Here is a 55,238-nt window from a genome sequence, read left to right as displayed (position 1 = left end):
CGCCGGAGAATCCAGCCCCCACGACCAGGACCGTCATCCCATCTTCCCTTCTATCGTCAAAGCCCTGGCGATACGCCCGCGCCAGCCAAGATAGGCTGTTTCAATATTTTTCAGCGTCTTTCTGAATCTTTGCGCTGGACGTTCAACACAGTGCCAGGAAAACGCCGCGACCAGCAAAGCCGCCGGCAGCCCGACAAGCAGATTGCCCGCCGGCTCGCGGGCGAAAGGCAGGAAATGATAGCAGGCCTGCTGCAACGCGAAACTATACAGGAAAATACCGTAGGAATAGTCAGCCCCACGCAAAAGCCGCCGGCTGGGATTGAGCAAGCCAAGATACACCGTGACATAAGCCACCGGCAGCGGCGCGAAAAAATCCCCGCCAGGCAGCACGCTCAGGCACAGCCCGCCCAGCAGCGCCGCCGCCACGCAAAGCGGCGCCGAATAAGGCACAAGCTCGCGGTACAGATAAAGCGACACCCCGCACAGAAACGTCGCGACCAATAACGCCCCGTTAATCGCTCCCGGCACGGGCACCAGCACACCATCGTGGCGTATCAATGTCACCGCCAGATAAGCCAGCGTCACGGCCACCACCCCGATCGGCGCGAGCACCCGCCAGCGCCACAGGCCCAGCAGCATCAGCCCGCTCAGCGTGATATAGCAGCCCAGTTCAAAGGGAATGGTCCATAATTGGCCATTGACCACGCCCGGCAGCGGATTGTCCGCGAAAACGCCGGGCAGGTAAAAATGCACATCGCCGACGACATTGCGCAAATAATGCAGGAACAGCGGATCCGTGAAATATTCGGACAAGCTCAGATGCGTCGCGAACGGTCCGAGCAGAAACGCGGAAAGTAAAACCTCCACACCCAGCGCCGGGTAGATCCGCAACACGCGCAAGGCCAGGAACATGCCCAGGGTCCGCGAACGCTCCAGGCTACCCGCGACGAGAAAGCCGCTGAGCGCGAAAAAAGCCGGCAGAATGAAACGCATCAGCGGCCGCGCTGGACTCAGGAAAATGGCGTTCACCGCCTGGAAGCCGTCGCAAATGATCCAGGCGTGTAAAACCAGGATGGACAGCGCCAGGGTCAACCGGAGGTAATCGAACCCGGAGGCATGGCCTCCAGTCTGCTGCAATCTCAGTGTCAACGACGTTCTTGTCATGCCAACCCCGGCGATCACCAGCGTTTCACCCCTGCCCTTCGCAAGACGAAGGCTCCGGCATGACGTAGATCAATTTTTCTGCAAGAGCAACAAAATATTTCTAAAATTATGCAAAGCTCTATTTTCTGGACAAACACCGCCAAATCGGTCACGCATGGCACATGGTTTCCCTTTCGACCTTGTTGCATGGCATGGCGGGCTGCCTGTTCTGCGCCGTGGCCGCCCTGGCGGGTTTGCCGCCCGCGGCGGCGCAAAGCCCCTCGGCCGCCACGCTGGATCTTTCCGGCTACCATGTCACGTTTTCGGACGATTTCTCCACCCTCAGCCTGGCCGCCCAGGGCCCCGGCGCCCGCTGGACCACCCATACGCCCTGGCATGGCGATTTCGGCGACGCCACATTTTCCGACCCAAGCCCGGATGTCTTCAAATCCACGCCCGACGGGTTGGAAATCATCGCCAGCAAGGGGGCCGACGGTCACTGGCGCTCGGGGCTGATCAGTTCCGCCTGGGCCGATAACAACCCGAAGGCCGGCTTCACGCAGGAATACGGATATTTTGAAATGACCGCGCAACTGCCCGACGGCATGGGCACCTGGCCGGCTTTCTGGCTGATCGGCTCGGACAAGCGCAGCTTCGCGGCGGAAATCGATGTCATCGAATATTATGGCGGCTTTCCCCGCTATTTTCACACCACCGAGCATGTCTGGGTCAACGGCAAGAACCAGCTTTTACGCGCCACCATGCCGGAAGTGCCAAAAGGCCAGCTCTCCTCGGGGTTCAATCGGTTCGGCGTGCTGATCACACCGCAAACCACCAGCTTCTACCTCAACCGGCATGAATTCTGGTCTACCCCGACCCCACCCGAATACCGCCAGCCAATGTATATGCTGGCCGATCTGGCCCTGGGCGGCGGCTGGCCGATTTCCGGCCTCAAATCCCCCATCGTGATGCGGATCAAGGACATCAAGGTCTGGCAACGCGACAAACCCTGGAACTGACGCCCGCCTGACCGAACCACCCTGCCCAGCTTGCCAAAGCTCATGACGCTGATATTGCTGCCCCCATGGACGAGGAGCAGACATGCTGAGAGCCTATGCCTGCCGGAAGGGCCGTCTGCACCGCCTTGAGCCGGAAGAGACCGGCCAGGCCACCTGGTTCGATCTGGAAAAGCCCAGCCCCGAGGAATATGCCTTCGTCACCAAGGTGACCGGCCTGTCCCTGCCGCATTACGCCGATTTGTCGGAGATCGAGAATTCCTCCCGCCTTTCCGTCGACGGTGAGGTTCTGACCCTCTCCCTTCCCATTGTCACGCGCATGGCCGGCTCGCTGGAGGCCGGGGTATGCGGCTTCGTCCTCTCGCCCTCCTGCCTGGTCACGCTGCGTTTCGCGCCCAGCCTGCTCTTTCATCAATTCACCACCACCACCCCCGCCGAGGGTGTGCCTGACAGCGCGCATATCTTCGCCGGCCTGCTGGAAGGCGTGGTGGACAGGCTGGCCGACGCGCTGGAAAAGCTCCGCGAGGAGCTGGACCAGCTCAGCCACCGGATCTTCCACCACCGCCTCGGCAGCCGCACCCCCTCGCGCAACGCCGAGCGCGAACTGCAAGGCATATTGGTCACTCTGGGCCGTAACTACGACGCCATCTCCTACCTGCGCGACTCCCAGCTTGGCGTCGCGCGCATCGCCCCCTACGCCCTCTCGGCGGTGGAGTGGCTATCCAAACCGGTGCGCGACAGGCTGAAATCCATCAACAGGGACGTCTCCTCCCTCAACGAGTTCTCCACCCACCTGACCGACAAGGTCCAGTTTCTGCTGGATTCCACCCTGGGCTTCATCAATATTGCCCAGAACAGCCTGATCAAGGTCCTGACCATCGTCTCCATCATGGGCATTCCGCCCACGCTCATCGCGGGCATTTACGGCATGAATTTCAAATTCATCCCCGAACTCTCCTGGACCTACGGCTACGCCTATGCCTGGGCGGTGATGATCGTCACCGCCGTTGCCCCCCTGATCTGGTTCCGTAAAAAAGGTTGGATATGATCGATTTCTACAAGCCCGAAGAAGCCAACGCCGAGGACGCCATCGAAGCCATCGGCGGCGAATTATCCATGTTCGACGACTGGATGGAGCGTTACGAATTCATCATCGAGCTGGGCCGGAAACTGCCGCCCTACCCCGCCGAATGGCAGGATGAGGCCCATCGCGTGCAAGGCTGCCAATCTCAGGTCTGGCTCGCCGCCCAGGCGCAAGACGGTAAATTATGGTTCACCGGCGCATCGGACGCCGCCATCGTCTCCGGCCTGGTGGCGCTGGTGCTCCGGGTCTATTCCGGCCGGGACCGCGCGCAAATCCTGGCAACCCCGCCGAAATTCCTGCACGATCTCGGCCTGATCGGCGCCTTGTCGACCAATCGCGGCAATGGCGTCGCGGCCATGGTCGAGCGTATTCACGCCATTGCCCAGGCCGCCTGAAGCATCCGCCTCAGCGCCTTTGCCGGCCCCGGTTAATGTCCGGTCCCTGAAACTTCACCCCCTGAAATTCCCGCCCCTGAAACCCTCGGGGGAATTTCAGGGGCGGGCCGCTCGGTCGCGGCAATATCGCAACCGTTCCGCCGCCCCATTCAGACCCAGTGGCCCGGCACCCAGCGCCAAGCGCCCCCGCTCACCGCCCAATGGCCATCCACCCAACGGTGCCAGCCCGGCGCCCTGCGGACATAATGGCCCCGCATCCAATGGTAGCGGTACCCATTCCACGCCCAATGGCCAGGCCGCCAGATATAGCCCCGGCCAGGCGGCGGGGGCGGTGGGGGCTCATGGCGCGGCGGCGGCACGGGCCGGTAATGCGGCGGATAAGGCGGCCTGCCGGGCGGGGGTGGCGGCGCGGGCGGGCCAGGTGGGCCTGCCGGCGGGGGTGGCGCGGGCTGCGCCACTGCCGGCATGGCCAGCGCCCCTAACGTCGGCACGGATAGAACCGCCCCCATGAACAATCTGGAAAGCGAACGGCGTGTCGTCATCGGCGTCTCCGATTCCTGTTACAGAACAAGAACTAGTCGCCGAACATGGCGAAGCCGGGGCGGATTATGTAAAAAACGGTTAACTTGCCGTCACTTGCGACAGCCTGCGCCGGTTGGCCCGCACCTTCTTGCGGTAAAGCTGCACGATCTCCGGCGCGTTCATATGCTTCTTGCCGTCGAGCGCGGCATGCAGCATCAAGGCGCCGCTCTCCTGCAAGGCCTGCATTTTTTCCGCAACCATCAAGGCCGCCTCGCGCGGAACATCCGGCCCGCCCATCGCCAGCTTGGTCAGCCGCAACGCCACCACCTGCTGCGCCTCGAATGCCAGCATGGTGCCCTGGGCGGTCAAATTGGCGAGGGTCAGATCCGGCCAATCGAACAAAGAATTGCCACTCATCCCAAAATATCCTTGCTTCATTCAAGCAATATGGATTTTTTTGCGCTGCAACAAAAGTCAAAAAGCACATTCCTGGCCTGTCAGCCGGTCATTAGCCTCACTTGCAGCGCCAACCGCGCCAGATCCTCCGCGCCGGGGCCCACGGGCACGGGCGGGCGCGGCTTGGCCTCGCCCGTCTCCAGCGCCGCGCGGATCCATCCTGGCCAGCCCTGCCACACGGCCACCTCCTGCGGCGCGATCGGCGGGCGCTCGACCGCCAGCAGGGAAAGCCGGCCCGCCATGCGCCGCAGCGCGGCATCCACCGCCGCCGTTTTCACCAGGGCCGGCTCATACCCGGCATGCGGCTCCGCCAAGGCGCGCGACAAGGCGGCCTCCAGATTATTGCTCGCCAACCCCGCCATGCGCCGCGCCGCCTCGGCCGTCCTCCATTCGCCTTGTCCCAGCAAGGCCATGATCACCGCCTCCGCATAGGCGGCATGGGCGCGCTTGGCCGCGGCGATGGTGGCCTCCAGCTTCGGCGCCTCGAAACTCGGCCAAAGCAGGGCGCTGCCCAGCACCGCCAGCGCCCCGCCCAGCAGCGACCACAGCACGCGCGAGAGGGCCACATAAAGCTCGCTCTCGCCGCTGGGCCGGATCTGCTCGATCAGCAGCACGATCATCGGCGTCAATACCGCGATATACAGGCTGAAATTCACGGTCCGCAGCGCGAAGGCGCACAGGCTGAGCGGCAGCATCGCGATGGCGAGCTGCAAATCCGTATGCACGAACAACCCGATGACGGCGGCCAGAACACCGCCCAGCACCGTGCCGGCGGAACGTTCGGCCGTGCGCGCCCAGGTGGCGGCGAAATAAGGCTGTAGGCAGAAAACCAGCGTGATCGTGGCCCAATGGGCATAAAGCCCGCCAAAGCGCGAGGTCACCGCCAGAACCGGCGTGGCGATGATGGCCACGCGCAGCGCATGCCTGAACGCGGCGGAGGATCTGGTGAAATTCTGCCTGACGGGCGAGAGCAGGCGGCGGCGGAAATCGGCCGGTCCCGGCGATGGCGCGGGCACCTTGGCCGTGGGCGCCACGGCGATTAGCACCGCGAACTGCTCGGCGATGGCGGCCAGAACATGGCGCTCGGGCGCGTCCGGCAGCACCCGCAAGGTCTGGCGCAACCGCTTCAGGCTGGCGCGCTTGCGCGGCGTATCCAGCGGCCTGTCCGCCTCGATCTCAGGCGCCATCGCCGCCAGCCAGCCGGAGATCAGCCGCAGCGGCTTCACGCATTCCTCCCGCACCGAGGGGTCTTGCTCCAATTGCTCCGAAAGGGCGATCTGCGCGCCAAAAATCCGGTCCAAACTCTCAAGCCGCAGGGAAATCTGCGCCCCGCGCGGCGAGATCAGCCCCCGCCTGCGGAATGTTTCATAAGCAACGCCGCGCGCGGTCTCGATCGCCTCGCGGACCTGCCCGCGATATTCCAGCGCATGGGCCGAGAACGCCTCTCCGCCCTCCGCGTCGCGGGCAAACATCACCAGCTCGTCGTTCAGCTTCGCCAGCCGCCTCGCCGCGTCGGCCAGCGCCCGCCGGGACACCGCATAAGGATGGGTCTGCCAGATCACCACCGTCAGCAGCACCGCCCAGGCCGCCCCGGCCAGGAAATTGACGCCATGCACCACCGCCAGCATCGCCGAGGGCTCCGGCGCGCCCAGCGCCAGCACCACCGCCACGCTGATGAGATTGCCCACCTGCAAGCCGCTCTGCCCGTAAATCCGCGCGAAACTGGCGCAGAAGATCAGCACCCCGGCGATCGGCGCCGAAATCAGCGCCCCTTGCGCCCCCAGCCAGGTGAACAGCCCATATAAAACCCCGCCCGCCAAGGCAAAGGCGATCACCGCGGGCGCGCGCCGCGCCGCCGGGCCGCCCGGGTCGGCATAGCATGTCAGCAGCGCCCCGAACGCCGCCAACCCCAGCCGGGGCAGGTCGAACAACTCGCCGATCAGAAGCGGCAGCGCCACCGCGCAGAAGGCCCGCAGCCCCTCCGAAAGCGACAGCGCCCGCAAATTCAGCGCCCAATTCGGTAAAACCGGCTTCATGCGCCGGGATCAGCCAAATTTGTTGGATTTGGGAAAACCATTCGGCGGCATGCGCCCCGCCGCGGCCCGCGCGCCCAGCCACTCGGTCAGCTTCTGCTCGGTGCGCACGCGCTCGCCGATGCTCCAGCTCAGCCCTTCCGCCAGGATGAACACCTTGGCGTCCGACAATCCGCCATCCTTGTATTTCTGCAATTGCACACCCGCCCCGCGCGGCATTTCCGGCAATTGCTCCAGCGGAAAGACCAGCAGCTTCCGGTTGCGCCCCACCACCGCGACATGGTCGCCAATGGCCGGAACGCACACCACCCATTCCTCGCCGGGTTTGAGGGTGAGAACGGTCTTGCCCGCGCGCCGTTCGGAGGCCAGCTCTGCTCCCGGCAACACAAACCCCCGCCCGGAGGAGGAAGCCACCAGATATTTCCCCCCCGCATCCGGCACGAAGAGCATCAGCACGCCATCCTCATTGGCCAGCTCCACCATCAACCTGATCGCCTGGCCATCGCCGCGCCCGCGCGGCACATCCGCCGCCTTGATGGTATAAACGCGCCCATTGGTGCCCAGCAGCGCGATCTTATCCGTCGACTGGCAAGGCAGCAGCGCGAACAGCTTGTCGCCTTCCTTGAATTTCAGATCGGCACCGTCCGCGAGATGCCCCTTCTGCGCGCGGATCCAGCCTTTCTCGGAGAGAATCACCGTGATCGGTTCACGCTCCACCAGCGCCTCGGCCACAATCTCAACCACCGGCGCGGCCTCGGAAATCTTCGTCCGCCGCGCGCCCAGGGCGCCGGAGCCGAATTTCTCCCTCACCTCGACGATTTCCGCGCCGATCCTCGCCCAGCGCTTGCCCTCGTCCCTTAGCAGCGCCTGCAAGCCCTTCTGCTCCGCCGTGAGCTTCTTATGCTCGTTGCGGATCTCCATTTCCTCCAGCTTGCGCAAGGCGCGCAGCCGCATGTTCAAAATCGCCTCGGCCTGCACCTCGGTCAGCACGAAGGTGGCGATCAATTGCTCCTTCGGCTTATCCTCGAAGCGGATAATCCGGATCACCTCGTCAAGATTCAGAAAGACCTTGATATAACCGTCGAGAATCTCCAGCCGCCTGGCGATCGCCGCCAGCCGGTGATTGGTCCGGCGCACCAGCACCTCGTGCCTGTGGTCCAGCCAGGCGCGCAAAATCGCCTTCAGCCCCATCACCTTCGGCGTGCGCCCGCCATCCAGCACATTCATGTTCAACGAGAAACGCGATTCAAGCTGCGTGGCGCGGAACAAGGAGGCCATCAGCATGTCCGCGTCCACGGCGCGGTTCTTGGGCTCCAGCACCAGCCGGATATGCTCGGCGCTCTCATCGCGCACATCGCCCAGCAGCGGCAATTTCTTGTCCGTCAGCAGCAGCGCGATCTGCTCCACCAGCCTGGATTTCTGCACCTGATACGGAATTTCCGTCACCACGATCATCCAGGTGCCGTGCTTGCCCTCCTCCTTATGCCATTTCGCCCGGGTGCGCAGGCTGCCGCGCCCCGTCTCATAGGCATTGAGAATGACCGCCTCATCCTCCACCAGTTCCCCACCGGTCGGAAAATCCGGGCCTTTCAGATACTTCAGCAAATCCGCCGTGCTGGCTTGCGGCTTTTCAATGAGATGCAGCGCCGCCGCGCACACCTCCCCGGCATTGTGCGGCGGGATGGAGGTCGCCATGCCCACCGCGATACCGGATGCGCCATTGGCCAGCAAATTCGGGAAGGCGCCGGGCAACACCACCGGCTCATGCTCCTCCCCGTCATAAGTCGGGCGGAAATCCACCGCGTCCTCGTCGATGCCGCGCAGCAGATATTCCGCGATCTCCGTCAGGCGCGATTCGGTGTAGCGCATCGCGGCGGCGTTATCGCCGTCGATATTGCCGAAATTCCCCTGCCCCTCGATCAGCGGGTAACGCGCCGCGAAATCCTGCGCCAGGCGCACCAGCGCCTCATACACCGCCGAATCGCCATGCGGGTGGAACTTACCGATCACGTCGCCCACCACGCGGGCGCATTTCTTGAAGCCCGAGCGCGGATCCAGCTTCAGTTGATGCATGGCATAGATCAGCCGCCGGTGTACCGGCTTCAGCCCATCGCGGACATCCGGCAGCGAGCGGGACATGATGGTGGACAGCGCATAGGCCAGATAGCGCTCGGAAAGAGCCGGCCCCAGCGCCAGATCCTCCACCCGTCCGAAATCATCCGGCATCGCCGCCATCCTTTCCACCAAGCCTCAGGGAAACCTGCTCATAAAGAGCCTGCCGCGCCGGCGGAAGAGGGCGGTGGCGCGCCCCGAACACATCGCGGGTGAGAAAATGCCCGCTCAGGCGCAGGGCCGCCGCGCAATCCTTGAGATCCGCCTCCCCCTCCCCCAGCAAAAATTCAGGCAACGGCAATAACCGGTTCACCCAGTTCCCAGCCTCGGAGAACGTCACCGCCCGCCCGGTGCGCGGCGACACATAGGCCAGCCGGTCATTGCTCCCGGCGGATGAGGAAAAATCCAGCCCAAACCCCAGTTCGCGCAGCAACACCAGCTCCCAGCGGCACAGTTCGGGCAGGGCGAAACCCTTGATGTCGATCCCGGCCAGCAGCCGCAGCAACCCCTCGAAGCTCTCCGGCGCGGCCTCGCGTTCCGGCAGCGCCTGGGCGGCAAGCTGGCAGGCGGCCCGCAGAATGGCGAGACTGTCGGGCGTCTCCATCGCCAGGGCCGCGGCCGGGCGCACCAGCTCCGCGCTATAGGCGCCAAGCTGCTCGGGCAAGCGCGCCGTCCAGCGCGCCGAGACGATATTGCCGACCTCCCACAGCCCAGCCTGCCGCCGCGAGGCTCCCCCCTTGGCCAGCCCTTTCCAGAGCCCCCCGGGTGTCAGCAGGGCAACGACGAAATCGCCCTCGCCATGCTGGGCCCGTTCGACGACAATGCCCGGCCCCTCACGCTCCACGCGCCCTCACCGCAGCGCCGCCTTGGCGCTTTCCGCCAGAAACCGCGCCGCGGCCGGCAGGATCGCGTCGTTATAATCGTAAGCCGGATTATGCAGCCCGGCACCGGGACCATTGCCGATCCAGGCATAGGCGCCGGGAATATCCGCCAGAAAACGGCCGAAATCCTCAGCCCCCATGGTCGGCTCCATATCCCGGCGCACATGCAGCCCCCCCCGCCGCCGCCGCCTGGGCGGCCAGTTCCGCCTCCTCGGGCCTGTTGACGGTGGGGGCCAGATCCTCACCCAGCCAGATTTGCGCCTCCAGCCCAAAGGCCATGGCCACGCCGTTCGCCGTCTCGCTCAGGCGGCGTTTCAGCAGGCTCATGCTCTCCAGGCTGAAAGCCCGGATGGTGCCACCCATGGCGGCTGTCTCGGGCACCTGATTGCGCGCCTCCCCGGCCTTCAGGGTGCAGGTGGAAATCACCCCCGCCTGCAAGGGCGCCAGATTGCGCGCCACGATGGCGTTCACCGCCACGATCAGTTGCGCGATGCCCTGCACCGGGTCCACGCACAAATGCGGCATCCCCGCATGACCGGCCTTGCCCTTCAGCGTGATCTCGAAATTCACCGCCCCGGCCATCACCGGGCCAGGATGGACCATCACCGTCCCCGCCTCCAACCCCGGCCAGTTATGGTACCCAAAAATGCGCTCCATCGGAAAACGCTCAAACAGCCCGTCCTCCACCATGGCATGCGCGCCCTTCAGCCCCTCCTCGGCGGGCTGAAACACCAGATGCACCTGGCCGCTCCACCCTTTATCCTCGCGCAGCAGCATCGCCGCCCCCAGCAGGGAGGTCGTATGCCCGTCATGCCCGCAGGCATGCATCACCCCCGGCGTCTGGGAGGCATAGGGCTTGCCCGTGGCCTCGGAAATGGGCAGCGCGTCCATGTCGGCCCGCAACCCCACGGAACGATTGGAGCCGCCGCGCTTCAGGCTCGCCACCACCCCATGTCCGCCAATGCCGGATTCATAGGGAATTCCCATCTCATCCAGCCGGGCGCAGACAAAGGCGGCCGTCTCTTGCTCCCGCCGGGAAAGTTCCGGGTGGGTGTGCAGATAATGCCGCCAGGCCGTCAATCTCGCCGCGAAATCATCCGGCATAACCGTCTCCTTCCGATTCGATCCCAGCGCCCTTCCGCGCAAGGCCGCCCCGTCTCTTATCAGGCCGCCTCTTATCAACCCATTCCTGATCCGCCCATCACGCCGCCACCGCCATGGCGATGTAATTCACGGACAGATCCCGGCTCACCGTGAAGCCTCGCGCCAATGGCGAGAAACTCAACCCCGCCGTCTCGGTCAGCCGCAGCCCCGCCTCCCGGCATAGCCGCCCCAGCTCCTCGGGCTTGATGAACATCTTCCAATCATGCGTGCCCACCGGCAGCAGCCGCAACATATATTCCGCCCCCAGCTTCGCCACCGCATAGGATCGCGGGGTGCGGTTGAGGGTGGACAGAAACAGCCGCCCCCCCGGCGCCAGCAAGGCCCGCAAGCTGGCCAGGAACGCCGCCGGGTCGGCCACATGCTCGATGATCTCCAGCGCCGTCACCACCGGAAACACCGCCCCCTCCGCCGCCAGCGCCTCCGCCGTGCCCTGGCGGTAGGTCAAATCCAGCCCCTGCCCCTCGGCATGGGCCCGCGCCACGGCGATCACCTCCGCGCCCGCATCCAGCCCGGTCACCGCGAATCCGTCCTTGGCCAGCGCCTCGGCCAGCAGCCCGGCCCCACAGCCGACATCGAGCACCGCCGCCCCCGCGCCGCAATCGCGCCGCGCCCGCGCCGCCACCCACGCCGCGCGCGGCGCATTCATCATATGCAGCGGGCGCATCGGTCCATGCCGGTCCCACCAGCGCGCCGCCAGCGCGTCGAACCGCGCGATTTCTTCTCCGATGACCGACCCTTGGCTCATTGCTCAAACCTTGCTCCGCCGCTATGTGACGCCCCTGCCCGTTTTTCACAAGGTTTACTGTACGCAAGGTTTGTCCATGGCACGCATCGTGATGAAATTTGGCGGCACCTCCGTCGCCGACCTCGACCGGATCAGGAATGTGGCGAAACGGGTCAAGACCGAGGCTGACACAGGCAACGAGGTTGCCGTCGTCGTCTCCGCCATGGCCGGCGTCACCAACAGGCTGGTCGGTTATTGCCAATCCCTCTCGCCGCTGTTCGACGCGCGCGAATATGATTCCGTCGTCGCCACCGGCGAGCAGGTCACCTCCGGCCTCACCGCCATCGCGTTGCAGGAGCTGGGGCAGGATGCCCGCTCCTGGCAGGGCTGGCAGATCGCGGTTGAAACCAATGGCGAGCACGGCAAGGCCCGCATCGAGAGCATCGACGGCGAAGAGCTGATCGAACGCATGAAACAAGGCCAGGTTCCGGTCGTGGCGGGCTTCCAGGGCGTGGGGCCGGACAACCGCGTCACCACGCTGGGGCGCGGCGGGTCGGACACCTCGGCCGTGGCGTTGGCGGCGGCGCTGAAGGCCGATCGATGCGATATTTATACGGACGTGGACGGGATCTACACCACCGACCCACGGATCGTTCCCAATGCGCGGAAACTGAGTAAGATCACCTACGAGGAAATGCTGGAGCTCGCCTCCGTGGGAGCGAAAGTGCTGCAAACCCGCTCCGTGGAGCTGGCGATGAAGGAGCGCGTGCGCGTGCAGGTGCTCTCCAGCTTCGCCGATACCCCGGGCACCATGGTCGTTGATGAGGAAGAGGTTGTGGAAAAGGAAATTGTCGCCGGCATCGCCTATTCGCGGGACGAAGCCAAAATCACCGTCCGCCGCGTGCCGGACCATCCAGGCATCGCCGCCGCCGTATTCGTGCCATTGTCGGATGCCAACATCAATGTCGACATGATCGTTCAGAACGTCGCCGCCGACGGCACCACGGACATGACCTTCACCGTCGGCAAGACCGACATGGCCCGCGCCCTGCAAGTGCTGGACCAGGCCAAGCCGGAGATCGGCTTCGCGGAGATCACCTCCGATCAGAACGTGGCGAAGATCTCCGTCGTCGGCGTGGGCATGCGCTCCCATGCGGGCGTGGCGGGCACCATGTTCAAGACCTTGGCGGCGCGCGGCATCAATATCCAGGCCATCACCACCTCCGAGATCAAGGTCTCGGTGCTGGTCGGCGCGGAATATACCGAGCTGGCGGTGCGCGCCCTGCACACCGCCTACGGGCTCGACGGCTGAGCATGCCCGACGCCATGGACCAGACCCTCGCCGCCACCCCGCGCTTCGAGGCCCTGCAACAGCGTGGGGCGGCTTTTCTTGGCACGCGCCACGCCATTCTCGGCGGAGCGATGAGCTGGGTGTCCGAGCGGCATCTGGTCTCGGCCATCTCCAATGCCGGCGGATTCGGCGTCATCGCCTGCGGGGCGATGACACCCGCCCTGCTGGAAAGCGAGATCGAGGCGACCAGGGCGCTGACCAGCGAACCCTTCGGCGTGAATCTCATCACCATGCATCCCCAGCTCGACGAGCTGGTGCGGGTCTGCCTGCGCCAGCGGGTCGGGCATGTGGTCTTCGCCGGCGGCATCCCCTCCTCCACCCATATCAAGGCGGCCAAGGATGGCGGAGCCAAGGTCGTCGCCTTCGCCCCGGCCCTGGTCCTGGCCAAGCGGCTGGTGAAATTCGGCGTGGACGCGCTGGTGATCGAAGGCTCCGAGGCGGGCGGGCATATCGGCCCGGTCTCCCTCACCGTGCTCGCACAGGAGATCCTGCCCCACATCGCCGAGGTGCCGGTCTTCGTGGCCGGTGGCATCGGCCGGGGCGAGGCGATGCTGGGCTATCTCGAAATGGGCGCCGCCGGCGTGCAGCTCGGCACCATGTTCGCCGCCGCCACCGAGAGCATCGCCCACGAGAATTTCAAGAAAGCCTTCATCCGCGCCGCCGCGCGCGACGCCCTGCCGAGCGTGCAGCTCGATGAACGCTTTCCCGTCATTCCCGTGCGCGGGCTGATCAATGAAGGCACCAGGCGCTTCATGCGCCATCAGGCGGACATCGTGCAAAAATTCCAGTCCGGCGATCTGGACAAAAACGCCGCGCAACTGGAGATTGAACATTTCTGGGCGGGCGCGCTGCGCCGCGCCGTCATCGAGGGTGATGTGGAGAACGGTTCAGTCATGGCGGGCCAGTCTGTCGGCATGGTCACGGCGGTGCGCCCCGTGGCGGAGATCGTCGCGGCGTTGCGGGCGCAAGCCATCGCCGCATTGGGGGCACGTGGCACAAGAGACTGACATTCCCCCCTCGCCCCGCCGCCGCAAGAAACCGAAATTCGGCGACACCCGGCATCTCTTTGCCCAACTCCGGGAGCATCTCGCCGCCGGCACCGCCTCCCTGCCCGATTTCGCCAAGCTGGTCGCCGAAGGGCTGGGCACCGATGCCTCCGTCATCTACGTCACCCGCCCGGGCGAGATTCTCGAACTGGCCGCCACCAACGGGTTGAAGGTCTCCGCCGTGGGCCGCACCAAGCTGCGCGTCGGCGAGGGGATCATCGGCCTCGCCGCCGCCTCGGGCGACATCCTGAATCTGGCGGATGTGCAGAACCATCCGCGCTATGTCTACCGCGCCGAAACCGGTGAGGAGACCATGGCCTCCATGCTCGCCGTGCCCGTCAAGCGCGCCGGGCGCACGCTCGGCGTGATCGCCGTCATGGCCAAGGAGGTCCGCACCTATTCCCCGGTCGAGGTCGAATCGCTCGCCACCGTGGCGATGCTGCTGGCCGAGATCCTGGCCCGCGCCGGCGCCACCGATGTCGGCGAGGAAGGATTTCCCGAAACCCTGCCCCGGCGCTATGCCGGGCATGTGCTGTCCGCCGGCATCGCCCGCGGCCTGGTGCTGGCCTATGGCGCGGCCGCGCCGATCGCCAAATTGCTGACGGACGATACGGAAGCCGAGCTGACACGGCTGGAAGGCGCCGTGGAAGTCGCCAACAAGGCGCTGGACGGGCTGATCGCCGCCAACGCGCCAGGCGGCAACACCTCGCGCGACGTGCTGGAAGCCTATCGCATGGTGGCGCAAAGCTCCGGCTGGCTCACCCAGGTGCGCGCCGCGATCAATGACGGTCTGACCGCCGAAACCGCCGTGGACAAGGTCGCCCGCCAATTGCGCGAGCGCATGCGCCGTGTCGCCGATCCATATCTGCGCGAGCGCCTCGCCGACATCGAGGACATGGTCGGCCGGCTGATGGTGGCTCTGGGCGGCATGGCCCCCAAGCCGGAACGCGCGGACGGCATGATCCTGATCGTGCGCCGCCTCGGCCCCGCCGACCTGCTGGACTGGCATACGCGCGGCATCGCCGGCGTCGCCATCGAGGAAGCCAGCGCCTCCGGCCATGCCGCCATCCTGGCGCGCGCGCTCAGCATCCCTGCCTTGCAGGTGGAGCGCGGCGCCGTGGAAGCGGCGGTGGAAGGCGAGCTTGCCCTGCTGGATGCCGAGGAAGGCACGCTGATCCTGCGGCCCGAGCCGGAGGTGATCCAGGTCTATGACCGCGCCCTGGCCGCGCGCAGCGAGCGCGCCGCCACCCTGGCCAGCTACCGGGACGTGCCCGCCATCACCCAGGACGGCACCGAGCTGAAATTGATGATGAATGTCGGACTGGCCCTGGAATTGGACCAGTTGGACAAGACCGGCGCCGACGGCATCGGCCTCTACCGTACCGAGATCGCCGCCCTGGCGGCGGGCGGCATACCGGACGTGGCGGGCCAGGCCGCCGAATATGGCAAGGTGATGGACCGCGCCAATGGCCGCCCGGTGCAGTTCCGCACGCTGGATCTGGGGGCCGACAAGCTGCTGCCCGGCGAAACCGCGCAGACGGAGGAAAATCCCGCCATGGGCTGGCGCTCCTTGCGCATCGGGCTGGACCGCCCCGCCATCCTGCGCCGGCAATTGCGCGCCCTGTTGCTCGGCGCGCAAGGACGGCCCTTGCGGGTGATGTTCCCCATGGTCGCCACGGTGGAGGAGTTCCGCGCCGCGCGGGATCTGCTGGAAGCCGAGGCCGGACGCATCCGCCCGGCCCCCGAACGGCTGGAAGCCGGCACGATGCTGGAAGTCCCATCCCTGCTTTTCCAGCTTCCCGGGCTGCTGGCGGAAGCGGATTTTATTTCCGTCGGCACCAACGATCTGATGCAGTTCCTGTTCGCGGCGGATCGCGGCACACCCGAGCTGGCGGACCGCTACGACACGCTCTCCGCCCCGGTGCTGGAAATGCTGGAAAAGCTCGTGACCTACTGCCAGGAGGCGGGCGTGCCGCTCTCCGTCTGCGGCGAGGCCGCCGGGCGGCCGCTGGACGCGCTGGCCTTCGCGGCGCTGGGCGTCACCACGCTGTCCATGTCCGGCAGCGCCATCCTGCAAGTGAAATCCGTGCTGGTGGAAACCGACCTCAACGCCCTGCGCCCGGTGCTGCGCGAACTGCGCCGCGCCGGGGCGGCGGGCGGCAGCATCCGCGAGCCGCTGGCGGTGTGGGCACGCGAGCATAATCTGGCAATTTGAGGGATGCGCCGTTCCGGGGTAAAAGAACGCGGCATGCCAGATAATTCGACCGGAACAGAGACTATCGAGCAAGAGGCGATCTCTCCAGCGGCGCGCGTCGGCGCGGGGCTGAGGGAGGTGCGCGAACGGCTGGGCTGGAAATTGCCGGAGGTAGCGGAGGGACTCCGTATCCGCCCGGAATTTATTTCCGCCATGGAGAGCGGCAATCTCTCCTCCCTGCCCGGCCCGGCCTACCGCGCGGGGTTCGTGCGCTCCTACGCCCAGGCGCTGGGGCTGGACGGCGAGGAAATCCTGCGCCGTTTCCGCGAAGCCGGGCAGATGGGTGAAACGCCTAAAGCGGAAATCCAGTTCCTGGCCCCGGTGCCCGACCGTGGTGTGCCCAAGGGGGCCATCGTCCTGATCGGCATCGTGGTGGTCGTGGCGGGTTATATCTTCTGGTACCATCATACCGAGCAGCAACGCCGCCTGGCGCAATCCGTGCCGCAAGTGCCGGCCGAGCTTCAGCCCCTGGCCACGCCGCCCAAGGTCGTCCCGCCCGCCCCGCAAGCCTCCTCCCCTCCGGCTCAAGCGCAACCCGCGCCACCTGAACAGGCCACCGCGACGGCGCAAGCCCAAACGCAAACGCCGCCGGATGAGTCCGGCGGCGCGCCCGCGGCGGCGCCGGCGCAACCCGCCACCGCCAGCCAGCCATCTCCCACGCCAGCGCCAGCCGCCAGCGCCACGCCCGTCCCCCCCACCGGCGCGGCGGCGTCAGCCGCCCCGCCCCCCGGCGCGCCGGGGGCCGGCATGGTGATCAGCGCCACCCAGGATGCCTGGGTGCAAGTAACCGACAGCAGCGGCAATATCCTGTTCAGCAAGGTGCTGCATGCCGGGGAGAGCTGGCCCGTTCCCCAGGAAGCCGGGCTGAAAATGACCACCGGCAATGCGGGCGGCACGGTCATCGTCACCGATGGCACGGCCGGGCAGCCCCTGGGTGCCGAAGGGGTGGTGCTGCGCGGCTACCAATTGACACCAGCCGCCAGCGGCACGGCTCCGGCCGCGGCGGCCACGCCTTCCCCAAATACCGGAAATACCGGAACCACCGGAAGTACCGGAACCGCCCCGTAAAGGAACATCATGAACTACCGTGAGTATCAGCAGATCGACCGCCGCAAATCCCGGCAGATCAGCGTCGGCAATGTGAAGGTGGGGGGCGATGCGCCGATTTCGGTGCAGACCATGACCAACACCCTCACCACGGATGTGGAAGCCACCGTCGCGCAGATTTTGCGCGCCGAGAAGGCGGGCGTGGATATTGTCCGCGTCTCCTGCCCGGACGAGGAGAGCACCGCCGCGCTGAAGGAGATCGTCAAGCGCGTCAACGTGCCCATCGTGGCGGATATTCATTTTCATTACCGGCGCGGAATCGAAGCCGCCGAGGCCGGAGCCGCCTGCCTGCGCATCAATCCCGGCAATATCGGCAGCCCGGAGCGCGTGAAGGAAGTCATCAAGGCCGCGCGCGACCATCGTTGCTCCATGCGCATCGGCGTGAACGCGGGCTCGCTGGAGAAGCATCTGCTGGAAAAATACGGCGAGCCAAACCCCGACGCGCTGGTGGAATCCGCCCTGGAACACGCGAAAATCCTCCAGGATCACGATTTTCACGAATTCAAGATTTCCGTGAAGGCGTCGGACGTGTTCATGGCCGTGGCGGCCTATCAGCAGCTTGCCGAGCAATGCGACCATCCGCTGCATATCGGCATCACCGAGGCGGGCGGCAAACGCGCGGGCACCGTGAAATCCTCCATCGGGCTGGGCTCCCTGCTCTGGGCGGGCATCGGCGATACGATGCGCGTCTCTCTCTCCGCCGAGCCGGAGGAAGAAGTGTTTGTCGGCTGGGATATTCTGAAATCCCTGGGCCTGCGCCATCGCGGCGTGCGCATCATTTCCTGCCCGTCCTGCGCGCGCCAGGGCTTTAACGTCATCAAGACGGTGGAGACGCTGGAGGAGCGTCTGGCGCATATCGAGGCGCCGATCACGCTGTCGATCATTGGCTGCGTGGTGAACGGCCCCGGCGAGGCGCTGATGACCGATCTCGGCCTTACCGGCGGCGGCGGCGGGCGGCACATGATCTATGCCGCCGGCAAGACCGATCACACGATCTCCGAAGAGCAGATGATCGAGCATCTGGTCGAGCTGGTGGAAAAGAAGGCCGAGACGATCGAGGCGGAGAAGAAGGCGGCGCAGCTCGCGGCCGAATAGCTTCGCGTTTCTGATATTTTGAACCCGCCGGAGCGGCAATGCGCTCCGGCGTTTTGTTTTGACGGTGGGACGGATATGGCAAACCAGTTGCAACCTGTACGCGGCACGAAGGATCTGATCGGCGAGGACGCGGCTCGGCATTTCCACGTGATCGAAACCGCGCGCCGCGTGACCAGGCTGTATGGGTTCTGCGAATGGCAGACACCGATCTTCGAGGATACACGCGTGTTCTCCCGCACGCTGGGCGAAACCTCGGACGTGGTGACCAAGGAAATGTACAGTTTCGAGGATCGCGGCGGGGAGTCCCTCACGCTGCGTCCGGAGGGCACGGCGGGCGTGTGCCGCGCGCTGATCACCGGCGGCCTGACCCAGACATTGCCGCAGAAAGTGTTCTATGCCGGGCCGATGTTCCGTTATGAACGCCCGCAAAAGGGCCGCTACCGGCAATTTCATCAGATCGGCGTGGAACTGCTTGGCCCGGCCTCCCCGCTGGCCGACGCGGAGGCGATTTCCGCCGGCTGGCGCATTCTGAACGAGCTGGGCATCGCCAAGGATGTGGTGCTCAACATCAACACGCTGGGCGACGCGCAAAGCCGCGCCAATTACCGCGACGCGCTGGTGGCCTATTTCTCCGCCCATGCCGACGAGCTTTCGGCGGACAGCAAGCTGCGGCTGGAGAAAAACCCGCTGCGGATCCTGGATTCCAAGGATGAGGGCGACAAGGCGCTGGTGGCGAACGCGCCGCTGATTTACGCGCATCTCACACAGGACGCGGCCGCGTTTTACGACGGGCTGAAAGCCGCCCTCACCGCCTTTGGCGTGCCGTTCGAGGAAAACCCCCGCATCGTGCGCGGGCTGGATTATTACAACCACACCGCCTTTGAATTCGTCACCAACGCGCTGGGCGCGCAGGGCACGGTGATGGCGGGCGGGCGTTATGACGGGCTCGTGGAGCAGATGGGCGGGCCCAACGTGCCCGGTATCGGCTGGGGGGCGGGCATCGAGCGGCTCGCCATGCTGATCGCGGCGCCGCCGGCCATGGTTCAGCCCGTCGCGGTGATTCCGATGTCCCGCGAAGCCGAGGGCCGGGCCCTGGAGATCCTCAATCTGCTGCGCAACCGCGGCATCGCCGCCGAGACCGGCTATTCCGGCAACGCCAAGAAGCGGCTGGAGCGGGCCAATAAATCCGGCGCGGGCTTCGCCGTGCTGGTGGGCGGGGAGATCAGGCTGAAAAACCTCGCCGACGGCGCCCAGGAAGATGTCACGCCCGAAACGCTCATCGAGCGCCTGGGCGCATGAGCGCCGCGCTGGAACAGAAGCTCGACCGGATCATGGCTCGGGCCGAGGAGCTGCGCTTCATGCTCTCCGGCACGCTCTCGGGCGATGAATTCGTGAAAGCCTCGAAGGAGCTTTCCGAACTCATCCCGGTTGAGGAAAAAATTTCCACCCTGCGCGAGGCGGAAAAACAGAGCAAGGACGCCGAGGGGCTGCTGGCCGACCCGGACATGAAGGAACTGGCCGAAACCGAATTACAGGCGCTGAAACAGCGGCTTCCCGAGCTGGAGATGGCGGTGCGCCTGGCGCTTCTGCCACGCGACGAGGCCGATGAGCGCTCCGCCATCCTGGAAATCCGCCCCGCCGCGGGCGGAGACGAGGCCGGGCTGTTCGCCGCCGAATTATTCGGCGCCTATCAGAAATATGCCGCCTTGCGGGGGTGGCGGTTCGAGGTTCTGGATTATGACGAGAACGAGCTGGGCGGCATCAAGGGCGCCATGGCGGAGATCACCGGCAAATCCGTTTTCGCCAAGCTGAAATTCGAGTCCGGCGTGCACCGCGTGCAGCGCGTGCCCGCCACGGAAACGCAGGGGCGCATTCATACCTCCACCGTCACCGTCGCGGTATTGCCGGAGGCCGAGGAGGTGGATGTGGACATCAACGAGGCGGATCTGCGCATCGATGTGTACCGGGCCTCGGGCGCTGGCGGGCAGCATGTGAACAAGACCGAATCGGCGGTGCGGATCACCCATCTGCCCACCGGCATCGTGGTGGCGATGCAGGAGGAGCGCAGCCAGCACAAGAACCGCGCGAAGGCCATGAAGATTTTGCGCTCGCGCCTTTATGAGCAGCAGCGCGCCAGCGTGAACGCCACCCGCGCGGCCGACCGCAAGGGCCAGGTCGGCACCGGGGACCGCTCCGAGCGCATCCGCACCTATAATTTCCCGCAAGGGCGGGTGACGGACCACCGGATCAACCTGACGCTTCACAAGATCGACCGGGTGATGCTGGGGGAATTCGAGGATGTCATCGACGCGCTGATCGCCGAGGACCAGGCGGCCCGGCTGGCCGAACAGGCTTGATCCCGACCGCCCAGGCGCTTGCTGAAATCACCGTCCGGCTGAAACAAGCCGGGATCGAGGCGCCGCGCCGGGAGGCCAGGCTGCTGCTGGCCTTCGCCCTGGGCACCAACGCCGCCGGGCTGCTGGCGCGCGACGAGGTGGACCCTGGCTGCTACGCCCAAGCCCTGGAACGGCGCGCGGCGCGTGAACCGCTGGCCTATATCACCGGCCATAAGGAGTTCTGGGGGCTGGATTTCATGACATCTCCCGCCACGCTGATCCCCCGGCCGGACACGGAAACGCTGGTGGAGGCGGTGCTGGAATCCGGCCTGAAGCCACGCGCCATCCTGGATCTTGGCACCGGCACGGGCTGCCTGCTGCTGGCCTGCCTGCATGAATTCCCCGATGCGTTCGGTGTGGGGGTGGATTTGAACCCCGACGCCACGCGCCTCGCCCGCGACAATGCCCGTCATCTGGGGCTGGCCAAGCGGGCCGCGTTTCTGGCCGGGCACTGGGCCGGCGCGCTCGACCATCCATTCGACCTCGTGCTCTCCAACCCGCCTTACATAGAAAGCGCCGATCTTCACGCCCTCATGCCCGAGGTGGCCGGGTACGAGCCCGCGAGCGCCCTGGATGGCGGAGACGACGGCCTGGCCGCCTACCGGGCGATCATCGGTGAATTGCCGCGTATTTTAGCCCCGGATGGGCTGGCGGTACTTGAACTCGGCGCGGGACAGGCCATATCCGTGGCGGCGCTGGCGCGCCAAGCGGGGTTCGATTATGTTCCGCGCCGCGATCTTTCCGGCATGGAGCGCGCCATAACGCTTAAATTCTGCAAATAAGCGATTGGCAGAATGATTTTTTACAGCTAAGCACAGGCAGCGCGGGCCGTTATGCTCACGAGTCTCCGGCATTACCGGAGCCAGAAGGGCGATGCATTCATATGCCGCACCGCGCAAGCCAGCAGACGAGGATAGACACGAGCCTATGAATATGAAGCGCATGCGTGGACGCAACCACCGTTCGGGCGGCGGAGGCGGAGGCGGGTTTCGCAACCAGCAGAACGGCATTCCGCTCAACCGCAACCATGTCTTCGACAGCTCCGGTCCGGAAATGCGGGTGCGCGGCACGGCCCAGCAGCTCTATGATAAATATACGCAACTGGCGCGCGACGCCGCCTCCTCGGCCGACCGCGTGCTGGGCGAGGCTTATTACCAGCATGCCGAGCATTATTTCCGCATTCTGAGCGCGATCAACGCCGCCCAGGGCCTGCCGCCTCCCGGCCAGGGCGGGCAGCAGAATGGCGAACAGCGCTTCAACAATCAAAACCAAGGCGAATTTCAGCCGCGCCGCGAACCCGCCGCCGAGGGCGAAGGCCAAGAAAACCGCGAGCCGCGCCAGGAAGGCCGCCAGGATAACCGCGAATTCCGGGAAAACCGGGAAAACCGGCAGGAGCGGCGCTTCGAGCCACGCCAGCGCCAGGATTTTCAGCCGCGCGAACGCCAGGACAGGCAGGAACGCCCTTACCGTCCCGCCGCACCCGTCGCGGAAACGCCGATCGATATAAGCTCCGCGCTTGAGGCCGAATTGCGGGCCGCCAGCCGTGAGGAACCCGCCGGGCTGGGCGAGCAGCCCGAAATCAAAAACCAGCCCAAGCCCGCCAAGGCCGAAGCAAAGCCCGAGATTCAGGCCGAGCCGGTGGCGGAAACACGCGCCATTCCCATCGTCGCGGATGCCCCGCCCGCCGCCGCGCCGGAGCTGACCTTGACCGAGCCCGCCGTGAAGCCCGCGCCAAAGCGCCGGGGCCGCCCGCCGCGCGCCAAACCGGCCGAGACCGAGAAGGCCAAGGCCGAGTAAGCCCCCCTGCCCCGCATGCGAAACGCGAAAAGCCCGGCCAGAAGCCGGGCTTTTATTTTGATCCTCAGCGTTTTCGTGGAAAACGCACCGTAAATTCCGTCAACGTCTCGTCTGCCAACGTCTCGATGGTTCGCAGCCAAAACGCCGAAGCGGATGGTCTTTGGGCACGGGCCACAGGGCCCGGGCCGGGTCCACGCGAAACGCTTCGGCCTTTAGCGCGGGGCCAGGACCATGACCATCTGGCGATTTTCCATCTTCGGCATCTGCTCGACCTTGGTGTCGATCTCCATATCGCCGCGGATACGTTCCAGAACCTTCACGCCCAGCTCCTGATGGGCCATTTCACGGCCACGGAAGCGCAAAGTGACCTTGACCTTGTCGCCCTCGCCGATGAACCCCTTCATGGCGCGCAGCTTCACCTGGTAGTCGTTCTCGTCGATATTGGGGCGAACCTTCACCTCCTTGATCTCGACGACCTTCTGCTTCTTGCGCGCCTCGTTGCGCTTCTTCTGCTGCTCGTACTTGAACTTGCCGTAATCGAGGATCTTCGCCACCGGGGGTTCCGCGTTGGGGCTGATCTCGACAAGGTCGAGCCCCACGGAATAGGCGCGCGCGATGGCGTCCCGGGTACTCAACACCCCGATCATTTCACCATCCTGGTCGATCAGACGAACCTGCGGGATTCTGATTTCTTCGTTGACCCGTGGTCCTTCACGAGAGGGCGGAACGGGTGGCGCTGGCGGTCTGGCTATCGGAAAGTCTCCTGTTGCGGTTAGTCGGCCTCCGGCTTAAGCCGAAATTGTGACGAAATGCAATGCGTCACATGGCATGGCGGGCCTCGTCTTTGTGAGATAACCCGGCTTTTCCGGATTTCAATGCGCACCACCTCAAAACAGGAAGTCCCGCCGGGCGTTCCAACCCTCCACCAGAGAGCGGGCCTGAGGCGATTCATCCAGCAGCTTGCCATGCTGGATGGCCAGCTTCTCGGCCAGATGCAGAAAGCCCGACAAGGCCTTCAGCCTCGGGTCCGAAGGCTGGTAATAGGCCAGCACTCCGCCAAGATAGGCCAGTGGATCCTCCGTGGCGGAGGATTTATCGAACTCCCGGGCGAAAAAATCCTCATTCAGCAAAAACATCTCGGGCTGGTCGCGCAGGATTTCAAAAGGCGTGACGTAATGCCCCGAATAAAAAGCCCCCGGCGCACCGGAGGCCAGCGCCTTCAGCCGGCCGGCGGCCCATTTCTGCGCGGCCTGCCAGCCATTGCGGCGCGGATAATGCGCCAGGCTCACACCCGGCAGAGGCGGTGCCTCCAGCTCCTTGCCGTTCACGAACACCGCATGATTCCCCGCCCCGGCCAGGAGCGTGGGCAGCTTGGCGCGGGCCATCACCTTGTTCACACCGCTCGGCGCGACCTTGCGCCAGCGCAGGCGCCAGGGCACCACCGGCTCGTCTTCATCCTCGGCGCCGACCTGCCCGTAATGCACCAGCGGCACGCTGACCGCGAGCTGGTCTTGCGGCAACATTGTGAGCAAGGGCAGCGAGTCGGGGGTGGCGATGAATTCATCCGCATCCAGAAACACCACCCAATCGGCCCCCATGACCTGCGAGGCGGCCTGATACCCCCAGCTATTGACGGCGATTTCATCGAAACTGACGGCATGGTTGCGGAACAGCTTCAGGGGAAAGCCCTCATCGCGCAGGGCGCGCAGAATCTCGACACCGCGGTCCGTGCTGCCATTATCCAGAAACAGCATCTCATCGAGATGGGCGGCGTGATGGCGCACGAAGGCCTCGATGATGTCGTCCTCGTTCAGGACCCGGGTGAAGGAAACAATTTTCGTCACAGCGTCGCTCCTGGCAGTCACGGCTCGGCGCCCCATACTTGGCAAACAAAGCCAAAAGCGGAAAGAGAGAGGCATGACGATCACCATCCGCCCCGCCTCGCCCGCCGATTCGGATGCCATCTGGGATATCCTCTCCCCCATGATCCGGGCTGGTGAAACCTATGCCCTGCCGCGCGACTGGACGCGCGAACAGGCCCTGGCCTACTGGCTGGCGCCGGAGAAACAAAGCTTCGTCGCGCAGAAGGACGGGCAGAGCCTGGGCACTTATTATATTCGGGCCAACCAGGCCGGCGGCGGCGCGCATGTGGCCAATTGCGGCTATGTCACCGCGGGATGGGCGGCCGGACAAGGCATTGCCCGCGCCATGTGCCTGCACTCCCTGGAGGTGGCCCGGGCATCGGGTTTCCGGGCCATGCAGTTCAACCTCGTGGTCAGCACCAATCAGCGCGCGGTCAGGCTTTGGCGGGGCATGGGGTTTGAGACGATCGGGCGGTTGCCCGGCGCGTTCCGGCATCCTGAACAGGGCGAGGTGGATGCGCTGGTGATGTATCGCCGCCTTTGACCGGCACCCGGCTTGGCGGCCGGCCCACCGCACCGGCGCGGCCGGGCGATATCTTGAGCCAAGCCAAGGCTCGCGGGGTTTTGCATGCAAGGCGCTCGCCCCCAGAATATCCGTAAAACTTCACGGCACGGCCTCCTCGATCGAGCGATTTGACGGGCCTGGCCCTGTTCCCCCCTTGCGTCGTCTTCTGTTTAGTATGTTATAATATATCGTCGTGATTTTGTAATATTGCAAATAATTCTTAATTGCATATAAGCGAGACGCGACAAACCGCGCCGTCTTGCACGGAACCAGCCGCAAGGCTGAACAGAGAGGAGTGACTATGGGAGTTTTCAAATCTTGGCGGGGCGCCAGCCTGTGCGCGCTGCTGACCGCGCTGGCCGCGCCCGCCATGGCGCAGGATGACGCCAATACCGGCCTGCTGGGGGATATGGGCGGCCTGCGGACCGCCCTGGCGGCATATGGCGTGAGCATCGGCATCAATGACGCGGAAAACCTGCTGGGCAATGTCTCGGGCGGGGTGAAGACCGGCGCCACCATGCAAGGCGTCACCACCATGACCCTGGATGTGGATACCGGTAAGGCCTTCGGCATTCAGGGCGGGACGTTCCATGTCTCCGCCCTGCAAATTCACGGGCAGCAGCTCAGCGCCTCTTATCTGGACAATCTTCAGGCCGCCAACGGCGACGAGGGGGAGAATGCCACCCGCCTATGGGAACTTTGGTACGACCAGGCCACGCCGGACGGAAGGTTCGACATCAAGTTCGGCCAGCAAAGCATCGACAATGAATTCATGGTCAGCGACTATTCCGGCCTGTTCGTGAACACCATGGCCGGCTGGCCGATCATTCCCTCCGTGGATCTCTATGGCGGCGGCCCGGCCTATCCGCTCAGCTCGCTGGGGGTGCGCGGCCAGTTCAAACCCAATGACCATGTCGCCATCCTGGCCGGCGTGTTCGACGACGACCCCGGCGGTGGAGCCTTCGACGACGACCAGCAGGCGCTGGACCCGCGCGGCGGGCGCTTCAACCTGAATAACGGCGCGCTCTGGATCGCCGAGATCCAGTACAGCACCAAGATGTTCGGCCTGCCCGGCACTTATAAATTCGGCGGCTGGTACGATTCCGCGACCTTCCCCGACCAGCTCTACGATTACAACCATCGTGGCAATTACAGCCTTTACGGCGTCGTGGATCAGACCGTCTGGCAGTCTCCCGCCAATGGCAGCCGCACGCTGAACGTGTTTGGGCGCATCATGGGCGCGCCGGGCGATCAGAATTACGTGGATTTCGGCTTCAATGGCGGTGTGACCCTCACCGCGCCCCTGCCTGGCCGTGACAATGACCAGGCAGGGCTGGATTTCGGGGTCGCCCATGTGTCGTCCCGCGCGGCGGATGCCATCGCCGCCGATGGCGGACGCCGCCCCGGCACCGAGACGCTGATCGAGGCCACATACCAAGCCCAGGCCACGCCCTGGCTCGTGCTGCAACCGGATATTCAATATGTCATCAATCCCGGCGGGGGCATCGACGATCCGGACGACACCAGCAAGAAGCTCGGCAACGAGCTGGTGATCGGGCTGAGAGGCATCGTCACGTTCTGAGCCGCCGTTTCATGCGGTCGCGCGAGGGGGAGCCGCTTGCGGTCCCCCTCGTCGCATGCGCGCGCCTCAGTCCGGCAGCAACGAAAGATGCTCGTGCACCGCCAGCCATTTGCCCTTCTGGCGGATGAAGACGATGCTCTCACGCTCATGACAGCTGCTTTCGCCCGCCTTGGTGCGCACACGGGTGAAGGTGCGATGGGTGAACACCGCGCTCTCTCCATAAATTCGCGCATGCTGATGCGTGCTGGTGCATTCCAGCACCGTGAAGCCATCCTCGCGCACCCAGCGGTCATATTCCGCCTCATAGGCAGCGCGGCTTTCCATCACGAAGGGCACGCCGTGAAAGATAAAACGCGCCTCGGGCGTGAAATGGCTGAAATAGCCGTTCCGGTCATTCGCCTCGAACGCGGCGATCAGCGCCGTCGCCACATCGCAAACATCCTGCTGCATTCAAATCCCCGTTATCCGTTCGAGCCTCACCCTAGGTGAGGCGGCGCCAAGAGGGAATTGCCGGGCAAATCAATCCCATGCCCTAGCATTGCGGGACAAACGCCCCGGTGACTTGGGGCGCGGCCATGCCTATGGTCCCGGCATGCCGCCGAGCAACATGAGATACCCCGCCGCCTGGCTCATCGCCGGCCTGATCCTGACGGATGCCTGCCTTTTCGCGCGATCCGGCCTGCGGCTGGCCTGGAAGCCGGCTTTGTCGATCGTGGCCGCCGCCGCGCTGCTCAGCCTGCTGGCCTGGATTTATTCCGGCCCGCGCCGTGCCCCGCGCCTGGCCTTGACCGCGGAGCTGGGGGCGAAGCTGATCCTGTTTTCCGCCGCCGCGGAAACGCTGAACATGCTGCTCGATGCGTGGGCGCCGCTGCCGCTATGGGATTCGCGCCTGGCGGCGCTGGACGCGGCGCTGGGATTTCATTGGCCCGTCCTGGCGGGATGGGTGATGGCGCATCCTCCCATCCGGGATTTACTGTCTTTCGCCTATCTGTCCCTGGGGCCGGAATTCATCGCGCTGCTGCTGCTGCTGAGCCTGTCTGGCCATGCCGGCCCGGCCCGGCGGCTATGGCGCCTGTTCGCCGCCACGGGGCTGCTCACGGTGCTCATCGGCACGGCCATGCCCGCGGCGGGGGCCTTTGTCTGGTTTCACGCGCCCGCCGCCGCCACCACCGCCTATGTACAGCAATATGCCGCGCTGCGCGCCGGCACCTTGCGCACCGTCAATCTCGCCACCGCCCAGGGGCTTGTCTCCTTTCCGTCTTTTCATGCCTGCCTGGCACTTCTGTGCCTGCGGGCGGCGGGCTGTCTGCCCCCGGTCCTGCGCTGGCCCCTTCGCCTGTTGAACATACTGGTCATAGCCGCCTCGCCGACCATGGGCGGGCATTATCTCTCGGATATTCTGGGCGGCCTCGCCCTGGGCGGAGGCGCCCTGCTGGCGGGCCGGACCAGCCTTGCCGCGCGGCCAGCACCCAGCCGCGCCATCGCCGAATAAAACCGGTTTTGCCCAACCCCGCGCGCGGGCCTATCCTGCCCCCATGAGCAAGGATCATGGCTATGAAAAACGGCTCCGCCATTTGCAGATCGAGCTGGTCAAGATGCAACGCCACATCATTGGCGAGGGGCGCAGGCTGCTGGTGATTCTGGAAGGGCGGGACGGTGCCGGCAAGGATGGCACGATCAAACGCATCACCGAGCATCTGTCCCCGCGGGAGACACGGGTGGTGGCGCTGCCCAAACCCTCGGATGTCGAGACCACGCAATGGTATTTCCAGCGTTATGTCCGGCATTTACCCGCCGGCGGGGAGATCGTGCTGTTCAACCGCTCCTGGTATAACCGCGCCGGGGTGGAAAAGGTGATGGGGTTCTGCACCGAGACGCAATATCACGAATTCATGCGCACCGTGCCGGTGTTCGAGATCATGCTGGCCGAGGCCGGGATCACGCTGGTGAAATATTATCTCGACATAGACCGCCAGGAGCAAAAAAAACGGCTGGAAGCGCGCCACCAGGACCCGCTGAAGCAATGGAAGATCAGCCCCATCGACGAGAAGGCGCTGAAACATTTCGACGATTACACCCAGGCCCGCAACGCCATGCTGCTGGGCACGGACAGTGCCGCCGCCCCCTGGCTGGTGGTGCGGGCCGACGACAAGAAGGCCGCGCGCCTGGCCATCATCGCCGATCTGATCACCCGCGTCGATTACCGCGACGCCGCGCGCCATGAAATCGACGGCCAGATCGTCCGCCGGTTCGACGAGGCCTGTCTGAGCAACGGCATGCTGGCAAGTTGACTTTCCCCGCCCCTGCCGCTCATCTCCCCCCATGAGCGACTTCCAGCATGTTCTTTCCGCCATCAGCTTCAACGCGGACGGTCTCGTTGCCGCCATCGCCCAGCAGCACGACACGGGCGAGGTGCTGATGATGGCCTGGATGAATGCCGAGGCGGTGGAAGAGACGCTGCGCGAAAAACGGGTCTGCTATTTTTCCCGCTCGCGCGGGAAGCTCTGGCGCAAGGGCGAAACCTCCGGCCAGGTCCAGGCGCTCATCGAGCTGCGGATCGATTGCGATGGCGACGCGCTGCTCCTGCGGGTGGATCAGACCGGCGTGGCCTGCCATACGGGCCGGCGAAGCTGCTTTTACACCGCCGTGCGGGACGGCCAACTGGTCGAGATCGCAACGCCGCAAGTCCATCCTGACACACTTTACACACAGACTTGATCGAAACAGGACAATTCGGCGAAATAGCCCTGAACAAATAAGCTTCAGGGAAATGTTCCATGTCCGCCAGACCGCCGCGACCGCCCGCCCTGCGCCCATTGCTCGCCGCAGCCATTCTGCTGCTCGGCCTGGGCGCCATCGCCGCCAGCCGCATCGCCTCGGCTGACGGCACGGCCGATTATCCGGCCGCCTCGCTCTCAACCCCCACGGACCAGGCGGCGCTGATCGCGCGCGGCAAATATCTCACCACCGCGGCGGATTGCATGCCCTGCCATACCGGGCCGGGCCGGGCCCCCTTCTCGGGCGGGCTGGTGATGCAAACCCCCTTTGGCGGGCTCTCCACCCCCAATATCACGCCGGACAAGGCAACCGGCATCGGCGATTGGACGGACAAGCAATTTTACGCCGCCTTGCACGATGGCGTCGCTCCGGGACGCGAGTTTCTGGTTTTTCCGAAATATCTTTACCCGGCGATGCCTTATACGTCCTACACCAAGCTGTCCTACCAGGATGTCATGGCGATCAAGGCCTATCTCGACTCCCTGCCGCCGGTCGATGCGCCGCGCATTCCCAATTCGCTGAAATTTCCCTTCAACCAGCGCCCGGTGCTGCTGGGCTGGCGGATGCTCTTCTTCAAATCCGGCCCGATGAAGATGAACCCGTCCTGGGATGAGCAGATGCGAAACGGCGCTTATCTGACCGAGGCGCTGGGCCATTGCGGGGAGTGCCACACACCGCGCAACATCATGCAGGCGAGCATCGCCAGCAAGGCCCTCGCGGGGGGGGCCATCGACAATCTCTACGCCCCCAACATCTCCTCCGACAAAACCTATGGCGTGGGCGGCTGGAGCAAGGCGGATCTCGTCGCGTATCTGCATGACGACGGCAATATGGTGAAAGGCTCGCCCTATGGCGCCATGGGCGACATGACGGATCATTCCACCAGCCAGCTGCCCGTCTCCGACATCGAGGACATGGCCGATTATCTACAGCACGGCACCAAGCCGCAAATCACCCCGCCGGGCCCGGCCATCGCGGACGCGGATGCCTCCATCGCCCGCGGGCAAAAGCTCTATGCCAGCAATTGCGCCGCCTGCCATGGCGCCACCGGGCGCGGCCTGCCGCATTTCGTGCCGAATCTGGCGGGCAATGATTCCATCACCGCCCAGCAGCCTTACAACGTCATCGGCGCGGTGCTGGCCGGGCTGGATAGCTGGGCGCATCCAGGCCCCAAAATGCCCGCCTTCGGCGCGAAACTTTCCGACCAGGAAATCGCCGACATCTCCAATTATGTGCGCACCGCCTGGGGCAACAAGGGCAGCGCCGACACCACCCCGGCCCAGGTGATGAGGCTGCGCGCCGTCGGCGACCTGCCGCCCATCGCCGGCCAGGCGGCCGACAAGCTCGGCTGCCCCCGAATCTCCCCGGCCGGCGGGCCGACCACCGTGGCCGATCCGGGCAAGGGGCTGCTCGATATCTACCAGGGCGCCACGGCGGCCACCCTGCCAAACCGTACCCGTGAACTCATCACCGCCATGCGGGCCAAGAACAGCGCCATCAGCAACGCCGACCTCACCAACACCCTGGTGGCGGCCTATTGCCCGGTGCTGGCCAACAAGCCCGGCATGAGCCTCGCGGACAAGAAAAGCGCGCTGAAGGATTTCATCGCCGCCGCCCAGAAGCTGATCGCCACGCCGTGAGGGGGGCTTGGCAGCCGCGCGCCGGGCGGACATTCTGCCCGGCAAATGAGCATGCCCGCCCCTTCCGGCCTGACGATCGAGACCCTCGGCGGGGCCGCCGCCGAGACCGCCCTGCCCGCCCTGGCCCGGCTGCGGATCGAGGTTTTCCGCGCTTTTCCGTATCTTTACGAGGGCGACGAAGCCTATGAACGGGCGTATCTGCGGACCTATCTGAACGTGCCGGGGGCGGCCATCGTCCTGGCGAAGGATGGCGCGCGAATCGTCGGCGCCGCCACCTGCCTGCCGCTGGCGGCGGAAACGCCGAATGTACGCAAACCCTTTCTCGACGCGGGCATGGATGTCTCCCGCATCTTCTATTTCGGCGAAAGCGTGCTGGACCCGGCCTATCGCGGACGCGGGGTGGGGGTTGCCTTCTTCAAGGCGCGCGAGGCCCAGGCTTCGGGATATGCGCGCAGTTGCTTCTGCGCCGTGCAACGCCCCGCCGACCACCCGCTGCGCCCCAAGACCTACGTGCCGCTGGATGAATTCTGGCGCCATCGCGGCTACCGGCCCCGGGAAGACCTGACCTGTCTCATGTCCTGGAAGGACATTGGCGAACCGGCCGAAACACAAAAACGACTGACATTCTGGATAAAAGATTTATGAAACTCGCCCTTGCCCCGTTTGGCGTCTCGCCGCCCGCCAGTTTCAAGGCCTTCCTGCTGCGCATCGAGCGCCTGGCCGCCGAGGCCGCGCTGGCGGGCGCGGACCTGCTGGCCCTGCCGGAATATGCCGCCATGGTCTGCGCCGGGGCCGAGATCAAATCCCCCGATATCGAGGCCGAGCTGCTCCATGCCGTCGCCAAGGCCGATGAGATACTGGCCGAGCTGGTGGAGATGGCCAAGCGCCACAAGCTCTATATTCTCGGCGGGTCGCTGCCGATGCGCGACGCGGATGGCAAAATCCGCAACCGCGCGCCCTTCATCGCCCCTTCCGGGCGGCTGGAATTCCAGGACAAACAGGCGATGACCCGCTTCGAGGATGAGGAATGGGGGGTTGCGGGCGGGATGGCGCCCAAAGTGTTCGAAACGCCGTTCGGGCGCATCGGCGTTTCGATCTGCTATGATTCCGAGTTTCCCCTGCATATGCGCCCGCAGGTGGCGGCGGGGGCGAAGCTGATCCTGGTGCCGTGCTGCACGGCCTCTCCGGCCGGGTTCAACCGCGTGCGGCTATGCGCGCGCGCGCGCGCCGTGGAAAATCAATGCTATGTCGCCGTCATTCCACTGGTGGGCGAGGCCGCATGGTCGGGCTCCATCGATGTGAATATCGGCCATGCCGCCCTCTTCACCCCTTGCGATGCGGGATTTCCTGACGATGGGGTGGCCGCCGCCGGCGCGCTGAACGAGCCCAGGCTGGTTTTCGCCGAACTGGATTTCGCCGCCATCGACGCGGTGCGGCGGGAAGGAGCCGTGCTGAACCACCGGGACTGGGAGGATGTTGCGCCCGCCCGCGCCGTGCCCCTGGCATGAGCCGGATTTTCATCATCGCCGGAGAGGCCAGCGGCGATGTGCTCGGCTACAGGCTGATGCGGGCCCTGCGCGCCCAGAACCGGGAGGTGCGCTTCTCGGGCATTGGCGGGGCGCGCATGGAGGAAGCCGGGTTGACCTCGCTGTTTCCCATGCAGGAGCTGGCCCTGATGGGCATCGCGGAAATTCTGCCGCGGGTGTTGCATCTGAAAAAGCGCCTCGCCCAGACCATCGAGGCGATCCATGCCGAAAAACCCGATATTCTGCTGACCATCGACAGCCCCGGCTTCACCTTGCGGGTGCTGAAGGCCATCGGCGCGGGCGGGCCGAAACGCGTGCACTATGTCGCCCCGCAGGTCTGGGCCTGGCGGCAGGGGCGCGTGAAGCATTTTCCCGGCTTGTGGGAAGAGTTGCTTTGCCTGCTGCCCTTCGAGCCGGCTTTTTTCGCGCCGCACGGGCTGCACCCGGTATTTACCGGCCATCCGGTTCTGGAATCCGGCGCGGATCAAGGCGATGCGGCGCGCTTTCGCGCCATTCACGGCCTGGCGCCGGACGCCGCGCCGCTGGTGCTGATGCCAGGCTCGCGCATAACGGAAACACGGCGCCTGCTGCCGGTCTTCAAGGATTGCCTGGCGCTGCTGCACCCACGAATGCCCACGCTGGTGCCGGTGGTGGCCGCCGCCGCCGGCATGGCCGATGCCGTGAGCGCGCATGTGGCGGACTGGCCGGTGAAACCCATCATCGTGCAGGATATATCGGCCCGCTACGACGCGTTTGCCGCCGCCCGGGCGGCGCTCACCAAATCCGGCACCTCGACGCTGGAACTCGCCATGGCGGGCGTGCCCATGGCCGTCACCTACCGGGTGAACCCGGTTTCGGCCGCCATCGGCCGGCGGCTGATCAAGGTTCCCCACGTGGCCATGATCAATCTGCTGGCGGGCCGGGCGCTGGTGCCGGAATTGCTGCAGGAGGATTGCCGGGCGGACAGGCTGGCGGACACGATGCTCGCCCTGCTGCGCGACCCCGCCCAGGCGGCGGCCCAGCGCGCCGGATTCGCCCAGGCGCTGGCCAGCCTGCGCGCGCCGGAGGGCGCCCCATCCGAAGCGGCGGCGAAGGCTGTTTTACAGCTGCTTTGAGCCCCCCTGACCGGATTGCCTGAAATTGCAAACCATTTGTTAACAACTTCCTGGTTCATTTCCATCCATGAAGTGAATTCCAGAGGAGTTGCTCATGAGCATCAGCCCCATCAGCCTTTCTTCCGTCAGCGCCAGCAGCGCCTCAAGCGCGGCCCTGAGCAGCAACAGCAGCAGCAGCAGTGCCAGTAGCAGCAGCGCAAGCAGCAGTACATCGAGTACATCGGGCGACACGACCACCGTCACCACGGAAGCGGACGGTGCCACCGTTACCACGGTGCGCGACAAGAACGACCAGATCGTCTCCATCACCACCACCCCGCCCACACATACGCCGGCTTCCGCCAGCAGCGCCAATGGCAGCGCCAGCGCGGCCAGCTCCTCCAGCGGCTCCGGCATCGACGTGACGGCCTGAAACGACACAGCCCCGGAAATGCTCCGGGGCTGCGTAGAGAGACACATCACCTTGCCCCCGCGATGGAAGGCCCCCACGATGGAAGGCCCTCGCGAGGGGAGTAAGGCCAGAAGGCCAGAGAATATTGGCGCTTATTTCTGCGCCGCCAGCGCCGCTTCCATCGCCGCCACGGCGGAGAGATTGATGAGGCCGCGCGCCGTGGTGCTGGGCACCGCGATATGCAGCGGTTTTTCCAACCCCAGCAGCATCGGCCCGACGGTCACCGCCTCGCCGGTCGCCTTCACCAGATTATAAGCGATATTGGCCGAATCGATGTTGGGGAAGATCAACAGATTCGCCGTGCCGCTCAATGTGGAATCCGGCAATGCGTGCAGGCGGATCTGCTCGGCCAGCGCCGCATCGGCGTGCATCTCGCCATCCACCTCCAGATTCGGGTTCAACTCACGGATCAACCGCAATGCCTTCCGCATCTTTTTGGCGGAGGGCGAGTTGGAGGCGCCGAAATTGGAATGGGAGAGCAACGCCACTTTCGGCGTCATGCCGAAATGGCGCACCGTCTCGGCCGCCATCAGCGTCATCTCCGCGATCTCCTCGCAGGTCGGGTCGGTATTGACGTGCGTGTCGCAGAAGAAGAGCGGGCCAGCCTGCAGGATCAACGCCGTCATCGTATAGACGCGCCCGGAGCTGGATTTACGCGGCACGATCGGCAGAGCGTACTGGAACTGGCGCCACCAATCGCCGGTGCCGCCACATAGCGCGGCGTCCGCCTCGCCCTGCTCCAGCAGCATGGAGGCGGTCACGGTGGGGCGCTTGCGGATATGGCGGGCCGCCGCGTCGGGTGGCGTGCCGCGCCGCCCGACGCGCTTGGAATACGCCGCCAGCAGCCTTTCATATAGAGCCTCGTCGCGGTCCAGATCGATGACCTGCACATCCGTGCCGATTTTGAGCCGCAACCCCAGCGACTGGATCTTGGCCGCCACCGCCTCGGTCTTGCCGAGCAGAAGAGGCCTGGCCATGCCGTCATCCACCACGCTTTGCACCGCGCGCAGCGTGCGTTCATCCTCACCCTCGGCATAGATGATGCGGGGGCGGGCCTTGCGCGCCACTTCGATGACCGGGCGCAGCAACTGGCCGGAACGGAACACGAACCGCTCCAGCTCATGCATATACGCTTCGAAATCGGCGATCGGCTTGCGGGCCACGCCTTCATCCATCGCCGCCTGCGCCACGGCGGGGGCGACATGCAGGATCAGGCGCGGGTCGAACGGCTTGGGAATGATGTAATCCTGCCCGAAGACCGGCGCCTGCCCGCCATAGGCGGCGGCCACGGTGTCGGACGCCTCGACATGGGTCAGATTGGCGATGGCGCGCACGGCCGCCAGCTTCATCCCCTCGGTGATCGCGGTGGCGCGCACATCCAGCGCGCCGCGAAAGATGAAGGGAAAGCACAGGACATTATTGACCTGGTTGGGAAAATCCGAGCGGCCTGTCGCCACGATCGCGTCCGGGCGGGCGCGCTGGACGATGTCGGGCATGATTTCCGGCTCCGGATTGGCCAGCGCCAGGATCAGCGGGTTTGGCCCGAACAGGGGCAGCCACTCTTCCTTCAAAACCCGTGGGGCCGACAGGCCCAGGAAAATATCCGCCCCTGGCAGAACCTCCGGCAGGGTGCGCGCGTCGGTCTCACGCGCGACGTCCACCAGGGTCGGGTCCAGATTGGGGCGACCCTTGTAAACAACACCTTCCTTGTCGGTCATGGTGATGTTCTCGGGGCGCGCGCCGAGCGCCTTGAGGATGTTCACGCAGGACAAGGCCGCCGCCCCGGCGCCCGAGGTGACGATCTTCACCTCCTCGATCTTCTTGTTCTGCACGATCATCGTGTTCAGCACCGCGGCCCCGACGATGATGGCGGTGCCGTGCTGATCGTCGTGGAAGACGGGAATGTTCATCTTGGCGCGCAGGGTCTGCTCGATCTTGAAGCATTCCGGCGCCTTGATGTCTTCGAGATTGATACCGCCGAAGCTGGGTTCGAGGCGGGCCACGGTCTCGATGAACTTATCCGGATCCGGCTCGTTCACCTCGATATCGAAGCTGTCGATGCCGGCGAACTTCTTGAACAGGACGGCCTTGCCCTCCATCACCGGCTTGCCGGCCAGCGCGCCGATATTGCCCAGCCCCAACACCGCCGTGCCGTTGGTGATGACCGCGACGAGATTGGCGCGGGAGGTCAGGTCGAAAGAGGCATCGGGGTCGGCGACGATCGCATCGCAGGCGGCGGCCACGCCGGGCGAATAAGCCAAGGCGAGATCGCGGGAGGTTTCCATGCGCTTGGTCGCGACGATGGCAAGTTTCCCCGGCCGGGGAGAGCGATGGTAATCCAGCGCGGCCTTGCGTAAACCCTCATCCATGTTTCTGTTCATCCTCCCGGAATCAATAACCAAGAGGTTCATGGCGCAATGGCGGCGGCGAGGCAACAGGCCCCGCCATGCGATTTCCGAAGGAGAGAGATTGGTGCGGTCGAGAAGACTCGAACTTCCACGAGGTTTCCCCCACAAGCACCTCAAGCTTGCGCGTCTACCATTCCGCCACGACCGCATCGAGGCCGGGAGCCTATAGACTATGATCCCGGGGCCTGCAACAGGGGAAACCATGAAGCAAAACCAACCGGCCTGGGAGATTTCCCCTGGCCTGACCGACTACGAAAGCGCGTTGGCGCACATGCGCGCGCGCGTGGAGGCGATCCACGCCGGGGAGGCCGCGGAGCTGGTTTGGCTCGTCCAGCACCCGCCGCTTTATACGCAAGGCACCTCCGCCAAGCCGGAAGATTTGCAGGACGCAACCCGCTTTCCCACCTACAAGGCCGGACGCGGCGGGCAATGGACGTATCATGGCCCCGGCCAGCGCGTGGCCTATGTGATGCTGGATCTCTCCCGCCCGCATGGGAGCGTTCCGGCGCGGGATGTGCGCGGCTATGTGGCCGGGCTGGAGCATTGGGTCATCGAGACGCTGAGGGCATTCGGCGTGAAGGGCGAGATCCGCGAGGGGCGCGTGGGGATCTGGGTCGTCCGGCCGGATGGGCGGGAGGAGAAGATCGGCGCCATCGGGGTGCGGGTCTCGCACTGGGTCAGCTGGCATGGGCTGGCCCTGAACGTGGCGCCGGAGCTTTCCCACTTTACCGGCATTGTGCCTTGCGGCATCAGCGAACATGGCGTGACCAGCCTTCAGGCCCTGGGCGTGAAGGCCAGCATGGCGGATGTGGATGCGGCGCTGCGACACAATTGGAGCAAGATTTTCGGATGAAGATTTTCGTCTATGGCACGCTGACAGACCAGGAGGCTTTTGGCCGTTGCGCGGGCCGGCCGGTCAGGCATGCTCCCCAGCCCGCGCGGCTGCATGGCTTCACCCGCGTGCTGCTGCGCGGGGCGCGCTACCCCACGCTGCGCCGCGCCCCCGGAAACCACGTGCCCGGCATGGTGATCCGGGTCAATGCGGACATGCTGGTCAGGCTCCGCAATTACGAATCGGTCCGCTATCGGCTGGTGCATGTGACATTGCAGGGGCAGACGGGCCTGGAACGGGCGCGCGTGTTTGTCGGCGATGCCCCCACCCGCATCCTGTGGTCGCCGGATGAGCGGCTGATGACGCTGCGCTCCAGAAGCTTCTAATATCCGCGTTCCAGCTTCCCGCCGCCCGACAAGCCTTGGCCGGGGCCTTGCCTTGCGCGACAGCGACCTTGCGCGAAAATTGCCTTGCGCGAAAATCGTTTCATAATCGACGAAACCCTGAGGAAGGCCGACCATGGACGCTGAAACGCTGCGCGCTATCCAGGCGCCGCTGAAACAACATTACCGGGACAACCCCGCCCAGGCCCTGGTGCCCGCGCGGGCGGAAGCGCTGATCGACCAGGAACACCTCACCTGCCGGCTCTCTGGCCCGCGCCATGAATATTCCGGCCTGCATCCGGCGGCGGGCGGGCCCGCCGGACAGGCCTGTTCGGCGGATATGCTGCTTGAATCCCTGGTTGCCTGCGCGGGGGTCACGCTGGCCGCCGTGGCCACCTCCATGGGGGTGGTGCTGCGCCATGGCCGTGTCGTGGCGGATTCATCCTGGGACGCGCGCGGCACGCTGGCCATCGACCGCGCGGTGCCGATCGGACTTGGGCCCATCAGCCTGTGCTTTGAACTCGACACGGACGCGGACGCGGCAACGCTCGCCCGGCTGCTCAAAAGCACGGAGCGCTATTGCGTGATTTTTCAAACCCTCGCGGCGGCGCCCACCTGCACGGCGCGGGCGGTGAAACACCCGCAATAGGCCGCGTCAAACGCTGGCATGACGGGTGGCGCGCACTATATGAACGGCATGAAACTTTCCGTGCTCGATCAGTCCCCCATTCGCACCAACGCATCGCCCGATGCGTCGATCCGCGAATCGATCGTTCTGGCCCAGGCCTGCGAGGCGTTCGGCTATCATCGCTATTGGCTCTCCGAGCATCACAGCTCCGGCTCGGTGGCGGGGTCGGCTCCGGAAATTCTGGCCGCCGCCATCGCCGCCAGCACCCGGCGCATCCGCGTGGGGGCGGCGGGGATCATGCTGCCGCATTACGCGGCCCTGAAAGTGGCGGAACAATTCCGGGTGCTGGAAGCCATCGCCCCCGGGCGGATCGATCTGGGGCTGGGGCGCGCGCCCGGCTCGGATGGCCGCACCGCCCTGGCGCTGAACCCCAATGCCCACACGGCGGCGGACATGTTCCCCGCCCAGGTGCGCGACGTGGCGGCCTGGGTCAGCGGCTCCCCCTTGCCGGCGGACCACCCGTTCCGCACCATCATCGCCGAGCCACGCGGCCCGCACGCGCCGGAAATCTGGATTCTCGGCAGCTCCAATTACGGCGCCCAGCTCGCCGCCTGGTTCGGCCTGCCTTATGCCTTCGCTTATTTCTTCTCGGATGGCGCCGGCGCCAGCGAAGCCCTGCACGCCTACCACACGCAGTTCCGCCAGCCCGAGCCGGCCGAGGCGCAGAAACGCGCCGCCGTGACCGTGTTCGCGCTGGCCTGCGAAACCGAGGAGGAAGCGAATTACTGGGCCAAATCGCGCGGTGCCTTCTGGGCCATGCGCAATCGCGGCCACTATATCCCCCTGCCCTCGCCGGAGGAGGCGGAACAGTTCGATTTTTCCGAAACCGAAAAAGCGCAAATGCAAATCTCCCTGCAACGCAATTTCATCGGCGCCGCGCCCCGCGTGGCCGAACGGCTGCGCGAGCTGGAACGGGAACTGCAACTCGATGAGATCGCCATCACCACCGCGGTTTACGATCCCGCGGTCAGAACGAAATCTTATGAGCTTCTGGCAAGAGAATTCGGAATGATCTGAGCGGAGCATCACCGCCCCCGCCATGACGAAAATCTTTATGTTTTGAAATATTCAAGATTTTGGCTTGAAGATTTAAAACACAATCCCGACATCGCGACTCATGCCGCCCGCAACATGACGCGGCTGCATTCAAAACCACGAGGATGTTAGGCAATGGTTTCAAAAATCAGGCTAATCTTCGGGATGGCGGCGATACTGTGCATCGGCGCGGGTCTGACCGCCTGCCACACCACGGCCGGGCTCGGGCAAGATATGTCCCAGGGCGGGCACGCGCTGACCAACAGCGCCAATGCCAACGCGCCGAAATCACCCAGCCCTTAAGATGGCCGAAGCCGCGTCGACCGGACGCGGGGCTGTCACTCAACGTCAACAACCAAAACGTCACCAACCAAGGAGATCGAGCATGGACAAGGATCGCATCGAAGGCGCCCTGAAGCAGGCCAAGGGCAATCTGAAGGAAATGGCCGGCAAGATGACCGGCGACACCAAGCTGCAAACCGAAGGCAAGGCCGACAAGGTGGAAGGCAAGGTACAAAACGCCATTGGCGGCATGAAGGACGCGGTGAAGAAGCACTGAGCGGCCACGCAAACCGCGAAGGGCGGCGGGGGCAACCTCGCCGCCCTTTTTTTCATGCGCGCATCTGGTCCAGCGCCCGCTGCAATATTTCCGCCGCCGCCAGCTTGTCCACGATCTCGGCCCGGCGCGCGCGGCTCACCCCCGCCGAGATCAGTCTTTCATGTGTCTCGGCGGTGGAATAGCTTTCATCCACCATCGCCACCGGCAGGCCCGTGGCCTCACCGATGCCGTGCGCCCAGTCCCGCGCCGCCTGGGCGCGCGGCCCCAGCTTCTGCCCGTCATCCAAGGGCAGGCCGACAATCAGCCCCCCAACCCCCTCGCGCGCGACGATGGCCGCCAGCTCGGCGGCGTTCTGCTTCATCCTGGCGCGGGTGAGCGTGGTGTAGGGGCTGGCCACGCTCCGGTTCACATCGGAGAGCGCCACCCCGATCCGCTTGGAGCCGGGGTCCAGCCCCAGGAGCCGCGCGCCGGGGGCAATATGGGTCAAAAATTCGGGCAGGTTGTAGAGCGCCATGCCCGCCTGTATGGTCCGCCCGGATTTTTTAGCCAAGGGATTTGGGTATGTCGCTGGACGCCGCAACGGTACGCCGGATTGCGAAACTGGCCCGTATAAGGGTGAATGAGGAAGAGGTTTCCACCCTCCAGAACGAGCTGAACGCCATTCTGGGCTATGTGGAGCAACTCGCCGAGGTGAATGTGGAGGGGGTGGAGCCGCTCTCCGGCGGCGCGCAAATGGCGCTGCGCCAGCGTGAGGACAAGCTCACCGACGGGGATATGGCGGAGAAAATCCTGGCCAACGCGCCGGACCGTATTGGAAACTTCTTTGCCGTGCCGAAAGTGGTGGAATGAGCATTTTTGATTTGAGTGTCGCCGGGGCCGCCAAGGCGCTGAAAGCGAAAGACATTTCAGCCGTGGAGCTGACCACGGCCTATAATGGGGCGGTGGCGGCGCTGAATCCGCGCCTGAACGCCTATATCACCACCACGCCGGAGCTGGCGCTGGAGCAGGCCAAGGCGGCGGATGCCCGTATCGCGGATGGCAGCGCCACGCCGCTGACCGGCATCCCCATCGCCATGAAGGATCTGTTCTGCACCGAGGGGGTGCGCACCACGGCGGCCAGCAGAATCCTGGAGCCCTTCATCCCGCCTTATGAGAGCACGGTCTCGGCCAAGCTGAAGGCGGCGGGCGCGGTGATGCTGGGCAAGGCCAATCTGGACGAGTTCGCCATGGGCTCCTCCAACATCACCTCCTTCCATGGCTCGGTCGAGAATCCCTGGAAGCGCCAGGGCTCGGACGCCAAGCTGGTGCCGGGCGGCTCCTCCGGCGGCTCCGCCGCCGCCGTGGCCGCGCGCATGGCCCTGGCCGCCACGGGCACGGATACGGGCGGCTCCATCCGCCAGCCCGCCGCCTTCACGGGCCTGGCCGGCATCAAGCCCACCTATGGGCGCTGCTCGCGCTGGGGCGTGGTGGCCTTCGCCTCCTCGCTGGACCAGCCCGGCCCGATGGCCCGCGATGTGGAAGACAACGCCCTGCTGCTGAATGCCATGGCGGGGTTCGACGCGAAGGATTCCACCTCCGCCGAGCGCGCGGTGCCGGATTTCACCGCCGCCCTGAACCGTGGCGTGAAGGGCATGAAAATCGGCATTCCCGCCGAATACCGGCTGGAGGGCACCAACCCCGAGATTCTGGCGCTGTGGGACAAGGGCATCGAATGGCTGAGGGCGCAGGGCGCGGAGATTATCGACATCTCCCTCCCCCACACCAAATACGGCCTGCCGGTGTATTATATCGTCGCCCCGGCCGAGGCATCCTCCAACCTCGCCCGCTATGACGGCGTGCGGTTTGGCAAGCGCGTGGATGGCGAGGACCTCATCGACCTTTACGAACGCACCCGCGCCGAAGGGTTCGGGGCCGAGGTGAAGCGGCGCATCATGATCGGCACCTATGTGCTGAGCCATGGCTATTACGATGCCTATTATCTGAAGGCGCAGAAGGTGCGGAATTTGATCCTGAAGGATTTCACCGACGCCTTCTCCACGGTCGACGCCATCCTCACCCCCACCGCGCCCTCTCCCGCCTTCGCGCACGGAGAGAAGATGGACGATCCGGTGACGATGTATCTCAACGACGTGTTCACCGTGCCCGCCTCGCTGGCTGGTGTGCCCGCCATGAGCGTGCCGGCCGGGCTCTCCGCCGAAGGGCTGCCGCTTGGCCTGCAAATCATCGGCAAGCATTTTGACGAGGAAACGGTGTTCGCGGTCTCGGCCGCCATCGAAAACGCGGCGGGCTTTTCGGCCCTGCCTGAAGTGCGAGCGAAATAATGGCTTATACGCTGGAAGGGCGCACCGGCGCCTGGGAAGTCGTGGTCGGGCTGGAAGTGCACGCCCAGGTGATTTCCGAATCAAAGCTATTCTCCGGAGCCTCGGCCACCTATGGCGGCGCGCCGAATGAGCATGTGTCCTTCATCGATGCCGGGTTCCCCGGCATGCTGCCGGTCATCAACAAGGAATGCGTGGCCCAGGCCGTGCGCACCGGGTTGGGGCTGAAGGCGCGGATCAATCTGTTCTCGCGCTTCGACCGCAAGAATTATTTCTACGCGGATCTGCCGCAAGGCTATCAGATCAGCCAGTTCGCGCACCCGATCGTCGGCACCGGCACTGTCGAGATCGAGTTGCAGGACGGCACGATCAAGCAGATCGGCATCACCAGGCTGCATCTGGAGCAGGATGCGGGCAAGTCGATGCATGACCAGCATCCGAGCAAATCGGTCATCGATCTCAACCGCGCGGGCGTGGGGCTGATGGAAATCGTCTCCGAGCCGGATATACGCTCCCCCGAGGAGGCCGGGGCGTATCTGCGCAAGATCCGCCAGATCGTGCGCTATCTCGGCACCTGCGACGGCAATATGGAGGAAGGCTCCATGCGCGCGGACGTGAACGTGTCCGTGCGCAAGACAGGCGAGGCTTTCCGCACGCGCTGCGAGATCAAGAACGTCAATTCCGTGCGCTTTGTGATGCATGCGGTGGAGGCCGAGGCGCTGCGCCAGATCGAGGTCTGGGAATCCGGCGGTGAGGTGGTGCAGGAAACCCGGCTTTACGACCCCTCCAAGGGGGAAACACGCTCCATGCGCTCCAAGGAGGACGCGCATGATTACCGCTATTTCCCCGAGCCGGACCTGTTGCCGCTGATCCTGGAGCAGGACTGGGTGGATGGGCTGAAAGCCAGGCTGCCCGAACTGCCGGACGAAAAGCGCGCGCGCTTCTGCGCCGAATACGCCATTCCCTTCTACGATGCGGGCGTGCTGGTGGCCGACCAGGCGACGGCGGATTTTTATGAATCCGTGGCCAAGGGACGCGACGGCAAGCTGACCGCCAACTGGATGTCCGGCGATTTCTTCGCCGCCATGAACCGCACCGGCAAGAGCATCGAGAACCCGCCCGTTTCGGCCAAGGATCTCGGCGCGCTTCTGGACCTCATCACCGACAAGACCATCAATGGCCGCATCGCCAAGGACGTGTTCGAGGCGATGGTGGAAACCGGCAAGGCGCCCGGCGCCATCGTCGAGGAAAAGGGGCTGCGCCAGGTGACGGACACGGGGGCCATCGACACCGCCGTGACCAAGGTTTTGGCGGACAACCAGGACAAGGTGGCCGAATACAAGGCCGGCAAGGAGAAATTATTCGGCTTCTTCGTCGGCCAGGTGATGAAGGCCATGCAGGGCAAGGGCAACCCGGCCCTGGTGAACGAGGCCGTGAAAAAGCAGCTCGGCTGAGAAACTCATGGCTGACGCGCAACATTGCGCGGCTCAGCTTGACCAGGATCAAACCCCGCCCTCACGGGCGGGGTTTATTCATGCCCGCCATGATGAAAACCCTGCCGCTCGAAAAGGTCTATCAATTCATCGAACCCGGCCCGGTGGTTCTGCTGACCACCCAGGCCCCGGGGGCGAAGCCGAATGTCATGACCATGTCCTGGCATATGATGCTGGATTTCGAGCCGCCGCTCATTGGCTGCGTGGTGGCGCAAGGCAATTACAGTTTCGCGGCGCTGAAGAAGACCAAGCAATGCGTGCTCGCCGTGCCGCCCGCGGAACTGGCCAAGACCGTTACCGATATTGGCAATTGCACGGGTGGGGACACGGACAAGTTCGCCACATTCGACCTCACCCCCCTGCCCGCCTCGCATGTCGAGGCGCCGCTGATCGGCGAGGCGATCGTGAATCTGGAATGCAGGGTGAAGGACGCGAAGATGGTGAGCCGCTATAATCTCTTCGTGCTGGAATGCGTGAAGGCCTGGGAAAACCCCAAGCTCAAGGACGCCCCGATGCTGCATCACCGGGGCTATGGGCATTTTTCCGTGGATGGCGAACACATCCACATGAAATCGAAAATGCGATAGACAATCCGGCCTCAGGCGAGCGATGGGAGATTATCCCGGGCTGGCTGGGCGGGCACGGGCCATTGCGCGAGGGCGCCGCGCGCACCCCCTGCGGTTAGGCGGGTTTCATCTCTTTGTGGTGAAGCCGTGATGTATGCGGGGGGCAACCAAAGTCCGCATCCTCAAATATCGTCGAATGAGGTGATGAGCTGCGACGCATCCGGTGGATCGTAGCCCATGAATATGGTTTTTGAATTCTGCGGGTCCATGCCCTGAGACCGCAACACCGCGCTGTTCATCATGAGCCATTTGCCCTCATGCTTCACGGCGATAATATAATGCTCATACAAAGTTACGAACTTCCTGGGGTGGCTGAGTTGCGTCGTCAACTGCAACTGGTAGGCCCCCGTGGGCTCTCCGGCATAATCGGCGAAGCCAATTCTACAGACTATATCGCCCTTCATGCTTTCCGCGGGAAGCTTGGCGATGCTGCAGGAATTTTTGTCATGATGAAACCGGAACATATTGTTCTCGCGGCGCGTCACGACCGTCGAGCATCCATTCATGCCGCCGGTCAGCACAATCGTTCCATCCGGCTGGCCCACCGGCACATCGCAGATGCCAACGCTGTCGCCAAAGGTGATATATGGATAATACCAGTCGCCGCCCGAGGTCGCGGTCACGCCCAGCCGGTAAATATTATCATTGAGCTGAGTGCAGGTGACGGTGCATGGGCCACCGGTCTTGCCGATTGTATAAACTTCCGGTTCGACCACGAATCTATAGCGTTCCATGGTCGATTGCGGATTGACCCGCAAAAGCTCAACGACCGCACTGCTAACCGAAGCCGACATCTTTCCTCCCCCAGCTCTATCGCAAGGCGCCAAGGCAAGGACCGATTGACCGCTCCCCCTTCCACCCGGTGAGGAAGGGGCCTTCAAAACAAAATCTTGTCAATCGTTTTCAATGAACAACAGACGCTGAGCATCCAACAATTCGTTACCCGGATATTGCCCGGTCAGTCGAATTTCGGAATCAACCCGCTCGCCTCGGCCATCGCCCGGCTTTCGGCGATCGACCGGCTCACCATCAGCGCCGCCGCCAGGGCCTGCTTACCCGCCAGCCCGTCCACCACCACCTTCGCCCCATCCAGGCAGGCGGCGAAAAACGCCTCGTGCTCGGCCGACAACGCGTCATGGTCCTGCCAGCCCGCCTGTTCGATGCCAAATTCCGGAAATCCCGGCACCTTGGTGCCGATGCCGCGCCCCACCAGCGTGAGTTTCCGGGCGGAGAAATCCACGGTCAGATAACCGGTCTGGGAAAAGATCCGCATCTTGCGCTCGGTCTTCAAGGAGATACGGCTGGCCGTGATCGTCGCCACGGCGCCGCTCGCGAAGCGGATGCGGGCATTGGCGATGTCGTCGAGGGCACTGGCGACGGGCGCGCCGACCGCATCCACGCTCACCACCTCGGAATCCGCCAAGGTCAAGATCAGGTCGAGATCGTGGATCATCAGGTCGAGAATGACCGAAACATCCGTGCCGCGCGGCTTGAAGGGGGCAATGCGCACCGCCTCGATATAAAGCGGGCGGCCCATGCGCGAGGACAATGCCCCATGCGCGGCGGAAAACCGCTCCAGATGCCCGACTTGCAGCACCACTCCGGCCTGACGCGCCAGCCCGATCAGCTCATCCGCCTGGTCCAAGGTCGCGGCGATGGGCTTTTCCACCAGCACATGCTTGCCCGCCCGCAGCGCCCGGGCCGCATGCTCGTAATGAAACTCCGCCGGGGCGGCAATGATCACCGCATCGGCTCCGGCCAGGATCTCCTCCACGGTTTTCACCGGGCAGCCCGCTTCCCAGGCGACCTCCTTCGCGCGGGCCGGATTCGGATCCGCCAGCCCAATGAACCGCGCACGGGCCGCGCCCGCCAGTTTCAACGCATGGTAGCGGCCAAAATGCCCCGCCCCGATCAAGCCCACCTGCAAACGCTCGCTCATGTCTTTAGCGCTCTATTCCGCTCCGGGGTTGCGCGCAACGCCATGGCCCGCCATACGGCAAGCGGTTTGGCATTTTTCGGAGCCCGTGTTGCTTTATTTCAGCCGTGCGAAGACTTTCGGTATCCTGCTCGTCTGCGCGCTGGGGATATTGCTCAGCCTGCCCAATCTCTGGGCCAGGCCGGGCTGGTGGCCCAGCTTCATGCCCTGGAGTCAGGTGCATCTGGGGTTGGACCTCAAGGGCGGTTCCTATTTGCTGCTCCAGATCGACACCAAGGCCATCCAGAAGCAGGATCTGGACAGTCTGGTCGGCCAAGCGCGGCAGACGCTCATCAAGGCCGGGCTCGGCTACAAGGACCTGCACGCGGATCTGACCACCCATAAGGTGACGCTGACACCGCTGGATGGCCAGGCCGACCAGGCCCTGAAGGCGCTGCGGGGGCTGATCACCTATCAACCCAACTCCCCCACCCCGAGTCTGGCCGTGGCGCAACAGCCGGACGGCTCCATCGCCCTTTCCATTCCCACTCAGACGCAGACCCAGCGCGACACCCAGGCGGTGGATCAGGCGATCACCATCATCCAGCGCCGTATCGACGGCTCCGGTGTGCTGAACCCCGTCATCCAGCGCCAGGGTTCCGACCAGATCGTGGTTCAGCTTCCCGGCATCTCGGACCCCGAGCATGTGAAGAAACTGATCGGCACCACCGCGCATATGACCTTTCAGATGGTCGATTCCTCCGCCGTACCCGGTCAGCCCGCCCCTCTGGGCGATGAGTGGCTGCCAATGTCCAACGACCCGCGGCAGAAACTCGCGGTGCTGACCAATGTGGCCGTGGATGGCGCCAGCCTGCAAAACGCCCAGGCCAGCACCGACCCGCAAACCGGCCAATGGGTGGTGAATTTCACGCTCAATGCCGTCGGCGCCCGCGAGTTCGCCGACACCACGACCGAGAATGTCGGCAAGCTCTTCGCCATCGTGCTGGATGGCAAGATCATCGAGGCGCCGGTCATCCGCGAGCCGATCACCGGCGGGTCGGGTCAGATCTCCGGCAATTTCACCGCCCAATCGGCCACCGACCTGGCGTTGCTGCTGCGCGCGGGCGCCCTGCCAGCCCCCTTGAACATCGTGGAAGAACAGAGCGTGGGGCCAGAGCTCGGGGCGGACGCCATCCGCGCCGGCGCCATTTCGCTCGCCGTCGGCTTCCTGCTGGTGCTGTTCTTCATGGCGCTGTTCTACGGGTTGTTCGGCTGGTTCGCGAATATCGCGCTGATCGCCAATCTCGTGCTGATGCTGGCCATCCTCTCGGCGATGGGCGCCACGCTCACCCTGCCCGGCATGGCTGGCATCCTGCTGACGCTAGGCATGGCGGTGGATGCGAACATCCTGATCAATGAGCGTGTGCGCGAGGAGGTGAAGAACGGCCGCAAGCCGCTGGCCGCCCTGGAGGCCGGTTATAAGCGCGCCTATGGCACCATCATCGACTCCAACGTGACCACGCTGCTGGCGCATATCACCTTGTTCACCTTCGGCTCGCCGCCGGTGCGGGGCTTCGCCGTTACCATCTGTGCCGGCATCATCACCACCATGTTCACCGCCACGGTGCTGGTGCGCCTCATCACCTCGCGCTGGTATGCCGCGCGCCGTCCCGCCTCTCTGCCCGTCTAGGAGCGATCATGTTTTATAAACCGGCATTCCGCTTCGTCCCGGACGGAACGAAAATCCGTTTCATGAATGGCCGTTTCGCGGGGCTCATCGTCTCCGCGATCCTGTCCGTGACATCGATCGTCCTGTTCTTCCATCCCGGCCTGAACATGGGGCTGGATTTCAGGGGTGGCGTGGTCCTACAGGTTCAGACCCCGCAAAAGGCGGATTTTCCGGCCCTGCGCGCGGCACTGGCCGGTGCGGGGCTCAACGACGCGGCGCTGCAATCGGTGGGCAGCCAGGGTAATCAGGTGCGGATCAGCCTGGAAAGCCGGGACAGCGCCGCCGCCACCCAGACCGCCATCGGCAAGGTGCAGGAGGCGCTGAGCAAGGCCGCCCCCGGCGCCAAGATCCAATCCACCCAGGCTGTCGGCGCCTCGGTATCGGACCAGCTTTTCGTACAGGGCCTGGAGGCGCTCGGCCTCTCCTTCCTGATGATCCTGATCTATATCTGGTTCCGGTTTGAATGGCAGTTCGCCGTCGGCGCGGTGGCCACGCTGCTCCTGGACACCACCAAGGCCATCGGGTTCATGGTCATTACCCGCATCCCGTTCGATCTGGTGACCATCGCGGCGATTCTCACCATCATCGGCTATTCGACCAACGACAAGGTGGTGGTCTATGACCGGGTCCGGGAAAATCTCCGCAAATACAAAACCATGAATTTGCGCGAGTTGATCGACCTTTCGATCAACGAGACGTTGAACCGTACGCTCGGCACCTCCGGCACCGTGTTCCTGGCCGCCTTGCCGCTCGCCTTGTTCGGCGGCTCAGCACTCTCCGGCTTTGCCTGGATCATGTTGTTCGGCATCGTGGTCGGCACCTCCTCCTCCATCTTCATCGCGGCCCCCATCCTGCTCTTCCTGGGCGAGCACCGCCTGCGCCGTTCCGCCGCCGCGCCGAAAAAACCAAATGAAAAGAAAGCGTAAAACCATGAAACGGGTTTGCCGCGCGCGGTGATCTTATCGCTAACAGGCTGATTTTTCTGTCGCATCCTCCAAACAAAGCTGTTACACCAAGGCTTGTGAGATTTTGGAACAAATCGCGGCAATTTAGACAATGCACATGAAGGCGCCCGCATCGGAACTCGCCGCCACGCTATGTCTGCATTATCAACCCATCGTCCGCCTGGACGATGGCGCGTTGTGCCATGTGGAGGTTCTGGCCAGAACCACCGCCGATAACGGGCATTTGCTGGGCCCGCAAACCATCGTGGCGGCCATGGGCAGCGCCGACCAGGCTTTGCGCCTGACCAGCGCGATCATGGATCTCGCTTTGTCGGAATATCGCCTGCACGGCCTTGCCGCCCACCGCCTGACATTGGCTTTCAATCTCCCGCTCAACCTGCTGCTGAACCCAGACACGCCGGACTGGATCGAGACATTGCGCGCCAAGCACGGCCTGCCCGTGGAACATTTGCGATTCGAACTGACGGAGACCGAGCCGGTGCGCGACCTGGAACTGGCGGCGGCGGGTATCGCCGGGCTGCGCCGGGCCGGGTATCTGCTGGCTCTCGACGATATTGTGCCCACCACGCCGCTTCTGAGCGCGTTGATGCAGACATCCCTCGGCGCGGTGAAGCTGGACCGTTCCGTGATCCTGGATGAAAGCCCGGACTCGCAGGCCTTTATCCGCGAGATCACCCGCCGCGCCACGGCCAACGGACAGGATATTGTGGCCGAGGGCATCGAAACCCCCGCGCAGCTCTGCCAGATGCGCGACCAAGGCGTCAGCCATGGCCAGGGATTTTTATTGTCCCCGCCGCTGGCGGTGGACGGGTTGGCGGCGTGGCTGGCGGCCCGGCCCGCCAAAACCGAGACAAGCATGTGAAGACGTTCATCCGGTTCAGATGGCATCTGACCGGAATGGCGCTTTACTATCCTGAATCTGCGACCCTTCGGATTTCAGGGGCGGGGCTTTAATGCGATGAAGCCGCCCGGGCCCGCAGCCCGAAGCGCCGCACGCCATCCGCCCGCAAGCCCGAGACACGCCCGCGCCAAGCCTTGTTATGCTCGGCCATGGCGGCCAGGGCCAGATTGTCCGGATGTGTCTGGGCTTCCGGCTCAAGCTCGCCCACCGTGCCTTCCTGCTTGAGCTTCAGCAGATGCGCCAGGACATTGCGCTGCGCCGCGGCTTTCAGGAACAAATCCGCCTTGCCATAAAGCTTCGCGGCCAGCCCCGCCACACTCCAATCCCGCTCGGCCAACGCCGCCAGCACGGCGCGCTCACGCCGCTGCCTGTGCGCCAGCAGCTCCGCCGTGAGCTGGCGCGGCTGCGCCAGCAACGGGCCATGGCCCGGCAGGAACACATCGTCGTCGCGCCGCAGAAGCGCCTCCAGCGAGCGGTAATAATCGCCCATGTCCCCCTCCGGCGGGCTGACGATGGAAGAGGACCAGGACATCACATGATCCCCGCTGAACAGGGCCTTGCGGCCATCGCGCGCATGATGCGCGAAGCATAGATGATCCGCCGCATGGCCCGGTGTGTGCACCGCCGTGAAGCCGTGCACCGCATCGCCATCCGCCAATTCGATATCGGGTTTGAAGCCTGCCTTGGCCGGGCTCTTGAAAGCGGCCACCGGCGCGCCCGTGGCCGCCGCCAGGGCCGGCAAGGCGCCGAAATGGTCCGCATGGGTGTGGGTCAACAGAATCAGCGTGACGGGGCGCGCCCCGGCGGCGGCGAGAAGGTCGCGCACATGCGCCTCATCCTCCGGCCCGGGATCAATCACCGCCAGCCCGGCGGCGGCTTCCACCAGATAGCTGTTGGTTCCATGATAGGTCATCACGCCTGGATTATCGGCGACAATCCGGCTGACCCCCCGCATGACTTCAATCGCGGCGCCGCGCGGCGGAACCGGCTCGACAAGAAACCCCATGCCCGCATCATGGCCGATGGGGCGGGGTTTGGGCAATCATCCGTTCAGCCGAACGTGTAGCCCGCCCATAACACGCCCAGCACCAGCGCCACGCAAATGACCGCCAGCAGCACGGGCAGCACCACGCCATTCGAGCGGGAACGGCTCAACCCGTGCGGGGCATGCCGCCCGCTTCGTCCTGGCATATTCATAGTATCCTTCATAATTATTTATAATCATTGCTCCGCGCCTCCATCTTGCGATGGCGTCTTGGACGGTGTCTGAATGTCTCGCTTTCTTCCCGATAGGGAAATTATGCGCTTCAGCCTTCTGTCATTGCAACAAAAACCGTGTATGGCCCGTTGTCCTGACCGGGGAATCCGGCAATTCTGGACACGCCAATGGCTAGGGAGCGCTTCATGGCCAAACGCATCGCATGGCTGGCCTGCATGTTGACCGCATGGGCGGGGGCGGCCCTGGCGCAATCCATCGCGCCGAATGGCCTGTCCGGCCCGGATGAGAGCCCGGCCTGCGCCGCGGTCGGTGGAATCGGCTCCAACTCCGATTGCCGGCGCAATGGCGTGCAGGTGAACACGGGCTCCGGCCTTGCCATGAGCCCGGACGATCAATGCGTCTCCGTCGGCGGCTGGTCGGAGGGGTTCGCCTGTTTCAGGGGCAACCAGCAGATCGACCCGAAAACGGGCGCGCCTCTTCAACGGGGCGAGCTGGGCTATGAGCCGCAACTCGAAAACCAGCCGCCATTGTCCCCCGGCACCGGGCTTGGGCAGGACTAACCCGCCCGCGCGTGAGTCGACTAACCCACCAGGGCGGGTAATCTAGCCGCATGGCCCCGCCGCAAGATCCCGATTCCGCCCTGCGCGCCAATTTCCGCCGCCACAAGCTGTTCGCATCGGCCCTGCTTGTGCTGATGGCCGCCCTGGCGCTGGGCAGTTACTGGCTGCCCGCCTCCTCCTGGTCCGATCTGCTGCGCGATGCGGCAAAGGCCGGGTTCATCGGCGGCGTGGCGGACTGGTTCGCCGTTACCGCCTTGTTCCGCCATCCGCTTGGCCTGCCGATTCCGCATACCGCCATCCTGCCCGCGCAAAAACAGCGCCTGGGCGATGCGCTGGGCCGGTTTGTCGCCAACCATGTGTTCACGGAAGCCGATATTCGCAAATTGCTCGGCAATCTCGATGCCGCCGCGATTCTGCGCCGGTTCCTCACCGACCCGGCGGCGGCGCGGCCGCTGGCCGAGGCCCTGGCCGGAATGCTGCCCAAGCTGCTTGCCACCATAGAGGATGGGCGGGCCCGGCGGCTGCTCAACAAGCTGTTGCCCAAGCTGATCGGTGGGCGGGCGGCGGGGGTGGTGGTGGCCCGCGCCTTGGCCGGGCTGGTGGAAGGCGGCAAGCATCAGGAGATGTTTTCCTTCATCCTGGCCCAGGTGAAGGAGACGCTGGCCGCGCGGGAGGAAAATCTGCGCGATGCGATCAAGGAGCGGGTGGCCGAGCATGGCGGCAAGCTGGTCGGCTGGGCGGTGGGTGCCACCATCGCCAAGCGCGTGCTTTCGGCCGTGAATGCGGAGCTGGACAAGATCGGCCCTGATTCCTCGGAAATCCGCGATGCCTTCGATGAATGGATCCGCGCCGAGATCGCCAAGCTGGAAAGCGACCCCGCGCGGGCCGCCGAGCTTGGCCAGGCCCTGAAAGGCGTGCTGGCGCATGAAACCGTGCAAGCCTGGATCTGGGATGTATGGGCGCGCATGCGCCGGGCGCTGGAGATGGACGCCGCCAGCCCGCAGGGCCGCTCCGTGGCGGTGATCGAAGCCGCCTTGGCCAATCTGGCGGATGTTCTTGGTCAGGACCAGGCGGCGCAAGCCAAGCTCAACAACGCCGCCCAGGGCGCGGTGCTGCGGCTGCTGCCCAGCGCCCAGGCGGAGGGAGCCAAATTCATCGGCCATGTGATCGGCGCCTGGGATGCGAAGACGGTGACCGAGAAGCTGGAACTGCGCGTGGGCAAGGACCTGCAATATATCCGGGTGAATGGAACGCTGGTCGGCTTTCTGCTCGGCGCGGCGCTGAATTTGCTCTTCCGCCTTGCCCCGGCGCATCCTTAGGAATGGATTTAAGAATTTATTGAAACAAATTGAAATTTTTAGAAAACTTCAGGCTCCTGGAGGTTTTCCCTCCCGGAGCCTGGTTCTTTTTTACCCAAACGGACCAGGCCCCAAAGATATATGAGAGGGGGCCGGGGCGAAGCTAAACGATTTTTGTCTGTAACGATCCGACGCCCGCGATGGCGCCTTCCAGCACATCGCCACGGCGCAACGGGCCAACCCCTTCCGGCGTGCCTGTGAAAATCAAATCTCCAGGCGCCAGCGCCACCAGCCGGGACAGGCAGGCGATGATTTCCGGTACCCGCCAGATCTGATCCGCCAGATCGCCATCCTGACGCAATTGGCCATTCACCTTCAGCGTGATCCGGCCCTTGGCCGGATGGCCGATCCGCGCGGCGGGCTGGATGTCGCCGAGGGGGGCGGACGCATCGAAGCCCTTCGCCATGTCCCATGGGCGGCGCATGGCCTTGGCCTCCTCCTGCAGGTCACGCCGGGTGAGGTCGAGCCCCACCGCGTAGCCATAGACATGCGCCAGCGCCGTGGCCTCGGGAATGGCAGCCCCCCCCTTGCCGATGGCCACCACCAGCTCGATCTCGTGATGCAAATTCTCCGTCATGGGCGGATAGGGCGTGTCCGCTCCGCTTGTCACCAGCGCGTCCGCCGGTTTGGTGAAGAAAAAAGGCGGCTCGCGCTCCGGGTCAGCGCCCATCTCGCGCGCATGAGCGGCGTAATTGCGCCCCACGCAGAAGAGCCGCCGCACCGGAAACGTGCCAGCCTCTTGCGCCACCGGCGCGACAATCCGCGCTGGCGCGGGAAACACATGGATACTCATCGAACATACTCCATTACTTGGATGCTCCGGACGGGTGGTTTATGGTGCGGAGCATGAAATCTCTGCTCGCAACCACGATCCTCGCCCTGGTTCCCACCTTTGCCCTGGCCGCGGGCCCCAGCCCGCTCGGCCCCAACGGGGGCAAATATGGGGACTGGACCGCCGCGACCTATGGCAGCGGCGCTTCGAAAATCTGCTATGCCTTCACCATCGCGCAAAGCTCAACCCCCAGCCTGAAATCCCGTGGCAAGGTGATGCTCACCGTGACAAACCGCAAGAGCTCGCATGATGAGGTGTCCATCACCTCAGGCTATGACTATCCGAAGGACGCCAAGGTAAAACTAACCGTCGGCAACAAGGATTTCGATTTCTATACGCAAAAGAACGTCGCCTTCACCGTGTCCGGCAAATCCGCCATACCGGCGTTCCAGGCCGGGAATATCGCCGTGGCCACCGGCCCGGCGCCGACCGGCAAGGCCAATGTGACGGATAAATTCTCCCTGGCCGGCTTCTCCGCCGCGTATAAGGCCATTTCCGGCGCATGCTCGTAACCCCCGACCTGACCGCCGCCGAGCGCGAGCGCATTCTGGCCAAGGCGGCGCATTTTTCGCCGCCGCCTTATGTGCTGCCCGATGGGCGGCGCGATCTGGTCGGGCTGTCGCGCGAGGAGCTGCTGGCGGAGATGGACGCCTTCGGCGAGAAACCGTTCCGCGCCAAACAGCTCTGGCACTGGATCTACCATCAGGGCGCGCGGGATTTTTCCGCCATGTCCAACATCGCCAGGCCCTTGCAGGAAAAACTGGCGCAGCACTTCGTCATAGGCCGGCCGGACGTGGCGACGGACCAGCTTTCCAAGGATGAGACACGTAAATTCCTGTTCCGCTTTCGCGATCATGAGGCGGTGGAGACGGTCTATATCCCCGACAAGCAGGAAGATCGCGGCGCGGTGTGCCTCTCCTCCCAGGTGGGCTGCACCCTCTCCTGCCGCTTTTGCCATACCGGCACGCAACGGCTGGCGCGCAACCTTTCGGCGGCGGAAATCGTCGGCCAGTTCATGGCCGCGCGCGACGCCTATGGCGAATGGCCCTCCCCAAAGGGTGAAACGCCGCGCCTGCTCTCCACCATCGTGCTGATGGGCATGGGCGAACCGCTTTATAATTACGAGAATGTCGCAAAGGCCATGAGAATCGTCATGGATGGCGAGGGCATCGCGCTCTCACGCCGGCGGATCACCCTTTCCACCTCCGGCGTGGTGCCGATGATGGACCGGGCCGGGGCGGAGCTGGGGGTCAACCTCGCCGTCTCGCTGCATGCGGTGCGCGACGATCTGCGCGACGAGCTGGTGCCGCTGAACCGCAAAT

General features: G+C 64.6%; 58 protein-coding genes, 1 tRNA gene and 1 pseudogene (2 of these 60 cut by a window edge). 38 read left to right on the top strand and 22 right to left on the bottom strand.

What is annotated here, in order from left to right:
- Positions 1-37, bottom strand: partial view of a UDP-galactopyranose mutase gene (locus tag AB7D48_RS03245; RefSeq protein WP_427975879.1) — the beginning only. It extends 1,094 nt beyond the left edge of the window; the window shows 37 of its 1,131 coding nt (coding positions 1-37); the start codon lies at positions 35-37; its stop codon lies off the left edge, out of view.
- Positions 34-1,137 carry an acyltransferase family protein gene (locus AB7D48_RS03240; protein ID WP_427975878.1) on the bottom strand — a complete coding sequence of 368 codons (1,104 nt, stop codon included), beginning with the start codon at positions 1,135-1,137 and terminating at the stop codon, positions 34-36. Before AB7D48_RS03240 ends, AB7D48_RS03245 begins: the two co-directional genes overlap by 4 nt.
- 188 nt (positions 1,138-1,325) lie before the next feature.
- Here AB7D48_RS03240 and AB7D48_RS03235 point away from each other — a divergent pair, with 188 nt between their 5' ends.
- The 3 genes from AB7D48_RS03235 (at position 1,326) to AB7D48_RS03225 (ending at position 3,638) form a co-directional block, all read left to right on the top strand.
- Positions 1,326-2,162, top strand: coding sequence for a glycoside hydrolase family 16 protein (locus AB7D48_RS03235; protein WP_427975877.1), 837 nt, complete (start codon positions 1,326-1,328; stop codon positions 2,160-2,162).
- Positions 2,163-2,244: 82 nt separating this feature from the next.
- On the top strand, positions 2,245-3,207 hold the full coding sequence (locus AB7D48_RS03230) for a magnesium transporter CorA family protein (RefSeq protein ID WP_427975876.1): 963 nt from the start codon (positions 2,245-2,247) through the stop codon (positions 3,205-3,207).
- A complete protein-coding gene (locus tag AB7D48_RS03225) occupies positions 3,204-3,638 on the top strand; it encodes a SufE family protein (RefSeq protein ID WP_427975875.1) in 435 nt (144 codons plus the stop codon). The genes AB7D48_RS03230 and AB7D48_RS03225 overlap by 4 nt, the downstream gene beginning before the upstream one ends.
- Before the next feature lie 149 nt (positions 3,639-3,787).
- On the opposite strand, the gene AB7D48_RS03220 is transcribed toward AB7D48_RS03225, so the two are convergent.
- The 8 genes from AB7D48_RS03220 to ubiG all read right to left on the bottom strand — a co-directional run bounded on the left by AB7D48_RS03220 (position 3,788) and on the right by ubiG (position 11,551).
- Positions 3,788-4,180 (bottom strand): hypothetical protein, encoded by a 393-nt coding sequence (locus AB7D48_RS03220; RefSeq protein ID WP_427975874.1) that lies wholly within the window; start codon positions 4,178-4,180, stop codon positions 3,788-3,790.
- 79 nt (positions 4,181-4,259) lie between these two features.
- Positions 4,260-4,577 carry a hypothetical protein gene (locus AB7D48_RS03215; RefSeq protein WP_427975873.1) on the bottom strand — a complete coding sequence of 106 codons (318 nt, stop codon included), beginning with the start codon at positions 4,575-4,577 and terminating at the stop codon, positions 4,260-4,262.
- Between the two features lie 80 nt (positions 4,578-4,657).
- Positions 4,658-6,652, bottom strand: coding sequence for an FUSC family protein (locus AB7D48_RS03210; RefSeq protein WP_427975872.1), 1,995 nt, complete (start codon positions 6,650-6,652; stop codon positions 4,658-4,660).
- 9 nt (positions 6,653-6,661) lie between these two features.
- Positions 6,662-8,875 (bottom strand): DNA topoisomerase IV subunit A, encoded by a 2,214-nt coding sequence (parC, locus tag AB7D48_RS03205; protein WP_427975871.1) that lies wholly within the window; start codon positions 8,873-8,875, stop codon positions 6,662-6,664.
- Positions 8,865-9,605: a DNA repair protein RecO gene (gene recO / locus AB7D48_RS03200; RefSeq protein WP_427975870.1), complete on the bottom strand. Its 741-nt coding sequence runs from the start codon at positions 9,603-9,605 to the stop codon at positions 8,865-8,867. Before recO ends, parC begins: the two co-directional genes overlap by 11 nt.
- A 6-nt stretch (positions 9,606-9,611) precedes the next feature.
- Positions 9,612-9,782 carry a hypothetical protein gene (locus AB7D48_RS03195; RefSeq protein WP_427975869.1) on the bottom strand — a complete coding sequence of 57 codons (171 nt, stop codon included), beginning with the start codon at positions 9,780-9,782 and terminating at the stop codon, positions 9,612-9,614.
- Complete coding sequence (locus tag AB7D48_RS03190; protein ID WP_427975868.1) at positions 9,772-10,746, bottom strand: amidohydrolase; 975 nt, start codon at positions 10,744-10,746, stop codon at positions 9,772-9,774. The genes AB7D48_RS03195 and AB7D48_RS03190 overlap by 11 nt, the downstream gene beginning before the upstream one ends.
- A 97-nt stretch (positions 10,747-10,843) precedes the next feature.
- Positions 10,844-11,551 carry a bifunctional 2-polyprenyl-6-hydroxyphenol methylase/3-demethylubiquinol 3-O-methyltransferase UbiG gene (gene ubiG, locus AB7D48_RS03185; protein WP_427975867.1) on the bottom strand — a complete coding sequence of 236 codons (708 nt, stop codon included), beginning with the start codon at positions 11,549-11,551 and terminating at the stop codon, positions 10,844-10,846.
- Between the two features lie 76 nt (positions 11,552-11,627).
- Between ubiG and AB7D48_RS03180 the strand changes: the two genes are divergently transcribed.
- The 9 genes and pseudogenes from AB7D48_RS03180 to AB7D48_RS03140 all read left to right on the top strand — a co-directional run.
- Positions 11,628-12,842 carry an aspartate kinase gene (locus AB7D48_RS03180; protein ID WP_427975904.1) on the top strand — a complete coding sequence of 405 codons (1,215 nt, stop codon included), beginning with the start codon at positions 11,628-11,630 and terminating at the stop codon, positions 12,840-12,842.
- Positions 12,843-12,844: 2 nt separating this feature from the next.
- Positions 12,845-13,888, top strand: coding sequence for an NAD(P)H-dependent flavin oxidoreductase (locus AB7D48_RS03175; protein WP_427975866.1), 1,044 nt, complete (start codon positions 12,845-12,847; stop codon positions 13,886-13,888).
- Positions 13,872-16,142 (top strand): phosphoenolpyruvate--protein phosphotransferase, encoded by a 2,271-nt coding sequence (ptsP, locus tag AB7D48_RS03170; protein WP_427975865.1) that lies wholly within the window; start codon positions 13,872-13,874, stop codon positions 16,140-16,142. The genes AB7D48_RS03175 and ptsP overlap by 17 nt, the downstream gene beginning before the upstream one ends.
- A gap of 33 nt (positions 16,143-16,175) precedes the next feature.
- Positions 16,176-17,249 (top strand): helix-turn-helix domain-containing protein, encoded by a 1,074-nt coding sequence (locus AB7D48_RS03165; RefSeq protein WP_427975864.1) that lies wholly within the window; start codon positions 16,176-16,178, stop codon positions 17,247-17,249.
- A 6-nt stretch (positions 17,250-17,255) separates the two neighbouring features.
- On the top strand, positions 17,256-18,383 hold the full coding sequence (ispG, locus tag AB7D48_RS03160; RefSeq protein ID WP_427975903.1) for a flavodoxin-dependent (E)-4-hydroxy-3-methylbut-2-enyl-diphosphate synthase: 1,128 nt from the start codon (positions 17,256-17,258) through the stop codon (positions 18,381-18,383).
- Positions 18,384-18,458: 75 nt separating this feature from the next.
- On the top strand, positions 18,459-19,682 hold the full coding sequence (gene hisS, locus AB7D48_RS03155; protein WP_427975863.1) for a histidine--tRNA ligase: 1,224 nt from the start codon (positions 18,459-18,461) through the stop codon (positions 19,680-19,682).
- Positions 19,679-20,740, top strand: a complete 1,062-nt coding sequence (gene prfA, locus AB7D48_RS03150; protein WP_427975862.1) for a peptide chain release factor 1 — start codon at positions 19,679-19,681, stop codon at positions 20,738-20,740. The genes hisS and prfA overlap by 4 nt, the downstream gene beginning before the upstream one ends.
- Entirely contained in the window at positions 20,737-21,561 is an 825-nt protein-coding gene (gene prmC, locus AB7D48_RS03145) for a peptide chain release factor N(5)-glutamine methyltransferase (RefSeq protein ID WP_427975861.1), read from the top strand. The genes prfA and prmC overlap by 4 nt, the downstream gene beginning before the upstream one ends.
- 145 nt (positions 21,562-21,706) lie before the next feature.
- Positions 21,707-22,144 (top strand): annotated as a pseudogene (locus tag AB7D48_RS03140) (DUF4167 domain-containing protein); the annotation flags it as partial.
- 644 nt (positions 22,145-22,788) lie between these two features.
- Here AB7D48_RS03140 and infC read toward each other — a convergent pair.
- Together infC and AB7D48_RS03130 are read right to left on the bottom strand one after the other, a co-directional pair.
- Entirely contained in the window at positions 22,789-23,328 is a 540-nt protein-coding gene (gene infC, locus AB7D48_RS03135) for a translation initiation factor IF-3 (protein WP_427975902.1), read from the bottom strand.
- Between the two features lie 135 nt (positions 23,329-23,463).
- The gene (locus tag AB7D48_RS03130) at positions 23,464-24,420 is read right to left on the bottom strand and encodes a glycosyltransferase family 2 protein (protein ID WP_427975860.1); all 957 of its coding nucleotides are present in this window, start codon (positions 24,418-24,420) and stop codon (positions 23,464-23,466) included.
- A 73-nt stretch (positions 24,421-24,493) separates the two neighbouring features.
- On the opposite strand from AB7D48_RS03130, the gene AB7D48_RS03125 reads away from it, so the two are divergent.
- Positions 24,494-24,982, top strand: coding sequence for an N-acetyltransferase family protein (locus AB7D48_RS03125; RefSeq protein ID WP_427975859.1), 489 nt, complete (start codon positions 24,494-24,496; stop codon positions 24,980-24,982).
- A 322-nt stretch (positions 24,983-25,304) separates the two neighbouring features.
- Positions 25,305-26,585, top strand: coding sequence for a carbohydrate porin (locus AB7D48_RS03120; RefSeq protein WP_427975858.1), 1,281 nt, complete (start codon positions 25,305-25,307; stop codon positions 26,583-26,585).
- A 66-nt stretch (positions 26,586-26,651) separates the two neighbouring features.
- Here AB7D48_RS03120 and AB7D48_RS03115 read toward each other — a convergent pair whose 3' ends face one another.
- Entirely contained in the window at positions 26,652-27,035 is a 384-nt protein-coding gene (locus AB7D48_RS03115; protein ID WP_427975857.1) for a YybH family protein, read from the bottom strand.
- Between the two features lie 157 nt (positions 27,036-27,192).
- Here AB7D48_RS03115 and AB7D48_RS03110 point away from each other — a divergent pair, with 157 nt between their 5' ends.
- Genes AB7D48_RS03110 through lpxB form a run of 7 tightly spaced genes read left to right on the top strand, consistent with a single transcriptional unit; the run spans position 27,193 to position 33,644 of the window.
- Positions 27,193-28,077, top strand: coding sequence for a phosphatase PAP2 family protein (locus AB7D48_RS03110; protein WP_427975856.1), 885 nt, complete (start codon positions 27,193-27,195; stop codon positions 28,075-28,077).
- A 43-nt stretch (positions 28,078-28,120) separates the two neighbouring features.
- Entirely contained in the window at positions 28,121-28,876 is a 756-nt protein-coding gene (ppk2, locus tag AB7D48_RS03105) for a polyphosphate kinase 2 (RefSeq protein ID WP_427975855.1), read from the top strand.
- Between the two features lie 31 nt (positions 28,877-28,907).
- Entirely contained in the window at positions 28,908-29,303 is a 396-nt protein-coding gene (gene hisI / locus AB7D48_RS03100; RefSeq protein ID WP_427975854.1) for a phosphoribosyl-AMP cyclohydrolase, read from the top strand.
- A gap of 59 nt (positions 29,304-29,362) precedes the next feature.
- Positions 29,363-31,003, top strand: coding sequence for a c-type cytochrome (locus AB7D48_RS03095; RefSeq protein ID WP_427975853.1), 1,641 nt, complete (start codon positions 29,363-29,365; stop codon positions 31,001-31,003).
- 45 nt (positions 31,004-31,048) lie between these two features.
- Positions 31,049-31,648: a GNAT family N-acetyltransferase gene (locus tag AB7D48_RS03090; protein ID WP_427975852.1), complete on the top strand. Its 600-nt coding sequence runs from the start codon at positions 31,049-31,051 to the stop codon at positions 31,646-31,648.
- Positions 31,645-32,511, top strand: coding sequence for a carbon-nitrogen hydrolase family protein (locus AB7D48_RS03085; protein ID WP_427975851.1), 867 nt, complete (start codon positions 31,645-31,647; stop codon positions 32,509-32,511). Before AB7D48_RS03090 ends, AB7D48_RS03085 begins: the two co-directional genes overlap by 4 nt.
- Positions 32,508-33,644 (top strand): lipid-A-disaccharide synthase, encoded by a 1,137-nt coding sequence (gene lpxB, locus AB7D48_RS03080; RefSeq protein ID WP_427975850.1) that lies wholly within the window; start codon positions 32,508-32,510, stop codon positions 33,642-33,644. Before AB7D48_RS03085 ends, lpxB begins: the two co-directional genes overlap by 4 nt.
- A gap of 39 nt (positions 33,645-33,683) precedes the next feature.
- On the opposite strand, the gene AB7D48_RS03075 is transcribed toward lpxB, so the two are convergent.
- The 3 genes from AB7D48_RS03075 to AB7D48_RS03065 form a co-directional block, all read right to left on the bottom strand.
- On the bottom strand, positions 33,684-34,040 hold the full coding sequence (locus AB7D48_RS03075; protein ID WP_427975849.1) for a hypothetical protein: 357 nt from the start codon (positions 34,038-34,040) through the stop codon (positions 33,684-33,686).
- A gap of 147 nt (positions 34,041-34,187) precedes the next feature.
- A complete protein-coding gene (locus tag AB7D48_RS03070; protein WP_427975848.1) occupies positions 34,188-36,464 on the bottom strand; it encodes an NADP-dependent malic enzyme in 2,277 nt (758 codons plus the stop codon).
- 101 nt (positions 36,465-36,565) lie between these two features.
- A tRNA-Leu gene (locus tag AB7D48_RS03065) sits at positions 36,566-36,651 on the bottom strand.
- A 54-nt stretch (positions 36,652-36,705) separates the two neighbouring features.
- Here AB7D48_RS03065 and lipB point away from each other — a divergent pair.
- The 6 genes from lipB to AB7D48_RS03035 all read left to right on the top strand — a co-directional run bounded on the left by lipB (position 36,706) and on the right by AB7D48_RS03035 (position 40,000).
- Entirely contained in the window at positions 36,706-37,356 is a 651-nt protein-coding gene (lipB, locus tag AB7D48_RS03060; protein WP_427975847.1) for a lipoyl(octanoyl) transferase LipB, read from the top strand.
- The gene (locus AB7D48_RS03055; protein WP_427975846.1) at positions 37,353-37,721 is read left to right on the top strand and encodes a gamma-glutamylcyclotransferase family protein; all 369 of its coding nucleotides are present in this window, start codon (positions 37,353-37,355) and stop codon (positions 37,719-37,721) included. Before lipB ends, AB7D48_RS03055 begins: the two co-directional genes overlap by 4 nt.
- A 133-nt stretch (positions 37,722-37,854) precedes the next feature.
- Positions 37,855-38,367, top strand: coding sequence for an OsmC family protein (locus tag AB7D48_RS03050; protein WP_427975845.1), 513 nt, complete (start codon positions 37,855-37,857; stop codon positions 38,365-38,367).
- Positions 38,368-38,415: 48 nt separating this feature from the next.
- Positions 38,416-39,423 (top strand): LLM class flavin-dependent oxidoreductase, encoded by a 1,008-nt coding sequence (locus AB7D48_RS03045; RefSeq protein ID WP_427975844.1) that lies wholly within the window; start codon positions 38,416-38,418, stop codon positions 39,421-39,423.
- Between the two features lie 183 nt (positions 39,424-39,606).
- Positions 39,607-39,744 (top strand): entericidin A/B family lipoprotein, encoded by a 138-nt coding sequence (locus tag AB7D48_RS03040; protein WP_427975843.1) that lies wholly within the window; start codon positions 39,607-39,609, stop codon positions 39,742-39,744.
- A gap of 82 nt (positions 39,745-39,826) precedes the next feature.
- Positions 39,827-40,000: a CsbD family protein gene (locus AB7D48_RS03035; protein ID WP_427975842.1), complete on the top strand. Its 174-nt coding sequence runs from the start codon at positions 39,827-39,829 to the stop codon at positions 39,998-40,000.
- A 52-nt stretch (positions 40,001-40,052) separates the two neighbouring features.
- Here AB7D48_RS03035 and ruvX read toward each other — a convergent pair whose 3' ends face one another.
- Positions 40,053-40,514, bottom strand: coding sequence for a Holliday junction resolvase RuvX (gene ruvX, locus AB7D48_RS03030; protein ID WP_427975841.1), 462 nt, complete (start codon positions 40,512-40,514; stop codon positions 40,053-40,055).
- A 47-nt stretch (positions 40,515-40,561) separates the two neighbouring features.
- Between ruvX and gatC the strand changes: the two genes are divergently transcribed.
- The 4 genes from gatC to AB7D48_RS03010 all read left to right on the top strand — a co-directional run bounded on the left by gatC (position 40,562) and on the right by AB7D48_RS03010 (position 44,398).
- Positions 40,562-40,849, top strand: a complete 288-nt coding sequence (gene gatC / locus AB7D48_RS03025) for an Asp-tRNA(Asn)/Glu-tRNA(Gln) amidotransferase subunit GatC (RefSeq protein ID WP_427975840.1) — start codon at positions 40,562-40,564, stop codon at positions 40,847-40,849.
- Complete coding sequence (gene gatA, locus AB7D48_RS03020; protein ID WP_427975839.1) at positions 40,846-42,321, top strand: Asp-tRNA(Asn)/Glu-tRNA(Gln) amidotransferase subunit GatA; 1,476 nt, start codon at positions 40,846-40,848, stop codon at positions 42,319-42,321. Before gatC ends, gatA begins: the two co-directional genes overlap by 4 nt.
- A complete protein-coding gene (gene gatB / locus AB7D48_RS03015) occupies positions 42,321-43,772 on the top strand; it encodes an Asp-tRNA(Asn)/Glu-tRNA(Gln) amidotransferase subunit GatB (RefSeq protein ID WP_427975838.1) in 1,452 nt (483 codons plus the stop codon). Before gatA ends, gatB begins: the two co-directional genes overlap by 1 nt.
- Positions 43,773-43,852: 80 nt before the next feature.
- A complete protein-coding gene (locus AB7D48_RS03010) occupies positions 43,853-44,398 on the top strand; it encodes a flavin reductase family protein (RefSeq protein ID WP_427975837.1) in 546 nt (181 codons plus the stop codon).
- A 161-nt stretch (positions 44,399-44,559) separates the two neighbouring features.
- Here AB7D48_RS03010 and AB7D48_RS03005 read toward each other — a convergent pair whose 3' ends face one another.
- Together AB7D48_RS03005 and AB7D48_RS03000 are read right to left on the bottom strand one after the other, a co-directional pair.
- Positions 44,560-45,231 (bottom strand): hypothetical protein, encoded by a 672-nt coding sequence (locus AB7D48_RS03005; RefSeq protein ID WP_427975836.1) that lies wholly within the window; start codon positions 45,229-45,231, stop codon positions 44,560-44,562.
- 164 nt (positions 45,232-45,395) lie between these two features.
- Positions 45,396-46,376, bottom strand: coding sequence for a Gfo/Idh/MocA family protein (locus AB7D48_RS03000; RefSeq protein ID WP_427975835.1), 981 nt, complete (start codon positions 46,374-46,376; stop codon positions 45,396-45,398).
- An 85-nt stretch (positions 46,377-46,461) separates the two neighbouring features.
- Between AB7D48_RS03000 and secD the strand changes: the two genes are divergently transcribed.
- From secD to AB7D48_RS02985, 3 genes are all read left to right on the top strand, one after another.
- Positions 46,462-48,042, top strand: coding sequence for a protein translocase subunit SecD (gene secD / locus AB7D48_RS02995; protein ID WP_427975834.1), 1,581 nt, complete (start codon positions 46,462-46,464; stop codon positions 48,040-48,042).
- Between the two features lie 8 nt (positions 48,043-48,050).
- Positions 48,051-49,007 (top strand): protein translocase subunit SecF, encoded by a 957-nt coding sequence (gene secF, locus AB7D48_RS02990; protein ID WP_427975833.1) that lies wholly within the window; start codon positions 48,051-48,053, stop codon positions 49,005-49,007.
- Positions 49,008-49,143: 136 nt separating this feature from the next.
- Entirely contained in the window at positions 49,144-49,908 is a 765-nt protein-coding gene (locus AB7D48_RS02985; RefSeq protein WP_427975832.1) for an EAL domain-containing protein, read from the top strand.
- An 88-nt stretch (positions 49,909-49,996) separates the two neighbouring features.
- Here the strand turns inward: AB7D48_RS02985 and AB7D48_RS02980 are convergent, their stop codons facing one another.
- A complete protein-coding gene (locus AB7D48_RS02980) occupies positions 49,997-50,953 on the bottom strand; it encodes an MBL fold metallo-hydrolase (RefSeq protein ID WP_427975831.1) in 957 nt (318 codons plus the stop codon).
- A 44-nt stretch (positions 50,954-50,997) separates the two neighbouring features.
- Complete coding sequence (locus AB7D48_RS02975; RefSeq protein WP_427975830.1) at positions 50,998-51,138, bottom strand: hypothetical protein; 141 nt, start codon at positions 51,136-51,138, stop codon at positions 50,998-51,000.
- A 213-nt stretch (positions 51,139-51,351) separates the two neighbouring features.
- Between AB7D48_RS02975 and AB7D48_RS02970 the strand changes: the two genes are divergently transcribed.
- Both AB7D48_RS02970 and AB7D48_RS02965 read left to right on the top strand, forming a co-directional pair.
- Complete coding sequence (locus AB7D48_RS02970; RefSeq protein WP_427975829.1) at positions 51,352-51,726, top strand: hypothetical protein; 375 nt, start codon at positions 51,352-51,354, stop codon at positions 51,724-51,726.
- A gap of 50 nt (positions 51,727-51,776) precedes the next feature.
- Positions 51,777-53,045 carry a DUF445 domain-containing protein gene (locus AB7D48_RS02965; RefSeq protein ID WP_427975828.1) on the top strand — a complete coding sequence of 423 codons (1,269 nt, stop codon included), beginning with the start codon at positions 51,777-51,779 and terminating at the stop codon, positions 53,043-53,045.
- A 142-nt stretch (positions 53,046-53,187) separates the two neighbouring features.
- On the opposite strand, the gene AB7D48_RS02960 is transcribed toward AB7D48_RS02965, so the two are convergent.
- The gene (locus tag AB7D48_RS02960; protein ID WP_427975827.1) at positions 53,188-53,877 is read right to left on the bottom strand and encodes a fumarylacetoacetate hydrolase family protein; all 690 of its coding nucleotides are present in this window, start codon (positions 53,875-53,877) and stop codon (positions 53,188-53,190) included.
- Between the two features lie 53 nt (positions 53,878-53,930).
- Between AB7D48_RS02960 and AB7D48_RS02955 the strand changes: the two genes are divergently transcribed.
- Positions 53,931-54,428: an invasion associated locus B family protein gene (locus tag AB7D48_RS02955; protein WP_427975826.1), complete on the top strand. Its 498-nt coding sequence runs from the start codon at positions 53,931-53,933 to the stop codon at positions 54,426-54,428.
- Positions 54,419-55,238: the 5' portion of a 23S rRNA (adenine(2503)-C(2))-methyltransferase RlmN gene (rlmN, locus tag AB7D48_RS02950; protein ID WP_427975825.1), read on the top strand. It continues 347 nt past the right edge of the window; 820 of the gene's 1,167 nt are visible here — the first part of the coding sequence; it begins with the start codon at positions 54,419-54,421; the stop codon falls past the right edge of the window. Before AB7D48_RS02955 ends, rlmN begins: the two co-directional genes overlap by 10 nt.

The organism is Acidocella sp. (assembly GCF_050253495.1).
GTDB lineage: Bacteria > Pseudomonadota > Alphaproteobacteria > Acetobacterales > Acetobacteraceae > Acidocella.
This window is presented reverse-complemented; position numbering and strand designations above follow the sequence as displayed.

Bases quoted from the DNA above. Each gene is read 5' to 3' on its own strand.
- AB7D48_RS03110 (WP_427975856.1), top strand. From the start codon at position 27,193: ATGAGATACCCCGCCGCCTGGCTCATCGCCGGCCTGATCCTGACGGAT.
- AB7D48_RS03070 (WP_427975848.1), bottom strand. From the start codon at position 36,464: ATGGATGAGGGTTTACGCAAGGCCGCGCTGGATTACCATCGCTCTCCC.
- AB7D48_RS03180 (WP_427975904.1), top strand. From the start codon at position 11,628: ATGGCACGCATCGTGATGAAATTTGGCGGCACCTCCGTCGCCGACCTC.
- AB7D48_RS03075 (WP_427975849.1), bottom strand. From the start codon at position 34,040: ATGCCGGAGCCGCTGGAGGAGCTGGCCGCGCTGGCGCTGCCATTGGCG.
- secF (WP_427975833.1), top strand. From the start codon at position 48,051: ATGTTTTATAAACCGGCATTCCGCTTCGTCCCGGACGGAACGAAAATC.
- AB7D48_RS03225 (WP_427975875.1), top strand. From the start codon at position 3,204: ATGATCGATTTCTACAAGCCCGAAGAAGCCAACGCCGAGGACGCCATC.
- ppk2 (WP_427975855.1), top strand. From the start codon at position 28,121: ATGAGCAAGGATCATGGCTATGAAAAACGGCTCCGCCATTTGCAGATC.
- prfA (WP_427975862.1), top strand. From the start codon at position 19,679: ATGAGCGCCGCGCTGGAACAGAAGCTCGACCGGATCATGGCTCGGGCC.
- AB7D48_RS02975 (WP_427975830.1), bottom strand. From the start codon at position 51,138: ATGCCAGGACGAAGCGGGCGGCATGCCCCGCACGGGTTGAGCCGTTCC.
- AB7D48_RS03055 (WP_427975846.1), top strand. From the start codon at position 37,353: ATGAAGATTTTCGTCTATGGCACGCTGACAGACCAGGAGGCTTTTGGC.
- AB7D48_RS03035 (WP_427975842.1), top strand. From the start codon at position 39,827: ATGGACAAGGATCGCATCGAAGGCGCCCTGAAGCAGGCCAAGGGCAAT.
- AB7D48_RS03235 (WP_427975877.1), top strand. From the start codon at position 1,326: ATGGTTTCCCTTTCGACCTTGTTGCATGGCATGGCGGGCTGCCTGTTC.
- gatB (WP_427975838.1), top strand. From the start codon at position 42,321: ATGGCTTATACGCTGGAAGGGCGCACCGGCGCCTGGGAAGTCGTGGTC.
- AB7D48_RS03195 (WP_427975869.1), bottom strand. From the start codon at position 9,782: ATGGGGGCTGAGGATTTCGGCCGTTTTCTGGCGGATATTCCCGGCGCC.
- AB7D48_RS03220 (WP_427975874.1), bottom strand. From the start codon at position 4,180: ATGACGACACGCCGTTCGCTTTCCAGATTGTTCATGGGGGCGGTTCTA.
- AB7D48_RS03165 (WP_427975864.1), top strand. From the start codon at position 16,176: ATGCCAGATAATTCGACCGGAACAGAGACTATCGAGCAAGAGGCGATC.
- gatC (WP_427975840.1), top strand. From the start codon at position 40,562: ATGTCGCTGGACGCCGCAACGGTACGCCGGATTGCGAAACTGGCCCGT.
- AB7D48_RS02955 (WP_427975826.1), top strand. From the start codon at position 53,931: ATGAAATCTCTGCTCGCAACCACGATCCTCGCCCTGGTTCCCACCTTT.
- AB7D48_RS03125 (WP_427975859.1), top strand. From the start codon at position 24,494: ATGACGATCACCATCCGCCCCGCCTCGCCCGCCGATTCGGATGCCATC.
- lpxB (WP_427975850.1), top strand. From the start codon at position 32,508: ATGAGCCGGATTTTCATCATCGCCGGAGAGGCCAGCGGCGATGTGCTC.
- AB7D48_RS03085 (WP_427975851.1), top strand. From the start codon at position 31,645: ATGAAACTCGCCCTTGCCCCGTTTGGCGTCTCGCCGCCCGCCAGTTTC.
- AB7D48_RS02960 (WP_427975827.1), bottom strand. From the start codon at position 53,877: ATGAGTATCCATGTGTTTCCCGCGCCAGCGCGGATTGTCGCGCCGGTG.
- AB7D48_RS02980 (WP_427975831.1), bottom strand. From the start codon at position 50,953: ATGGGGTTTCTTGTCGAGCCGGTTCCGCCGCGCGGCGCCGCGATTGAA.
- AB7D48_RS02985 (WP_427975832.1), top strand. From the start codon at position 49,144: ATGAAGGCGCCCGCATCGGAACTCGCCGCCACGCTATGTCTGCATTAT.
- AB7D48_RS03045 (WP_427975844.1), top strand. From the start codon at position 38,416: ATGAAACTTTCCGTGCTCGATCAGTCCCCCATTCGCACCAACGCATCG.
- ubiG (WP_427975867.1), bottom strand. From the start codon at position 11,551: ATGAGCCAAGGGTCGGTCATCGGAGAAGAAATCGCGCGGTTCGACGCG.
- AB7D48_RS03090 (WP_427975852.1), top strand. From the start codon at position 31,049: ATGAGCATGCCCGCCCCTTCCGGCCTGACGATCGAGACCCTCGGCGGG.
- AB7D48_RS03175 (WP_427975866.1), top strand. From the start codon at position 12,845: ATGCCCGACGCCATGGACCAGACCCTCGCCGCCACCCCGCGCTTCGAG.
- AB7D48_RS03095 (WP_427975853.1), top strand. From the start codon at position 29,363: ATGTCCGCCAGACCGCCGCGACCGCCCGCCCTGCGCCCATTGCTCGCC.
- AB7D48_RS03230 (WP_427975876.1), top strand. From the start codon at position 2,245: ATGCTGAGAGCCTATGCCTGCCGGAAGGGCCGTCTGCACCGCCTTGAG.
- AB7D48_RS03215 (WP_427975873.1), bottom strand. From the start codon at position 4,577: ATGAGTGGCAATTCTTTGTTCGATTGGCCGGATCTGACCCTCGCCAAT.
- AB7D48_RS03115 (WP_427975857.1), bottom strand. From the start codon at position 27,035: ATGCAGCAGGATGTTTGCGATGTGGCGACGGCGCTGATCGCCGCGTTC.
- AB7D48_RS03000 (WP_427975835.1), bottom strand. From the start codon at position 46,376: ATGAGCGAGCGTTTGCAGGTGGGCTTGATCGGGGCGGGGCATTTTGGC.
- AB7D48_RS03010 (WP_427975837.1), top strand. From the start codon at position 43,853: ATGCCCGCCATGATGAAAACCCTGCCGCTCGAAAAGGTCTATCAATTC.
- parC (WP_427975871.1), bottom strand. From the start codon at position 8,875: ATGCCGGATGATTTCGGACGGGTGGAGGATCTGGCGCTGGGGCCGGCT.
- AB7D48_RS03005 (WP_427975836.1), bottom strand. From the start codon at position 45,231: ATGTCGGCTTCGGTTAGCAGTGCGGTCGTTGAGCTTTTGCGGGTCAAT.
- hisS (WP_427975863.1), top strand. From the start codon at position 18,459: ATGGCAAACCAGTTGCAACCTGTACGCGGCACGAAGGATCTGATCGGC.
- AB7D48_RS02965 (WP_427975828.1), top strand. From the start codon at position 51,777: ATGGCCCCGCCGCAAGATCCCGATTCCGCCCTGCGCGCCAATTTCCGC.
- AB7D48_RS03120 (WP_427975858.1), top strand. From the start codon at position 25,305: ATGGGAGTTTTCAAATCTTGGCGGGGCGCCAGCCTGTGCGCGCTGCTG.
- AB7D48_RS03050 (WP_427975845.1), top strand. From the start codon at position 37,855: ATGGACGCTGAAACGCTGCGCGCTATCCAGGCGCCGCTGAAACAACAT.
- AB7D48_RS02970 (WP_427975829.1), top strand. From the start codon at position 51,352: ATGGCCAAACGCATCGCATGGCTGGCCTGCATGTTGACCGCATGGGCG.
- gatA (WP_427975839.1), top strand. From the start codon at position 40,846: ATGAGCATTTTTGATTTGAGTGTCGCCGGGGCCGCCAAGGCGCTGAAA.
- AB7D48_RS03210 (WP_427975872.1), bottom strand. From the start codon at position 6,652: ATGAAGCCGGTTTTACCGAATTGGGCGCTGAATTTGCGGGCGCTGTCG.
- ruvX (WP_427975841.1), bottom strand. From the start codon at position 40,514: ATGGCGCTCTACAACCTGCCCGAATTTTTGACCCATATTGCCCCCGGC.
- hisI (WP_427975854.1), top strand. From the start codon at position 28,908: ATGAGCGACTTCCAGCATGTTCTTTCCGCCATCAGCTTCAACGCGGAC.
- AB7D48_RS03040 (WP_427975843.1), top strand. From the start codon at position 39,607: ATGGCGGCGATACTGTGCATCGGCGCGGGTCTGACCGCCTGCCACACC.
- lipB (WP_427975847.1), top strand. From the start codon at position 36,706: ATGAAGCAAAACCAACCGGCCTGGGAGATTTCCCCTGGCCTGACCGAC.
- AB7D48_RS03190 (WP_427975868.1), bottom strand. From the start codon at position 10,746: ATGCCGGATGATTTCGCGGCGAGATTGACGGCCTGGCGGCATTATCTG.